The following is a 40589-nucleotide window of genomic DNA, read 5'->3' as shown; positions in this document are numbered from 1 at the left end:
TCTCCGCCCTTTATCCCATTGTCCGAGATTCGTCATGAAGCGCACCTTTCAACCGAGTCGGCTTGTCCGCGCCCGTACCCACGGCTTCCGTGCCCGCATGGCCACCCGTGGCGGTCGCAAGGTCCTGAACGCCCGTCGCGCCAAAGGCCGCAAGCGTCTCTGCCCGACCAACTGATCGCGCTGTCCGGCTGGCCATCATGACCGCCGGGGCGCAGGGCTTCCCGCGCCAGGCGCGTTTGCTGGTCGGTGCTGATTACCGGCACGTCTTCGCCGACGCGCGTCCGATCCGTGGCCGCTATTTGACGCTGCTGTATCGTGCCCGCGAGGGCGGCGGCGAGCCCCGGTTGGGGCTCGCGATCGCCAAGCGCCATGTGCGCAACGCCACGGATCGCAACCGGGTCAAGCGCATCGTGCGCGAGGCCTTCCGCCAACGCCGCGCGGCGCTGCCACCGGTGGACCTGATTGTCCTGGCCCGCGCCGGTGCGGGCACCTGTGACCGACGGGCCCTGCGCTCGGAGATGGAAACGCTGCTGGATCGCCTGCAATGACCCTTGTACGCAAGATTGCCCTGTTGCCGGTTCGGGCCTATCAGTACGGCATCTCCCCGTTCATGGCGCCGCATTGCCGGCATTACCCGACGTGCTCGGCCTACACCGTCGAGGCGGTGGAAAAACACGGCGTCACACGCGGCTTCTGGCTCGGACTGCGGCGCATTCTGCGTTGCCACCCGTGGTCCCCCGGGGGCTATGACCCCGTGCCGGAACCCCATCTGTCCGCCCACTCGCATCGATCCCGGAAATAGTCGCGCTCATGGATAACTTGCGTCCCCTTTTGTGGCTCAGCCTGGCCTTTGTCCTGTTCCTGATGTGGCAGGCCTGGAACCAGGACTACGGCACCCCTGCCCAGCCGGAAACGGCCGAGCAAGAGGCGGAGGATCCCGATGCCCGCCCGGAGGATGTCCCCGACGCGCCCCAGTTCGAGGACGAGGACGATCCACGTGCCGCCGCGGATGTGTCCGAGATCAGCCCGATCCAGGAGCCGGATCGTCGCCAGTTCACCGTCCGCACCGACAAGCACGAGCTGCTGATCGACACCCGTGGCGGCACCATCCTGCGCGCAGACCTGCTGCAGTATCCGCGCGATCTGCAGGATGACCCGCTGGTTCCGGTTCGCCTGTTTGACCACCGCGTGCGCGGCTACGTGGCTCAGAGTGGCCTGACGCACGACCGCGTCAACGACCGCGCGATGGAGGGGCGGGCCCCCTCGCACCACGCCAATTTCGAGGTTGACGGCGACCACTTCGAGATGGCCGAGGGCGACGATACCCTTCAGGTCCCGATGCGCTGGGTCTCGGACGATGGCGAGATCGAGGTCATCAAGACCTACACCTTTACCCGCGGGACTCATCTGATCGAGGTGGGTTACGAGGTCCGCAACCAGGGCGATTCCACCTGGAGTGGGCGCCAGTATCGACAGTTGCGCCACGGGCCGACCCCGGACCGCGAGTCCTGGTGGTTGTATACGTTCACGGGGGCCGCGTATTTCGACGGCAGTTACCAGCGGGAGCGTTTCGAGTCGCTCGCCGACGACCCCATCCAGCAACGCCTGCATGGCGGCTGGGTCGCGATGATCCAGCACTATTTCGTCTCTGCCTGGGTCCCGGGCGATGACGAGGTGAACGCGCTGTATGCCCGCTCCGTGCCTGGCGAGGTTGGCGAGGAATACCTGATCGGCCTGCACTCGGCCGAGCCCCTGACCGTGCGCCCGGGCGAGAGCGGGCAGCTGCAGACCCGACTGTGGGTTGGGCCGAAGCTCCAGGACGAGCTTTCCCAGATCGCCCAGGGCCTGGAACTGACCGTCGACTACGGGATGTTCACCTTCCTGGCCAAGCCGCTGTTCTGGCTGCTGGATCTGATCCACAGCGTCGTCGGCAACTGGGGCTGGTCGATCGTGCTGCTCACCATCCTGATCAAGCTCGCGTTCTTCAAGCTGTCCGCCACCAGCTATCGCTCGATGGCGCGCATGCGCAAGGTTGCGCCCAAGCTGCAGGCCCTGAAGGAACGCTACAAGGACGACAAGCAGCGCATGAACCAGGCGCTGATGGAGTTGTACAAGAAGGAGAAGATCAACCCGCTGGGTGGCTGTCTCCCGATCCTGGTGCAGATCCCGGTGTTCATCGCCCTGTACTGGGTGTTGCTGGAGAGCGTGGAACTGCGTCAGGCCCCGTGGTGGCTGTGGATCCAGGATCTGTCCTCGCGTGATCCGTACTTCATCCTGCCGATCCTGATGGGCGTGTCCATGTTCGTGCAGTACAAGCTGAACCCGCCGCCGATGGACCCGGTGCAGCAGAAGATCTTCATGGCGCTGCCATTCGTGTTCACGATCTTCTTCGCCTTCTTCCCGGCGGGCCTGGTGCTGTACTGGTTCACCAACAACCTGTTCTCCATCGCCCAGCAGTGGTACATCACGCGCAAGATCGAGGGCGGCGAGGACCCGGACAAGCAGAAGAGCTGACCGGGCCGTGACCGTGGCGGATACCATCGTCGCGGTCGCCACCCCGCCGGGGGTCGGCGGCATTGGCGTGGTCCGTCTGTCGGGCCCCCAGTCGCTGGTGATCGCCCGGCGCCTGACCGGGCGCGACCGCCTGCGACCACGCCAAGCTCATTACGGCCGCCTCACTGATCCGGCCAGCGGCGAGACCATCGACGATGGCCTGATCCTCTATTTCCCCGCGCCCCATTCGTATACCGGTGAAGACGTGGTCGAACTGCAAGGCCACGGCAGCCCGGTGCTCCTGGAGGCACTCGTCGCGGCGGCGGTCGGCCTCGGTGCGCGCCGCGCGCGGCCGGGCGAATTCACCGAACAGGCCTTTCTGAACGGCCGCCTCGACCTCGCGCAGGCCGAGGCCGTCGCCGACCTGATCCATGCCCAGACGACCCAGGCCGCGCGCCTGGCCCGCTCCAGCCTCGACGGGGCACTGGCCGCCGAGCTGGAGCCGGTCTCCCGGGCCATCCGCGACATGCGTGTGATCATCGAGGCCGAGATCGACTTCGGCGAGACTGACCTCGAATCCGAGGCCGCCCCGGACATCGCCCGGCGGACGGAGGTCCTGCACACGACCATCCTCGCGCTCCTCGAGCGCCTGCGCCCGGCCCGCTATTTCGCCCAGGGCCTGCGTCTGGCCCTGGTCGGTGCCCCCAATGTCGGCAAGTCCAGCCTGATGAATCGACTGGCCGAGAGCGAGGTGGCGATCGTCACCGACCGCCCCGGGACCACCCGGGACGTACTGCGCTCGCCGATCGCCATCCACGGGATCCCGGTGGAACTGATCGACACCGCCGGGCTGCACGCCAGCGACGACCCTGTGGAAAAGATCGGGATGCAGCGCGCCCGCGAGGCTGCGACCGGGGCCGACCTGATCCTGGACCTTCGGGATCTGACCCGGCCGGAGGCCGTCCCCGAGCTGGAGGCCCCGCCCGAGATCCCGCGGCTCACGGTCTGGAACAAGCAGGATTGCGTCGCGGATTCCCGATCTACAGAGGGGATCGTCATCTCGGCGCGCACCGGTGCGGGCATTGATGAACTCAAGCAGGCCATCGTCGAGCGGCTGGGTGCCAGCGAGGGCGGGCAGCAGCGCTTCAGCGTGCGTGCGCGCCACCTCGATGGCCTGCGCCTGGCGGCGCTGCATCTGGGCCGCATTGAGGCCAGCGCCGCGCCCGACCTGATCGCCGAGGAGCTGCGCCTGGCCGAAGCGGCGCTGGACGCCCTGCTGGGTCGCCAGGACCACGAGGCCCTGCTCGGCGAGATCTTCGCCGGTTTCTGCATCGGCAAGTGATGGCGTAGGGAAACATGGATCCCCATGCGGCCGCTTCGACGCCACCGCCACTCCTGCTAAACTGCTGATTTTACTTTTTCGGGCCGCCCAGCGGCCGGGTTTCAAGAGGTCATGGCAGAAGAATTTGATGTCATCGTGATTGGCGGCGGACACGCCGGCACCGAGGCCGCTCTGGCCGCGGCACGCGCGGGTGCGCGCACGCTGCTGCTGACCCATAACATCGAGACCATTGGCCAGATGAGCTGCAATCCGGCGATCGGCGGCATTGGCAAGGGCCACCTGGTCAAGGAGATCGATGCCCTGGGGGGCGTGATGGCGCGCGCGGCGGATGCCGCCGGCATCCATTTCCGCATCCTCAATAGGCGCAAGGGTCCGGCGGTGCGCGCGACCCGCGCCCAGTCCGACCGGCAGCTCTACCGCCAGGCCATCCGCCAGTTCGTGGAGGCCGAACCGAATCTGCAGATCTTCCAGCAGCCGGTGGCCGACATCACCATGGAGGGCGATCGCGTGACCGGTGTGGTCACCGAGGCGGGCCTTGCGTTTACGGCTCGCGCCGTCGTGCTGACGGTGGGGACCTTCCTCAACGGCCAGATGCATACCGGGCTGACCCAGCAGCCGGGCGGGCGGGCGGGCGATCCGCCGAGCGTGCGCCTGGCCGCGCGCCTGCGCGATATGGCCTTTGCGGTCGGGCGCCTGAAGACCGGCACCCCGCCGCGCATCGACGGGCGCAGTGTCGACTTCTCGCGCCTCGAGGTGCAGCCGGGCGATGACCCGCGCCCGGTGTTCTCGTTCACCGGCTCGCCCGGCGACCACCCGGAACAGCGCCCCTGTCATATCGCGCGTACGAGCGAGCGGACCCATGACCTGATCCGCGCCAACCTCGATCAGGCGCCGATGTACTCCGGCCAGATCGACAGCACCGGACCGCGGTACTGCCCCTCGATCGAGGACAAGGTCGTGCGCTTTGCCGACAAGACCAGCCACCAGGTCTTCGTCGAGCCGGAGGGGCTGACCACCCACGAGCTCTACCCAAACGGCATCTCCACCTCCCTGCCCTATGCGATCCAGGTGCCGCTGGTGCAGAGCATCGAGGGCTTCGAGCACGCGCGCATTACCCGTCCGGGCTACGCGATCGAGTACGACTACTTCGACCCGCGCGGCCTGCGCCCATCGCTGGCCACGCGGGAGGTGGCCAATCTGTTCTTCGCCGGGCAGATCAACGGCACCACCGGATACGAAGAGGCCGCCGCCCAGGGCCTGGTCGCCGGACTGAATGCCGCCCGCCTGACCCGGGACGCCGAACCCTGGATCCCGCAGCGTTCCGAGGCCTATATCGGTGTGCTGATCGACGACCTGGTCACCCGCGGCACGCAGGAGCCCTACCGCATGTTCACGTCGCGCGCCGAGTACCGGCTGCTGTTGCGCGAGGACAACGCGGATCTGCGCCTGACCCCGGTCGGGCGCGAACATGGCCTGGTCGACGATGCCCGCTGGGCACGGTTCGAGCGCCGCGCCGCCGCGATCGAGTCGGAAATGAGCAGGCTTGCACAGACGCGACCGGACCGGGATCAGCGCAGCCGCCCGGCCCTGGTCGAGCTCCTCGGCAAGGCCCCGGAGCCGGATGCCACACTGCTCGACCTGCTGCGCCGACCGGAGGCCGACTATGACGCCCTGATGCAGGCACTCCCGGAACTGGATGCGGGCTGCACGCCGGACGTGCGCGAGCAGGCCGAGATTCAGGCCAGATACGCCGGGTACATCGAACGCCAGCAGGCCGAGGTCGCGCGCCAGGCGAAGGCCGATCAGACGGCGCTGCCGGACAACCTCGACTACGCGCGGGTGCATGGTCTGTCCAACGAGATCCGCCAGAAACTCGCCGAATTCCGTCCGCACACGCTGGGTCAGGCCCAGCGCATCCCGGGCGTGACCCCGGCCGCGCTTTCGGCTCTGGCTGTTCACCTGAAGCAGCGCGCCAGTGGCGAGTAACGACTGGCGGGCGGCCCTGGGCGCCGTCGCCGACGAGTGGGCGCTGGACGCAGCCGCCATCGAGGCCCTGGCGATCTATCTCGAGCAGCTCGGGCGCTGGAACCGGGTGCATAACCTGACCGCCGTGCGTGACCCCCAGCAGTGGATCCCCCGCCACATCCTCGACAGCCTGACCCTGCGCCCGTATCTTCACGGGGACCGCATCCTGGATGTCGGGACGGGCGCGGGCCTGCCGGGCTTTGTGCTGGCCGCCTGCGAGCGCCGGCGCGATTTCTGCCTGCTGGACAGTGCAGCCAAGCGCATCCGCTTCCTGCGCAACGTGATCGGGCTGGCCGGGCTGAGCCGGGTCGAGGCCGTGCATATGCGGATCGAGGATTTCCGACCCGCCGCGCCCTACACCACGGTGCTGGCGCGGGCCTTCAAGGCCCCGGCGGACATGGTCGCGCGCGTCGCACCGCAGGTGGCCACGGGCGGGCGGGTGCTGGCCATGCTCGGGCAGCGCTCGGTGGCGGACGCGCCGCTACCGGCCCCGTGGTCGTACCGGAGCGTGGACCCGGTTACCATTCCCGGCGAGACTGCCGAGCGGCACATCGCCATTATCGAGAGAGCCGAGACGTGACCGATACGCTGGCCATCACCAATCAGAAGGGCGGGGTGGGCAAGACCACGACCTGCGTGAATCTCGCCGCCTCGCTCGCCCGGCTGGGCAAGCGCGTGCTGGTCGTGGACCTCGATCCGCAGGGTAATGCCACCACCGGTTCGGGCGTCGACAAGCACGCCGACGACCCGACCTCCTGCGAGGTGCTGCTGGGCCAGGCGACGGTACCGGAGGCCGCCCACCGCGTGGAGGGCGGTTTCGATCTGGTGCCGGCGAACGGGGACCTGACCGTGGCCGAGGTGCGCCTGATGGATCAGGAGCGACGCGAATATCGGCTGCGCGACGCCCTTGCCCCGGTGGCCGGCGACTACGATCACATCCTGATCGACTGCCCGCCCTCGCTGAACCTGTTGACGGTCAACGGGCTGGTGGCCGCCGACGGGGTGGTAATCCCGATGCAGTGCGAGTACTACGCACTCGAGGGCCTGACCGCGCTGATGCGCACAATCGAGAGTATCCAGAAGGGCCCGAACCCGCAGCTGCGCATCGCCGGGCTGCTGCGCACCATGTTCGATCCGCGCAACCGCCTGTCCGGCGACGTCTCCGACCAGCTCACCGGGCATTTCGGCGAACGCGTGTTCCGGACTGTGATCCCGCGCAACATCCGTCTGGCCGAGGCCCCCAGCTTTGGTCAACCGGCCTTGTTGTATGATGCCTCCTCACGCGGGGCGGTGGCCTACCTCGCGCTGGCCGGCGAGATGCTGCGCCGCTGATCGCGCCCAGGGAAACACTGATTAATGCACACGCTCGCGTTGGCACCCCAGGTTTTCCGAGACAAGGCGCGTCGTGCAGCGGGTAGTGGTTCTACCCGCAAGCGGCGCAACGCAGAATCGGGGAACCTGGGGTGCCAACCCCGAAGGGGCTCGGCCGCTTTTGCGCGCGCACGGCGTTGCGGTTCCCTTGTGCAGAATGCTGCACGGCAGTCACCGCGCCTTGTTCGCACGCAAAAGCGACTCGAGCGCGAGCGCGTGCATTAATCAGTGTTTCCCTAGACGAGCAGGACTGAAACGATGGCAAAACGTGGACTGGGCCGCGGGCTCGATGCCCTCCTGTCGGGGGCACAAAGCGGCGGCGACGAGAGCGACTCCCTGGCGCAGCTGCCGATCGACCAGATCCGCCGCGGTCAGTATCAGCCGCGCGTGCATATGTCCGAGCCCGCGCTCGCGGAGCTGGCCGAATCGATCCGCGCCCAGGGCATTGTCCAGCCGGTCGTCGTCCGGCGGGTCGAGGGTGGCTTCGAGCTGATTGCCGGCGAGCGCCGCTGGCGCGCCGCCCAGATCGCGGGACTGGAGAGCGTGCCCGCCGTGGTCCGCGATATCCCGGACCAGGCCGCGGCCGCGATGTCGCTGATCGAGAACATCCAGCGCGAGGACCTGAACCCGCTGGAAGAGGCCCAGGCCATCCGGCGCCTGATCGACGAGTTCGAGATGACCCACCAGGCGGCTGCCGACGCGGTCGGCCGTTCGCGCACCTCCGTCACCAACCTGCTGCGTCTGCTGGAGTTGCACGACGTGGTCAAGGAACATGTGAACGAGGGCCGGCTGGAGATGGGCCATGCCCGCTCTCTGCTGGCCCTGCCGCTGGACGACCAGCCGGGGGTTGCCGCGACGGTCGTCAAGCGTGACATGACCGTCCGCGCCACCGAGCAACTGGTCAAGAAGGTCCTCTCGGCGCAGCCGGAGCCGCGCAAGGAGGCCGGCCCCTCGCCAGAGGTCCGGCAACTCGAAAGCCGCCTGTCTGATCGCCTCGGGGCCCCCGTCCAGGTCCGCTACAACCGCCAGGGCAAGGGCCGACTGGTCATCGAATACAACAGCCTCGACGAGCTCGACGGCATCCTCGAACACATCCAGTAAAAAGCCCGTCTGCCTCGCCCAAAGCCTCTCCCCACGCCCCTTTGGCCACCCCATAACGGTTTGACCTAATAGAAGGGTGCTCTTATAATGCGCGCACTTTTTGGGAGAGGGGTGGGTGTGCCCATCCGCTGAATGACACCGCGACGCTTCAGACACGCCTTACAATCGATCGGTCTGCAGCTCGCCCTAACGCTGATACTGTCGGGCCTACTACTGGCCCTGTTCCCCCCGATCGTGGCGATCTCGGCCATGGTCGGCGGCTTGACCGCGACCCTCGGCAATGCCGTGGCCGCGGTCGTTGTGTTTCGAGCCTACCGCTCTGATCAGGTGGGCTCGCTCACGGCGCGAATGATGGGCGCCGAGCTGGGACGACTCGTAATCATCGCGGTGGCATTCGGGGTGGCGTTCGCTTACCTGGACGAGCCGAACTTGCTGGCTTTGTTCGGCATCTTCCTCCTGGTGCATCTGGCCCCGCTCTGGTGGCTGCACCGGGTTTCTGATCAAGCAATGACGAGATAACTGCATGGCTTCAGAAAGCGAACTGCCCACGATGGAAGAGCACATTGCTCACCATCTCACGAACCTCACCTTTGGGCTCCACCCCGAGAACGGGTTGAGCTTCGCCACGACCAGCACCCAGGCCGCCGAAATGGGCTTCTGGGCGATCCATGTCGACTCCATGCTGTGGTCGATTGGTCTTGGCCTCCTGTTTATCCTCACGTTTCGCGCTGCCGCCAAGAAGGTCACCGCTGGCGTCCCGGGTGGCTGGCAGAACTTTGTCGAAATGACGATGGACTTTGTTAACGACAACGTCCGTGGCTCGTTCAAGCACAAGAACGACATGGTCGCACCACTCGCGCTGACCATCTTTGTCTGGATCTTCCTGCTCAACCTGATGGACCTGGTGCCGGTGGATCTGCTGCCGCACATCGCCTATCTGCTGGGTATCCCCTACTTCAAGATCGTGCCGACCACGGACATCAACGTGACCGCGGGTCTGGCGCTGGGCGTGTTCGTCCTGATCATCTACTACTCGCTGAAGATCAAGGGCCCGGTGGGCTTTATCAAGGAACTGACGGGCATCCCGTTCCAGACCAACATCGTGTTCCTGAAGCCGATCTTCTGGGTGATCAACTTCGCGCTGGAGTTCATCAACCTGCTGGCCAAGCCCGCATCGCTCGCCCTGCGACTGTTCGGCAACCTGTACGCGGCGGAGATGATCTTCATCCTGATCGGCGTTATGTACTCCGCGGGCCTGATCCTGGGTCTGGCCGGTGGTGTGCTGCATGTCGGCTGGGCGATCTTCCACATTCTCGTGGTGCCGCTGCAGGCCTTCATCTTCATGGTGCTGACCGTCGTCTATCTGGACATGGCGTACAGCGAAGACCACTGATTCGATTCACCTTCAAACTGACCGTTTCAACACTCGACTGGAGATACAAAAATGGAAATGGCTAACGCTCTGATCGTCCTGGCTGGCTCTCTGCTTCTGGGTCTGGCCGCTGTCGGCGCCGCCATCGGCGTGGGTACCCTGGGTGGTCGCTTCCTGGAAGGCGCCGCGCGTCAGCCGGAACTGATCCCGATGCTGCGTACTCAGTTCTTTATCGTGATGGGTCTGACCGACGCCGTGCCGATGATCGGCGTGGGTATCGGCCTGTACGTTCTGTTCGCCCTGGGTTAACAAGGCTGAGCGAGTCCCGAGGTCCCCTCCACTCGTCAACCTGAGGTAGCAGGATGAATATCAATCTGACCATCATCGGCCAGCTCCTGGCGTTTGCCGTATTCGTGTGGTTCACGATGCGCTACGTTTGGCCGCCCATGTCCGCCGCCCTGGAAGAGCGCCGCAAGAAGATTGCGGACGGCCTGGCCGCCGCCGAGCGTGGCGAAAAGGAACAGGAGCTCGCCCAGGAGCGCGCGACCGCGGTGATCAAGGAGGCCAAGCAGCAGGCCAACGAGATCATGGCCTCTGCGCAGAAGCGTGCGACAGAGCTGGTCGAGGAAAGCAAGACCACCGCGCGCGAGGAAGGCGAGCGTATCAAGGAACAGGCGCACTCCGAGATTGAGCAGGAGATCAACCGTGCGAAGGAAGAACTGCGCAAGCAGGTCTCCCAGCTGGCGGTTGCCGGTGCCGAGCAGATCCTGGCCAAGGAGATCGATGCCAAGGCCCACGGCGATCTGCTGAAGAAGCTCGCGGCCAAGCTCTAAGGAGACGTTATGTCAGACCTGATTTCGGTCGCCCGACCCTACGCCCGCGCCGCTTTCGAGCGGGCCCAGGAGAAAAACGATCTCGCTGGCTGGGCCGAGCAGCTCGAGTTGCTGGCGGCCATCGCCGCCGACTCGCAGATGCACAGTCTCCTCTCCAACCCGCGGCTCCCGCGTGCCGATCGCGCGCAGCTCGTGCTGGACGTGGCCGGCGACAAGGTCGGCCCCGAGGCCGGCAACCTGGTTCGGCTGCTGGCCGAAAATGGTCGCCTACCCGCGCTGCCCGCCGTCTACGACGCGTTCTCCGCGATGAAGGCCGAGGCCGAAAAGCGCGTCCACGCCGACGTAATCGCCTTCCGCAAGCTCACGCAGGCGCAGGAGAAAGAGATCCACGATGCCCTGGCCAAAGGCCTGGGCTGCGAAGTCGATCTCGAGTGTTCAGTCGACAGCTCCCTGCTCGGCGGGGCCATCATCCGCGCCGGCGACCTGGTAATCGACGGCTCCGTGCGAGGCCAGCTGAACCGCCTGGCTGCCAATTTGAGTCGCTAAGAGGATATTTAACATGCAACTGAATCCCTCCGAGATCAGTGATCTGATCAAACAGCGCATCGAGAAATTCGATGCCTCCTCCGAGGCCTCCACCGAGGGCACCGTGGTCAGCCTGACCGACGGCATTGCTCGCGTGCACGGCCTCGGCGATGTCATGCAGGGCGAAATGATCGAGTTCCCCGGCGACACCTTCGGCATGGCGCTCAACCTCGAGCGCGACTCTGTCGGCGTCGTGATCCTGGGTGACTACAAGCACATCAAGGAAGGCGATACCGCGAAGTGCACCGGTCGCATCCTGGAAGTGCCGGTCGGCGAGGGCCTGCTGGGCCGCGTGGTCGATTCCCTCGGCCGCCCGATCGACGGCAAGGGCCCGGTGGACACTGGCGTCACCAGCCCGATCGAGAAGATTGCCCCCGGTGTTATCGACCGCCAGTCGGTTGATCAGCCGCTGCAGTCCGGCATCAAGGCGATCGACGCGATGGTCCCGGTCGGTCGCGGCCAGCGCGAGCTGATCATCGGCGACCGCCAGACCGGCAAGACCGCGGTGGCCATCGACGCGATCATCAACCAGAAGGACTCCGGCGTTAAGTGTATCTACGTCGCCGTGGGTCAGAAGGCCTCGTCGGTCGCCTCCGTGGTGGCCAAGCTGGAAGAGGCCGGCGCGATGGAGAACACCATCATCGTCGCCGCCAACGCCTCCGAGTCGGCCGCGATGCAGTTCATCGCCCCGTACGCCGGCTGCGCGATGGGCGAGTACTTCCGCGATCGCGGCGAAGACGCCCTGATCGTCTATGACGACCTGACCAAGCAGGCCTGGGCCTATCGTCAGGTCTCGCTGCTGCTGCGCCGTCCCCCGGGCCGTGAAGCCTATCCGGGTGACGTCTTCTACCTGCACTCGCGTCTGCTGGAGCGCGCCTCGCGCGTGAACGCCGACTACGTCGAGCAACTGACCAACGGCGAAGTGAAGGGCCAGACCGGTTCCCTCACCGCGCTGCCGATCATCGAGACCCAGGCAGGTGACGTCTCGGCGTTCGTGCCGACCAACGTGATCTCGATCACCGACGGCCAGATCTTTCTCGAGACCGACCTGTTCAACTCGGGCATCCGCCCGGCGATCAACGCCGGTCTGTCCGTCTCCCGAGTCGGTGGTGCCGCGCAAACCAAGATCATCAAGAAGCTGGGTGGTGGCGTGCGTCTGGCGCTGGCGCAGTACCGCGAACTGGCTGCGTTCTCGCAGTTCGCCTCCGATCTCGACGAGCTGACCCGCAAGCAGCTTGACCGCGGCAAGCGCGTGACCGAGCTGATGAAGCAGGGCCAGTACCAGCCGATGTCCATCGGCGAAATGGCATTCTCGCTGTACGCCGCCAACGAGGGCTACCTCGATGACGTCGAGGCGGACAAGGTCGTGAGCTTCGAAAAGGAACTGATCGCCTACGCGCGTTCCTCGCAGAAGGAGCTCCTGGACGAAATCAACAGCTCTGGCGACTACAACGACTCCATCCAGGAAAAGCTGAAGAAGGCCCTGGAAGAGTTCAAGGCCAAGCACAGCTGGTAACGGGAGCACGCAATGGCGGGCACTAAGGAGATCCGGACGCAGATCAAGAGTATCCAGAATACTCAGAAGATCACCAAGGCCATGGAGATGGTCGCAGCGTCCAAGATGCGCAAGGCCCAGGACCGCATGGAAGAGTCCCGGCCTTACGCCCGGAAGATCCACGACGTGATCGGTCACGTCGCGATGGCCAACGCGGAGTACAAGCATCCGTTCATGGTCGAGCGCGAAGTGAAGCGTGTGGCGCTGATCATCGTCTCGACCGATCGTGGCCTATGCGGCGGGTTGAACACCAACCTGTTCAAGAAGGCCGTCGGCGAGATGCGGCGTTACCGCGAAGAGGGCGTTGAGGTGGACCTGTGCGTCGTCGGCAACAAGGCGCTGCAGTTCTTCAAGCGCCTGGGTGGCAACATCGTGGCCGAGGCGCGCGATCTGGGTGATCGCCCGCACATCACGGACCTGATTGGCTCCATCAAGGTGGTGCTGGACAACTTCCGCGATGGCAAGGTCGACCGCGTCGTGCTGCTGGAGAACAAGTTCGTCAACACGATGACCCAGCAGCCGGAGGCGACCCAGCTTCTGCCGACCGCGCCGAGCAAGGACGAGTCTCTGAAGCATCACTGGGACTACATCTACGAGCCCGATACGGTTCCGGTGATGGATACCCTGCTCGAGCGCTATGTCGAGTCGCTGATCTACCAGGCGGTGGTCGAGAACGTGGCCTGCGAAATGGCCGCGCGCATGGTCGCGATGAAGTCGGCCTCCGACAACGCCGGCACGATGATCAAGGACCTGCAGCTCGTCTACAACAAGGCGCGCCAGGCCGCGATCACCCAGGAGATCTCCGAGATCGTCAGCGGCGCGGCTGCGGTCTAGCGCCCGCCGGCACGAATCGATCGGCTCGGCACGAATTACGACTTACGAGGATGAACAAATGAGTTCCGGAAAAATTGTCGAAATCATCGGCGCCGTCGTGGACGTGGAGTTCCCCCACGGCGAAGTGCCCAAGGTCTACGACGCCCTGACCCTGGAAAACGGCCTGACCCTGGAAGTCCAGCAGCAGCTGGGTGACGGCGTCGTGCGCACGATCGCCATGGGGACCACAGAGGGTGTGAAGCGTCAGACCCCGGTCACCGCGACCGGCAAGCCGATCTCCGTGCCGGTCGGCAAGGGGACCCTGGGCCGCGTGATGGACGTGCTCGGCCGCCCGGTGGACAACGCCGGCGACGTGGAGGCCCAGGAAACCTGGTCGATCCACCGTGCCGCCCCGACCTTCGACGAGCAGGCGGGCTCCACCGAGCTGCTGGAAACCGGAATCAAGGTGATCGATCTCCTGTGCCCGTTCGCGAAGGGCGGCAAGGTCGGCCTGTTCGGCGGTGCCGGCGTGGGCAAGACCGTGAACATGATGGAGCTGATCCGCAACATCGCGATCGAGCATTCCGGTTACTCCGTGTTCGCCGGTGTGGGCGAGCGTACCCGTGAAGGGAACGACTTCTACCACGAGATGAAGGACTCCAACGTCCTCGACAAGGTGGCCCTGGTCTACGGCCAGATGAACGAGCCGCCGGGTAACCGCCTGCGTGTCGCGCTGACCGGCCTGACGATGGCCGAGTTCTTCCGTGACGAAGGCCGCGACGTGCTGATGTTCATCGACAACATCTACCGTTACACCCTGGCCGGGACCGAGGTCTCCGCGCTGCTGGGACGTATGCCGTCCGCGGTGGGCTACCAGCCGACCCTGGCGGAAGAGATGGGTGTGCTGCAGGAGCGCATCACCTCGACCAAGAAGGGCTCGATCACCTCCATCCAGGCGGTCTACGTGCCGGCGGATGACTTGACCGACCCGTCGCCGGCCACGACCTTTGCGCACCTGGATGCGACCGTCGTGCTCTCGCGCCAGATCGCCGAGCTGGGCATCTACCCGGCCGTGGATCCGCTGGACTCGACCTCGCGCCAGCTGGACCCGCAGATCATCGGGCAGGAACACTACGACACCGCCCGTGCGGTGCAGAACACTCTGCAGCGTTACAAGGAGCTGAAGGACATCATCGCGATCCTCGGCATGGACGAGCTGTCGGAAGACGACAAGCTGGTCGTGGCCCGTGCGCGAAAGATCCAGCGCTACCTGTCGCAGCCGTTCTTCGTGGCCGAGGTGTTCACCGGGGCGCCGGGCAAGTACGTGTCCCTGAAGGACACCATCCGCGCGTTCAAGGCCATCGTGGCTGGCGAGTATGACCATCTGCCCGAACAGGCCTTCTACATGGTCGGCACCATCGAGGAAGCCGTCGAGAAGGCCGAGAAGCTCGGCTAAGGAGTGAGCAACATGCCCATGACGATGCACGTGGATGTGGTCAGTGCCGAGGAGTCCATCTACTCCGGGACCGCGCTGATGATCGCGGCCCCGGCCGAGGGTGGCGAGGTCGGTGTCTATGCGGGCCACACCCAGATGCTGGCGCGCCTGAACCCGGGCGAGCTGCGCATCCTGGAAAAGGAAGGCGCCGAGCCGCAGCCGGTGTTCGTCTCGGGCGGTATCCTCGAGGTGCAGCCGTATCATGTGACGGTCCTGGCGGATACGGCGGTGCGGGCCAAGGATCTCGACGAGGCCGAGGCGCTGGAGGCGAAGAAACGTGCGGAGGAGGCCCTGGAGAACTCCAAGGCCGATTTCGACTACGCCAAGGCGCAGGCGGAACTCGTGGAGGCCGCCGCCCGCCTGCAGATGATCCAGAAGTTGCGCCGGAAATAATCCGGCAAACTGCGACGAATGACCGACCCCAAGGGCCAACCGATTCGGTTGGCCCTTTATGATTGCACCCATGCCTGAGACGACACCCCTTCATATCGCGGTCCTCGCGGCCGGCAAGGGGACGCGCATGCGGTCGCGCCTCCCCAAGGTCCTGCAATCTCTAGCCGGACGCCCCCTGCTGGACCATGTCCTCCAACGCGTGGCGCCGCTGGAAGCCGACGCGCTCCACGTCGTGGTCAGCCACGAACAGGAACGTGTGCGAGCCGCATTTGCCGAGCACGTCCCCGCACTTGACTGGATCGACCAGGGCGAGCCGCGGGGGACCGGGCATGCGGTTTATCAGGCCCTGCAGCACATCCCCGACCATGCGCGTGTCCTGGTGACCTATGGGGACGTCCCGCGGATCCCGGTCGCGGACCTGGAGGCCTGTGCTCGCGGCACTGGCGTAACCGTCCTGGCCGCTCAGGTTCCCGACCCCACCGGATACGGTCGCCTGATCCTCGATGCCGCGGGCCAGCTGGAGCGGATCGTCGAGCACAAGGAGGCCACCAGCGGGGAACGTGCGGTCGACCTGATCAATACCGGCGTGCTCGCCGCACCGGCCGGGGACTTGCGTGGTTGGCTAGCTTCCTGCGAGCCCGATCCGGCAGGGCCGCGCGAGTGGTATCTGACCGACATTGTGGCCGTGGCACGAGGTCAAGGACGGGTGATCGATGTCGTTCGCAGTTCCGATCCCGTCGCCGTGCTCGGTGTGAACGACCGCGAGCAGCTGGCCGTCCAGGAGCGCCTGCACCAGGCGGAGCAGTGCTCCCGGATGATGCGGGATGGTCTCGCAGTGGCGGACCCCGCGCGCCTGGATGTGCGCGGCGTCCTGAAATTCGGACACGACTGTTCGATCGACGTGAACGTCGTGATCGAGGGCACGGTGACGCTGGCGGACGATGTCTATATTGGCCCCGGCTGCGTGTTGCGCGATTGCGAGATTGGATCCGGCACGCAGGTCGCGGCACACAGTGTCCTGGAAGGTGTAAGGATCGGCGAGGGGGCCAATGTTGGGCCGTTCGCCCGTCTGCGCCCGGGGACCGAGCTCGGCCCCGGTGCCCGCGTCGGCAACTTTGTCGAGATCAAGAACGCCACGCTGGGTCCGGGCGCGAAGGCGAACCACCTGACCTACGTCGGGGATGCCAGCGTCGGGGCCGGCGCCAATCTGGGCGCAGGGACGATTACCTGCAACTATGATGGTGCCAACAAGCATCGCACCGAGATCGGCGAGCGAGCGTTCATCGGCTCCAACACGGCCCTGGTGGCGCCCATCCGCATCGGCGATGACGCGACGGTGGGGGCGGGCTCGACCTTGTCCGACGATGTCGACCCGCGTGCGCTGGCGCTGACCCGTGCACGCCCGCGCGTTATCCAGGACTGGCCGCGCCCCAAAAAGAAATCTGACTAGGGAAACAATGATGAATGTACGCACTCGCGTTGGTACCCCAGGTTTTCCGAGACAAGGCGCGTCGTGCAGCGGGTAGTGGTTCTACCCGCAAGCGGCGCAACGCAGGATCGGGGAACCTGGGGTGCCGACCCCACGGGGCTCGGCCGCCCGTTGTTGATCAAAAACGGGCGCGGGAACGGCGTTGCGGCTCCCTTGTGCAGAATGACCGCACAGCAGTCGCCGCGCCTTGTTCGCACGCAAAAGCGACTCGAGCGCGAGCGTGTACATTCATCATTGTTTCCCTGAGGAGCTTCCATGTGCGGTCTGCTGGCAGGTATTGGTGAGCGCAACCTGGTCCCGATCTTCGTCGAGGGTCTGCATCGACTGGAATACCGCGGGTACGACTCCGCCGGTGTAGCCGTCATCGAGGACCGCGCGCTACGTGACGTCCGTGCGGTTGGCAAGGTGGCCACCCTGGAGGAACAGATCGGCGCGGCCGGCCTGCAAGGGCCGGTGGGCATCGCCCATACGCGCTGGGCCACCCACGGGCCGCCCACCGAGGTGAATGCCCACCCCCACCGTTCCCGTGACGGCCGGGTCGCCATCGTCCATAACGGCATTATCGAAAACCACGCCCGTTTGCGAGACGAGTTGGCCGCCGCTGGCTGGCCTTGCGTATCGGCAACCGACAGCGAGGTCATCGCCCATCGTATCGAGCAGGCCCTGGTCGACGGGTCCGCGCCCCTCGAGGCCATGCGCCGGGCCTGTGCCGACCTTGAAGGCGCCTATGCGATCGCGGCGGTGTTTGTCGACTATCCGGACGAGCTGATCGTCGCGCGTTCCGGCAGCCCGCTGATCCTGGGCCTGGGGATCGGCGAGTTCTTCGCCGCGTCGGATATCCAGGCCCTGCTGCCGGTGACCCAGCGGTTCGTCGACCTCGAGGACGGGGATATCGCCCGCCTGACGCGCAAGGGAGTGGAGATCCAGGACCTGCACGGCCAGCCGGTCGAGCGCGGCATCCGCGAGAGCCGCTGTCAGGCAAGCGTTGCCGATCGTGGCGAATACCGCCACTTCATGCTCAAGGAGATCTACGAGCAGCCGCACGCGCTGGAGGAGACCCTGTCCGGTCGTCTGGGCGCGGACGCCGTGCTGGAGAATATCCTCGGGCCCGGTACCAGCGAGCGCCTGGTCGATGTCCGCGCTGTGCAGGTCGTGGCCTGCGGCACCAGCTATCACGCCGGCATGGTCGCGGCCCACTGGATCGAAGAGCACCTGGGACTCCCCGCCCGCGTCGATGTGGCCAGTGAGTACCGCTATCGGCGCCACGTGCTCGCCCCGGGCACGTTGCTGGTGGTGATCTCCCAGTCGGGGGAAACCGCCGATACCCTCGCCGTGCTGCGCCAGTCCCAGGACGAGCCGTTCCTGGCTCGTCTGGCTATCTGCAATGTCCCCGAGAGCACCATGGCCCGTGCCGCCGATCTGGTGCTGATGACCCATGCCGGGCCCGAGATCGGCGTCGCCTCGACCAAGGCGTTTACGACTCAGCTGGCCGCCCTCGCGACCCTCGTACTCCTGCTGGGCCAGACTGCCACAGCGGCCAGCATGACCGCCGAGGAACGCACGGCTGCCGTCGCCGCCCTGCGCAGTCTCCCGGATCAGGTCGCGCGCATTCTGGCCCTGGACGCTCCAGTCGCACGCGTCGCCGAGGGTCTGATGGAGCGGCAGCACGCCCTGTTCCTCGGGCGCGGGGCCCATTTCCCGATCGCCCTGGAGGGCGCGCTGAAGCTGAAGGAGATCTCCTACATCCATGCCGAGGCGTATCCCTCGGGCGAGCTGAAGCACGGACCGCTCGCGCTCGTGGACACCGAGATGCCGGTGGTTGCGGTGGCCCCCGACGACGCGCAGCTGGAGAAGCTCTCCAGCAACCTGCAGGAGGTGCGCGCCCGGGGTGGCCAGCTGATCGTGATTGGCGAGTCCAGTGCGGCGCGCACCCTGGCCCCGGAGGATATCTGGATCGGCCTGCCGCAGAGCGAGCCCCTGAGCCCCTGGCTGGCGCCGATCCTGCTGACCGTGCCGTTGCAGTTGCTGGCCTACCATACGGCCGTGCTCAAGGGCACGGACGTCGATCAGCCGCGCAATCTGGCGAAATCGGTGACGGTGGAATAGCCCCTCGCACGCGGTCCCCGCGGAGTTTCTATCAGGAAACGCTTGTATTCGCCGGGCGGGTCGGCTAGATTCGGGCGCGCTCGAATAACCGTACGATCAGGAGTATCCCATGGATCAGCAAGAGCTCAACAACCGCTGCGTCACCCTGTTTCAGTCCCCGCGTATCCAGACCAAACTCTGGAACCCGCGCATGTTCTGGAACGTTGGCCGCAAGCTGAACGTGACCCCCGAGGAACTGACCGAGCCCAAGGTCGACCTCTGCGAGCTTGAGGTGATGCTGTCCGCGGCCGCCTACGAGCCGTCCCAGTGCGCCGACAACCTGAATGGCCGCGAGTCCGGCCGCGCCGACTTCATCCGCCGTGCTGTGCAGTCCGGCCAGCGCCCGTTCCTGCGTCGCGCCGCCTGATCCGGTCTCCTGACTGGTGATGTCGAAGACCCGGCCTTTGCGCCGGGTCTTTTGTTTTGGGGCGTCGGTCAGGGCTTCTCAGGCGCGCGTCTCCAGCCAGAAGGTCACCGGGCCGTCGTTCACCAGGCTGACCTGCATGTCCGCACCAAAGCGCCCGCTGGCGACCTGCGGGTGTGACGCCTGCGCCTGGCGCACCAGATATTCGAACAGCGCCTGGCCATGCTCTGGGTTCGCGGCGCTGGTAAAGCTCGGCCGCATACCCTTGCGCGTATCGGCGGCCAGCGTGAATTGCGGCACCAGCAAGAGCCCGCCGCCGGTATCCTGAAGGCTCAGGTTCATGCGGCCTTCGGCATCCGCGAACACGCGGTAGCCGAGTACGCGCTCCAGCAGCCGCCTGGCGGCCGACTCGCTGTCCTGGGGTTGCACCGCGACCAGTGCCAGTAGCCCCGGGCCGATCGCCGCAACGCGCTCGCCGCCGATGTCCACCGCGGCCTCGGTTACCCGCTGGATCAGAGCGATCACCCCGAGGCAGCCCCGGTCCCGCCCGCGACCTGCCCCTCAAGATCATCGGCCAGGGTATCGGTCGCCGCGACCAGCTTGCGCACGATGCCTGGCTCGGCCGCCGAGTGCCCGGCATCGGCGACGATCGCCATGCGTGCCTGTGGCCAGGCCCGATGCAGTTCCACCGCCTGCTCCACCGGGCACACCACGTCGTAGCGCCCGTGCACGATCCAGCCCGGTATGTCGCGCAGGCGTGGGGCGTCGCGCAGCAGCTGGTCCGGTTCCAGGAAGGTGTCGTGCATGAAGTAGTGGCACTCCAGCCGCGCCAAACTCACGGCGACATCCGGATCGTCGAAATGGGCGATCACGTCGTCGTTCGGGATCAGGCAGGAGGTGTGTCCCTCCCAGCCTGACCAGGCGCGCGCCGCCGTGTGCCGGATCGCCGGATCCGGATCGGTCAGCCGACGGTAGTAGGCCCCGACCAGGTCGTTGCGTTCGTCCGGCGGGATGGGCTTCAGGTAGTGGGCCCACGCCTCGGGAAACAGGCGGTCGGCCCCCGACTGGTAGAACCACTGGATGTCCCGCGGCCGGCACAGGAATACGCCGCGCAGGATCAGACCGAGCACCCGCCCCGGGTGGGCCTGGGCGTAGGCCAGTCCCAGGGTAGAACCCCAAGAGCCGCCGAACACCGCCCAGCGCTCGATCCCCAGGTGCTCGCGCAGGCGTTCGATATCGGCCACCGCGTGCCAGGTCGTGTTGGCCTCCAGGCTCGCGTGCGGCGTCGAACGCCCGCAGCCGCGCTGGTCGAACAGCACAATGCGGTAGCGCTGCGGGTCGTAGAAGCGCCGATGCCACGGCTCGCAGCCCGAGCCTGGCCCCCCGTGCAGGAACACGATCGGGATCCCGTCGGGTGTGCCACATTCTTCAAAATAGAGCTCGTGGCCGTCACCGACCGCGAGCCTTCCTGTGTTGTGCGGTTCGATCTCCGGGTACAGGGTGTCCATTGATCAGTGTTTCCTAGATTGCGGGCCCCGAGTGTCGCCAAAACGCTCGCGCAGGGAAAGTCCGCAGTCCGTCTATTCGTCGATGATCTGCCCCCGGTAGACCCGGCGCCGTTGCGGCTCCACGCGGCGTTCCGGCGAGTCCGGCGCAGCTTCCGGCGGTGCCAGGTGTCCCGAACGCTGCAACTCGCTGCGCAGCGAAAGCGCGGCGGCCTGGGCGGCGCTCGACTGCGAGCGTGAGGCGTAGTCCAGGATGGCCTCCATGAAGTCCGGGTTGGTGACCGACAGACGCGCCACTGCCGGGAACTCCGCGCGCAGGTTCCGGCGCAGCTCGGCGGCCAGGCTCAAGCGCTTGCGATCGTGCATATCGGTCCCCCACCGTTGAAGCGCCTGTCCAAACCGTATGCAAACCCGGTGCCATGCGGCTGGCCCGCAGTCGCTGGCGGGCGCCGGGATTTATTGCTTCTACCGGGTGCATAACGGTGTGTGCCTGCACCGACAATGGGCGCCATCCGGCAACCGCTGCGGATATGGCGGCGCTTGCGAAGCAGGCCTCGCCGCCCTATGTTGCGGGCCATGGAAACGCCCACCGTCCCCGCCTCCATCCGCCGCCAGGCCGGCCGCGCCATCGCGGACTTCGACATGATCCGCGAGGGTGATCGCATCCTCGTCGGGCTGTCCGGCGGCAAGGATTCGCTGACGCTGCTGTGGCTGCTGCACAACCTGGCGCGGCGGGCACCGGTGCGCTTCGAGGTTGGCGCGGTCACGATCAACCCGGAGATCGAGGGCTTCGAACCGCAGCGCCTGATGGACTATCTCGGTGGTTACGGCATCCCGTATCACTTCGTCTCCGAACCGATCGCGGAGCTGGCCGGCGAGCACATGGACAACGACTCGTTCTGCTCCTTCTGCTCGCGCATGAAACGCGGCCTGATGTATCGCACCGCACGCGAACACGGTTACAACGTGCTGGCGCTGGGGCAGCACCTGGATGACCTGGCCGAGAGCTTCATGATGAGTGCCTTCCACGGTGGCCAGCTGCGCACGATGAAGGCGCATTACGCGATCGACGCCGGCGACCTGCGGGTGATCCGCCCGCTGGTCTACGTGCGCGAGCGCCAGACGCGGGATTTCGCCGAGGCCGCCGGGCTGCCGGTGATCCTCGACAACTGCCCGGCCTGCTTCGCGATGCCCACCCAGCGCGAGCACATGAAACAGCTCCTCGCACAGGAGGAGGCACAGCACCCCAGACTGTTCCGCAACCTGCGCACGACCCTCAAGCCGCTGATGACCGAGGGTGGCATCCCGCCGCGGGCAGAGCCGGCCGACTCATCCGAACCCCACGGTCATGGCCGAACGCCGGTATCTGCGTGACCGGCTGATCGCGGGCGGCCTGCGCCTGCTCGCCCGTCTGCCGCTGCGCGTGAACCATGCGCTGGGCGGGCTGATTGGCGCGCTGGCCTGGTATGGACCGACGCGTTCCGCCCGGATCACCCGCCGCAACCTCGAGCTTTGTTTTCCCGACAAGGATGCCGCCTGGCGCCGTCGGGTCGGGCGCGGATCGCTGATGGCCATGGGTCGGGCGCTGACCGAGTCCCCCTGGCTCTGGCAGGCCTCTGCCCAAACCCTGGAGCGACTGGCGGAGCCGGCCCGATACGCCCGCCTGCGCGAACGCGAGGGCGGGCGCGCATTGTTTCTGTGCGCCCCGCACCTGGGTTCCTGGGAGTTCGCCGGGCTGCAGGCCGCCTGCCACGGGCCGATGGCCACCCTGTACAGCCCGTTCAAGACCCCCGAGATCGACCGTTGGGTGCGCGAGGCGCGTGCCTCGACGGGTGCCACCCTGGCCCCGGCCGATCGCTCCGGGCTGCGCGTGCTGCAGCAGGCGCGTGATCGTGGCGAGATTATCGGGATCCTGCCGGATCAGAGCCCGAAGGGCGCCTCCGGTACGCATGCCCCGTTCTTTGGCCGCTCGGCGCTGACCATGACCCTGCTTCCGCGCCTGCTGCGTGGGCGCGAGGATCATGTCGTGTTCCTGTTCGCCGAACGCCTGCCGCGGGGCCGTGGTTTTCGCTATCACGAGATCGAGGCGGGCCCCGAGGTGGCCGACCGCGACTTCGGCCGCGCGGCTGCGGCGATCAATGCCCACGTGGAGGCCCTGGTGCGGCGCTGCCCGGAGCAGTACAACTGGGCTTACAAGCGCTTTTATCCGGCCCCCGAAGGCCAGCCCGACCCCTATCGTTGAGGGCGTCCGCGCACAAAAAAGCCGCCGGACCCGGAGGTCGCGGCGGCCAGTGCCTCTGGCCCCGAGGGGCCGGAAGCGGGTGCCTTACAGGCTGTAGTACATGTCGAACTCGACCGGGTGGGTGGTCATGCGCATGCGCGTGACTTCTTCCATCTTCAGGTCGATGTAGGCATCGATCATGTCGTCGGTGAACACGCCACCCTGGGTCAGGTATTCGCGATCCTGGTTCAGGGCTTCCAGCGCCTGGTCCAGCGAATGGCAGACCTGCGGGATGCCCTTTTCCTCTTCCGGCGGCAGGTCGTAGAGGTTCTTGTCCATCGCGTCACCCGGGTGGATCTTGTTCTGGATGCCGTCCAGGCCGGCCATCAGCATCGCGGCGAAGGCCAGGTACGGGTTGGCGGTGGAGTCCGGGAAGCGCAGCTCGATGCGGCGGGCCTTCGGGCTCATCACGAACGGGATGCGCAGAGAGGCCGAGCGGTTACGCGCGGAGTAGGCCAGCATCACCGGCGCCTCGAAGCCCGGCACCAGGCGCTTGTAGCTGTTGGTGGACGGGTTGGTGAAGGCGTTCAGCGAGCGGGCGTGCTTGATGATGCCGCCGATGTAGTACAGCGCGGTCTCGGACAGGCCGCCGTACAGGTCGCCGGAGAACAGGTTCTTGCCGTCCTTGGACAGCGACTGGTGCACGTGCATGCCGGAGCCGTTGTCGCCGACGATCGGCTTGGGCATGAAGGTCGCCGTCTTGCCGTGCATGTGGGCGACGTTCTGGACCACGTACTTCAGGATCTGTACCTCGTCCGCCTTCTGGGTCAGCGTCGCGGCACCGACACCGATCTCGCACTGGCCGGCGGTGGCGACCTCGTGGTGGTGTACCTCGGTGTGCAGGCCCATCTCGGTCATCACTTCGCACATGGTCGAGCGGATGTCGTGCAGGCTGTCGACCGGCGGGACCGGGAAGTAGCCCCCCTTCACGCCCGGACGGTGACCGATGTTGCCGTCTTCGTAGACGCGCTCGGAGTTCCAGGAGGCCTCGGAGGAGTCCACGCGGCAGTAGGAGCCGGACAGGTCGGCACCCCACTTCACGTCGTCGAACACGAAGAACTCGTTCTCCGGACCGAACAGCGCGGTGTCGGCGATGCCGGTGCTCTGCAGGTAGGCCTCGGCGCGGCGCGCCAGGGAGCGCGGGCAGCGGTCGTAGCCCTGCATGGTGGCCGGCTCGACCACGTCGCAGCGGATGTTCATGGTCATGTCTTCGAAGAACGGATCGAGGACGGCGGACTCCGCGTCCGGCATCAGGATCATGTCGGACTCGTTGATGCCCTTCCAGCCGGAGATCGAGGAGCCGTCGAACATCTTGCCTTCTTCAAAGGCCTCTTCGTCGAGTTCATGGGCCGGCACAGTGACATGCTGTTCCTTGCCCTTGGAGTCGGTGAAGCGGAAGTCGACAAAGCGGACTTCCTTTTCCTGGATCTGTTTCAGCACGTCGGCTGCGGACATGGGAGTCTCCTTAGGTTTGCTCTTGGTCTTTGGGTTCGCCGTCCCGATTCGGGTGGGGCGACTACGATGCGGTTCTATGCAGGCATCATGCCATTTCGCCGGAATGGCCCTGTGACGGTGGTTCCGGATCGGTTGGAAGTACGCGGCTTTCCATGCTGCACGATATTCGTGCGGAGTCGGCACCACATTAGTGCATCAAGGCTTTTCGTGCACATCCGTGGTGCATGGGCGATAGAGGATTTTCACTTCGCCCAGACGTCCCTCGAGTCGCGGATGGCCCTGCAGCGACTGTGACAGGGTCTCGCCGCGCGCGTTCAGGTCCGCGGGCGTGCATGCCCCGTCAAGGCGCAGTGTCAGGGTCAGGTGGATGCGCCCATTTAGGTAGTGCATGGAGAGCTGTTCCAGGCGATCCAGTTCCGGGATGTCGGCCCAGGCCTCGCGCACCGCCTCGGCGACCTCCGGACGCAGGGGCAGGTTCGAGCTTCGGGCCTGATCTTCGTCGTTTTCCGGATCCACATGAACCGTAAAATCCCGCAGCCGCTCATGGCGCTGGGTGACGGCCCAGTACACGGCATCGGCAATCCGGTGTCCCTCGGAAACCGAGATCATCGGGGCGACCTGGATATGTACATCGGCGACCACGTCGCTGCCGTGACGCCGCGTACGTAGCATGTGCGCATCCTTCACCCCGGGCACCTCCATGATCGTGTGACGGATGCGCGCGACCTCCTCCGCATCCAGCGCCGTGTCGATCAGTTCGGACGCGCTGCGTACGATCAGGCGTCCGGCGATATGCAGGATGAACAGGGCGACGATCAGGGCTGCGAGGGCGTCGGCCCAGGGGAAGCCCGCGACCGCCGCCCCGACCCCGATCAGGACGAACAGCGAGGAGATCGCATCCGTGCGGTGGTGCCAGGCGTTGGCATCCAGCATGCGCGATCCGATCCGTTTCGCGACCCGGTGGGTGTACTGATAGAGCCCTTCCTTGGCGACCAGAGTCAGCACCGCAAACGCGAGCGCGGCCGGGGCCGGCCCGGTCGCGGCTGCGGTATCCACGAGCCGCTGCCCGGCGGCCCAGGCGATGCCGAGGCCAGCCAGTGCCAGGAACACGCCGACGACCACGGTGGCCAGGGTTTCGATGCGCCCGTGCCCGTACGGGTGGTCATGGTCGGGCGAGGCGGCGGCCTTGCCGGCGGCGAACAGCACCACACCATCGGTGATCAGGTCCGACAGCGTGTGCACGCCGTCGGCGATCAGCGCCTGCGAGTTCAGCAGCCACCCACTCAATAGCTGCGCCAGGGCAAGAAAGGCATTCACCACCGCACCCACGACCGTTACGCGGCGCGTGGCGCGGTAGCGTCGGCCGTTCTCGGGCGAGATCGTCGATTCGGAGTTGGCGCGGGGGTCGCTCAGGACGTCTCTCCCAAACAGGGTCAGGCCTTCAGTATGGGCCTGCATCGGAGGCATGCAAGACACCCGTGCCTACACTGGCGGTGGCCGCAGCCGGAGCCCGGCCGATATACTGTGCGCTTTGCCCTGATCCGGGACCCCGCATGTCGCAAGAACGCAATCCGTCCAGCAGCAGCCCGACCTTCCAGGACTTGATCCGCCGTCTGCAGGACTACTGGAACGACCACGGCTGCGTGGTGCTGCAGCCCTACGACATGGAGATGGGGGCCGGCACTTTCCATCCGGCGACCTTCCTGCGCTCGATCGGGCCGGAACCGTGGCGTGCGGCCTATGTCCAGCCCAGCCGTCGTCCGACCGACGGGCGCTACGGCGACAACCCCAACCGCCTGCAGCACTACTACCAGTTCCAGGTGCTGCTGAAACCATCGCCGCCGGATATCCAGGACCTCTTCCTGGGCTCGCTTCAGGCGCTGGGCTTCGACACCCTGACCCACGACGTGCGTTTCGTCGAGGACAACTGGGAGTCCCCGACCCTCGGCGCCTGGGGTCTGGGCTGGGAGGTCTGGCTGAACGGCATGGAGGTTACCCAGTTCACGTACTTCCAGCAGGTCGGCGGGCTGGACTGCTACCCGGTCTCCGGCGAGATCACCTACGGGCTGGAGCGCCTGGCGATGTACCTGCAGGGGGTGGAGAGCGTATTCGACCTGGTCTGGACCGTCGGCCCGGACGGTCGCCCGGTGACCTATGGCGACGTCTACCACCAGAACGAGGTGGAGCAGTCTACCTACAACTTCGAGCACGCCGACCGCGACGCCCTGTTCGCTGCCTTCGACCAGCATGCGAACGAGAGCGACCGAATGATCGACTTGGGCCTGCCGCTGCCGGCCTACGAGCAGATGCTGCGCGCCTCGCACAGCTTCAATCTGCTGGACGCCCGTGGCGCGATCTCGGTCACCGAGCGCCAGCGCTACATTCTGCGCGTGCGCGAGCTGTCGCGAAACGTCGCCCGGAAGTACTACGAGTCGCGCGAGGCCCTCGGCTTCCCGCTGTGCGCCGACGACGACACGAATCGGCCCGACGCCGCCTGAACCTATCTGTACGGACCGCGCCCATCCGCGCGGCCCCGATGGACCCGACACGGACCCGACATGGCTGAAGCCCGCGAACTCCTGATCGAACTGGGCACCGAGGAGCTGCCCCCGACCGCGCTGGCACGCCTGCGCGATGCTCTGGCCGAAGGCCTGACCACCCGCCTGCGCGAGGCCGGGCTGGAGCCGGGCGAGCCCGAGACGTTCGCTACGCCACGCCGGCTGGCCGTGCTGTTCCCGGACATCCCGGGGCAGCAGCCGGACCAACTCCAGGAGCGTCGCGGCCCGGCCGTGGCCGCTGCCTTCGACGACGCCGGCGAGCCGACGAAGGCCGTGCTGGGCTTTGCCCGCTCCTGCGGCGTCGAGGTCGAGCGCCTGGAGCGCGAGACCACCGACAAGGGCGAATACCTCGTGTTTCGCCAGCTGCAGCCCGGCCGCCCGTTGGGCGAGCTGCTGCCGGACATGCTGGCGGCCGCGCTGGAGGCCCTGCCCACGCCCAAGCGCATGCGCTGGGGCAGCAGCCGCACCGAATTCGTGCGCCCCGCGCACTGGCTGGTCGTCCTGCACGGGACCGAGGTGCTGGAGATGACGGTGCTGGAGCAGACCGCCGGGCGGGCCACGCACGGCCACCGTTTCCATCAGCCCGGCGCGCTGGAGCTCAAGCGCGGCAACGACTACGCCGAGCGGTTGCGCAGCCCCGGTTTTGTCGAGCCCTCGTTCGAGGCCCGCCGCGAGCGCATCCTGGAACAGGTCCACGAGCAGGCTCAGGCCCTGGGCGGGCGCGCACTGGTGGATGCCGACCTGCTGGCCGAGGTGACCGCGCTGGTGGAGTGGCCGGTGGCCCTGACCGGCGGCTTCGACCCGCGTTTCCTGGAGGTCCCGCAGGAGGCGCTGATCTCCACCATGCAGGACAACCAGAAATACTTCCCGGTGGTCGACGAGGCCGGGCGCATGCAGCCGCATTTCATCGTCATCAGCAATATCGAGTCGCGCGACCCGCACGCGGTGCGCGACGGTAACGAGCGCGTGCTGCGCCCGCGCTTCGCGGATGCCGAGTTCTTCTGGCAGCAGGACCGCAAGAAGCGCCTGGAAGAGCGGCTGGACGCGCTGGACTCGGTGGTGTTCGAGAAACGCCTGGGCACGCTGCGCGACAAGTCCGTGCGGCTGGAGGCCCTGATGCAGCGCCTGGCCGTGCTGATGGGGCTGGATGCGAACCTCGCCGCGCGCGCCGCGCGCCTGGCCAAGTGCGACCTGGTCACCCAGATGGTGTTCGAGTTCACCGAGCTGCAGGGCACGATGGGCCGCTACTACGCCCTGCACGATCGCGAGGACGAGACCGTCGCTGCCGCGATCGAGCAGCACTACTGGCCGCGCCAGTCCGGCTCCGAACTGCCGGATGCCCCGCTGGCCCAGGCACTGGCGCTGGCGGACCGGCTGGATACGCTGGTCGGGATCTTTGCGATTGGCAAGCAGCCCACCGGCACCAAGGACCCGTTCGCCCTGCGCCGCGCCGCGTTGGGGCTGGTGCGCATCCTGGTCGAGCGCGAACTGCCGCTGGCCCTGACCCCTTTGCTGCAGGCCGCCGCCGAACCCATCCGCGAACGCGTGCCGGAGGCCGATCAGGCGGTGGAGCCGGTGCGTGACTACATCCTCGAGCGCCTGCGCGGCTACCTGCTGGAGCAGGGCCAGGCGCACGAGACGATCGAGGCGGTGGCTGCGGTCGCGCCCGATACACCGCTGGACTTCGTCCACCGTGTGCGAGCGGTCAGCCTGTTCCGCGAGCGCCCGGAGGCCGAGGCCCTGGCCGCGGCGAACAAGCGCATCCACAACCTGCTGCGCAAGGCGGGCGAGGAGGCCGAGGCCGACCTCGATCCCGAGGCCCTGGCGCTGGACGAGGAGCGCCAGCTCTACCAGGGCCTGCAGGCGGTGCGTCCCGGTGTCGAGCAGGCCGTGGCTGATGGCGACTACCTGCACGCCCTGGGCGAGCTGGCGGGCCTCCGTGATCGCGTCGATACCTTTTTCGACCAGGTGATGGTGATGGCCGAGGATGCCGCCGAGCGGCGCAACCGCCTGGCGCTGCTGCGCGAACTGCGCCGCGCCTTCGAGACCGTGGCCGATATCGGTCGCCTGGCGACGGGGTAGCGCCGCCCCATGCTCCCCCTGATCCGCGGCCTGCTGTTCCAGCTGGGGTTCATCGGCTCCACGCTGGTGTTCGGACTGCTGGTCCCGCCGCTGATCTGGCCGCTCTCGCGCCCGGCGCGCTATCGCGTCCTGACCCAGTGGGGGCGCTTCAATGTCTGGTGGCTGCGCGTCACCTGTGGTGTTGACTACCGGGTGCGGGGCACCGAGCACATCGACTCCTCGCGACCGCATGTAGTGCTGTCCAAGCATCAGTCCGCCTGGGAGACGGTCGCCTTTGTGGCGATCTTTCCGATGCAGACCTGGGTGCTCAAGCGCGAACTGATGCGCATCCCCCTGTTCGGCTGGACGCTGTCGATGCTCGATCCAGTCCCGATCGACCGCGAGGCCGGGCGTCAGGCCCTGGAGAATCTGGTCGCGGAGGGCCAGCAGCGCCTGGATCAGGGCCGCTGGGTGATCGTCTTCCCCGAGGGCACGCGCGTGGCCCCGGGCGAGCACGGGCGCTACCGCCAGGGTGGCGCGATACTGGCGGCGCGCACCGGCTATCCGGTGCTGCCGGTGGCGCTGAACAGCGGCAGCTTCTGGCCGAAAAAGGGCCTCCGGCGCTACCCCGGCACCATCGAGGTGGTGGTCGGCCCGCCGATCGAGACCGCCGGGCGCAAGCCGGTCGAGGTGCTAAACGAAGCCGAGGAATGGATCGAGACCACCATGGCCGGGATCGAGCCGCGTGCCGCGAAACCGTCGTCGGAGGAACCGCATGGCCAGTAAACCCCTGATCAGTGCGCCGCTGGTTGAGTTGCGCGATCGCAGCATCTACCGCGTGGGCGACTCGGACCCGGCCGTCTGGCTGATCGACGACCGCGAGCTGGGCGGTGTGCTGGTCAACGCCCCGGCGTACTCCGAAGCCTTGCTGGAGGCGATTCGGGCGATCACCAAGCCCGCCTACCTGTTCCTGCCCAGCCGCCATGGCGCGCAGGACCTGGAGGCCTGGCGGGCGGCGGGGCTGGAGACCCTGGCGTTCGAGGCCGAGGCGCCGGCGATCCGCGCCGCCGGCGGCGAGATCGACATCGCCTTCAACCGCAAGCAGCGCCTGTCGCGCACCATCGATTTCCTGCCGATGGCCGGGGTGACCGAGGGCACCTGTGCCCTGCGCCTGAAGAACCTGCCGGGGGTCGTGTTCTTCGGCCCCGCGCTGGCACCGGGGGCGGATGGCTGGCCTACGCTGATCCAGAACGCGGAGGATCACTCCTTCGAGGCGCGTCTGTTCGGCGCCCTGGGCGTGAAGGACCTGAAGTTCGCCTACGCCTTCTGCGACGGCTTCGACCCCGCCAGCACGCAGTACGGCCCGGACGCCGACCAGCACATTCAGACCCGCATCGAGGCGGTCTTCGACGAATAACGAAGTACTGCGATGACCCCTGCGTGTGCCGTGCGGTCGGGGGCAGTGTCGGTCGATTTCCGCGTCGCTTCGCGCTTCGCAATGACCGGGTTGTGTGTGTCAGGCGCGGGCGATCAGGGTCTGGATCACGTGGCCGGCGGCGGTCAGGCCGAAGATTGCGGGCAGGTAGGAGATCGTGCCGTTAACCGAGCGCGGGCGGCCCCCCTCGACCGGGCGGTGCTCGGTGCCCTTGCGCGGCTGCTCGATCGAGAACACCACGGGGTAGTCGAGCCGCGCACCCACGCGGCGCAGGTTCTTGCGCATCTGCCTTGCCAGCGGGCAGACGCGGGTGGCCTCCAGTGGGCCGACCCGCACGGCCGTCGGGTCGATGCGCCCGCCGGCCCCCATGCTCGAGATCACCGCCTGGCCGCGGCGCTGGGCCCCGGCGACCAGCGCGGCCTTGCAGGCGATGGAGTCGATCGCGTCGAGCACGAAGTCGGCGTCGTCCGGCACCAGATCGACGATGCTGTCCGGGCGCAGGAACTCGCGCTGGATGTTCAGCTCGATCTTCGGGTCGATGTCCCGGATGCGCGCCTCCATCACCGCGGTCTTGGGCTGGTCCAGGGTGGAACGCAGGGCCACCAGCTGGCGGTTCAGGTTGGAGGCGGCAACCACGTCGTGATCCACCAGGGTCATGCGCCCCACCCCGGCGCGGGCGATGGCCTCGGCGGCATAGCTCCCGACGCCGCCGAGGCCGGCGATGAATACATGCCGGTCGCGCAGGCCGGCGGTGACATCGGGACCCAGCAGGAGGTCCGTGCGTTCGCTGTAGGGATTGTGGGGCGTGCTCATGAATCCGGGTCGTTCGGGAGCCGGAGGACCCGGCGTGCATTTTGTGACGTGATTATAGCCATCTCGGCCGGGTCGATGTCCCGCAGGCGGGCCAGATGGCGGTTCACCTCGGCGGTCATCATGGGTTCATTGCGCTCGCCCTGGTGCCCGGCCAGCGGCTGATCCGGGGCGTCGGTCTCCACGACCAGGGCCTCCAGCGGGGCCTCGCGCACCACGCGGTGCAGTCGTTTCGCACGTTCGTAGGTGACCGGCCCGCCGATGCCCAGGCAGCAGCCGAGATCCGCCGCCTGCCGGGCCTGCTGCGGCGAGCCGATAAAGGCATGCAGGATGCCGATCACGCCGGGGTACTGGCGCAGGCCCTTCAGGACCGCGTCCAGCGCCCGGCGGCTGTGGATGATCACCGGCAGGTCGCGTTCGCGGGCGATCGCCAGCTGCCGCGTGTAGAAGCGCCACTGGCGGTCCCAGTCCAGCCCGTCCTTGTAGCCATCGAGCCCGATCTCGCCGACCGCGATGGCCTCCGGGTGCATCTCCAGCCAGGCCTCCAGGGCGTCGAGGTCCGCGTCCGCATGATCCTGCAGGAAAATCGGGTGCAGGCCGTAGGCGATATGCAGACCCGCGTGCTGGCGGTGGAGGGCGTCGAGGTCCGGCCAGCGCGCGCGGGTGACGCCTGGCAGGACCAGCTCCTGCACCCCGGCGGCGCGGGCGCGGTCCAGCACCGCCGGGCGATCCGGGTCGAACGCGTCCAGGTCCAGGTGGACGTGTGTATCGATCAGGTGCACCGGGCCCCGTCCCGGATTTACGGGCAGGGGTAGGTGTAGCGGGCGTGGATGGCCTCGATGGCCTCCAGCACGGCGTTGGACAGGGTGATGTCGACGGTTGCGATGTTCTCGCGCAGCTGGTCCATCGTGGTCGCCCCGACCAGGTTGCTGGTCACGAAGGGCTGCTGGTTGATGAAGGCCAGCGCCAGCTGCGACGGCGTCAGGCCGTGATCGCGCGCGAGGCGTGCATACTCCGCGGTGGCGGCCAGGCCCGATTCGTTGCTGTAGCGCTGGAAGCGCTCGAACAGCGTCAGGCGCGCCCCTTCGGGTTTCGCCCCGTCCAGATATTTGCCGGAGAGCATGCCGAAGGCCAGCGGCGAATAGGCCAGCAGGCCGGCGTCCTCGCGGATGGCCATCTCGGCCAGCCCCGCCTCGAAGCTGCGGTTGAGCAGGTTGTAGGGATTCTGGATGGTGACGATGCGTTCGGACAGGCCGCGGTCATGGGCGCGGATCCACTCCATGAAGCCCCACGGGGTCTCGTTGGAGATGCCGATGGTGCGCACGCGGCCGCTCTCGACCACCGCCTTCAGCGCTGCCGCGGTCTCCTCGATCGGGGTCGCGCTTGCATCCGGCTTGTGGACGTAGCCGAGCTGGCCGAAGAAGTTGGTGGAACGGGCGGGCCAGTGGACCTGGTAGAGATCCAGATAGTCGGTCTGCAGACGTTTCAGGCTGTCGTTCAGGGCCTGCTCGATGTGTTCGCGGTTCAGCTGCGGGCCGCCGCGCAGGTAGTCGATCATGCCGGGGCCGGCGACCTTGCTGGCCAGCACCACCTGGTCGCGGTTGCCGCGTTTCGCCAGCCAGTTGCCGATATAGGTCTCGGTCAGGCCCTGGGTCTCCGCGCGCGGCGGGACCGGGTACATCTCGGCGGCATCGATCAGGTTCACGCCCTGATCGAGCGCGTAGTCCAGCTGTTCGTGGGCCTCGGCCTCGGTGTTCTGCTCGCCCCAGGTCATGGTGCCCAGGCCGATCAGGCTGACCTCGATATCGGTACGTCCCAGTTTGCGGTATTGCATGTCAGTCCCTTGGTTCAGGTGAACAGGGTGAGGACCCCGGTATAGCCGTACAGGCGGTTGGCGAAGATCTCGCCATTGGCGAAAAAGCCGACCAGGGGCACATCTCCCAGACCCTGCTGCACGATCGCCAGTTCCGTGCCTTCCTGGCCGAACTGGTGACGCCCGCGCCCGATGCAGGAGACATAGACCGCCCCGCGAATGCCGTTGGGGGCCTGGGCGCGGATCTGCTCCAGCATGCGTTCGAGGTCCTCGCGGGCGGCCTGGCCGTCGCGGCGCACGAACAGGATCTTCTGCCCGGGCTCCAGCAGCTCGCCGACCGCAAGAACTTCCTGGTCGAGATCCACGCCAATGATATTGCGGACCCGGTAGTCACCGGTGTCGGAGCCCGGGATCGGGAAGCCGACCAGGATGTAGCCCAGCGCCCGCTCCAGGTCGCGCGACAGGACGTCGCCGATGATGCCCTTGAATGCCGGCAGCGCCCGCTGACCGTCCAGCTGCACGATGATGTTGCGCCAGGTCTCGGTCAACTCGTGCTGGCCGGGCAGTGGGGTGCAGCCCTGGCTGTGTCGCGCCGCGATCGCGACGTCGTCACGCAGCGCCAGCCCGGTGATGCCGGACGCGACCACACCATCGGCGATCTGCACCGCCCCCTCCTCGCCGGAGTGGATGCCGCCGGTGGCGAACCAGGCAGTCTGGTCGCCGATCTCGGTCAGCACGGCCTCCACACCCTCCGTGCGCGGATCGGCATTGAGCAGCAGGCGGCCCGGGGTGGCGGGGTCGAGAAAGCCGTCCAGGGCCTGCTTCAGCTCGTCCAGGCTGTGGACCGGACGCTGGATCACGCGTGCCGAACTGGCCGGGAAGTCGCCGACCATCAGGGTGATCGCCGGGTCTTCGTAAAACTCCTGATACGGTCCGATTACGGCCATGCCCATGCCGCCGACGAAATGGTCTACCCCGAGTTCCTTGCGCAGCGTGTCCATGACCAGGCGGGCATTGCGGCTCAGCGCGTCGGAGACGTAGATAAAGCCCACGCGCACGGTCTCCGGCTCCCGGGGCGGCAACGCGCCCAGCCCCTGGATCAGTTCCGTGGCGAGGGTGCGCGGATCATGGCCGCTGGCGGCGGTACTGACAAAGCGTTCCATCGGGGTCCTTGGTTCCGTCACAGCCCTAGCTGCTCCAGCATGCTGAGGGCCTCGTTGTCGGTTTCGGGGATGCCGCGCCGGATGGTCATCCGGTCGTTCTCCGCGAACTCCAGGCGGGCATGGTGGCGGGTGTCCAGCTCCTCCAGGAACCAGGCGATCTCGGAGGGGTGGACCGCACGCTCGCCCCGCATCAGGTGGCGCGCGAGGATTGCGTCCTCGCGGACGTCCAGATAAAGCGGCTGGGGCAGCGCCAGTGGCAGCACATGGGTCTGTACCAGCCACTCGATCGGCGTGGGACGCCGCGCCGGCAGGCGGCGGCTGTCGATGCGGAAGTGCCCGCCGCCGCCGGGCTGCTTCAGCAGCTCCTCCAGCCAGTCGCCCTCGAAGCCCTGATGCACGATCAGCGAGCGGCCGGTGTAGCGGCTGCGAAAGCGTTCCATCTGTTGCGCGGGGCGCGGCCCGAACACTCCGAACACGGCAACTCCATCGGTCTTTGCAGGATCGCCGGAATGCTAGCCCAAACGCCTGCAGCCACAAAAAAGCCCCGCCGGAGCGGGGCTAGGGGAACTTCCGGAGCGCTTGTGCTCAGCCGCGACGCGCCAGCATGTCGTGGATGATCGGCGCGAGGATGACCTCCATCGCGAAGCTCATCTTGCCGCCGGGCACCACGATGGTGTTGGGCCGGGACATGAAGGAATCGGGCAGCATGTTCAGCAGGTAGGGGAAGTCCACGCCGAACTTCTTCGGCTCCCTGAAGCGGATCACCACCATGCTTTCGTCCGGGGTGGGGATGTCGCGGGCGATGAACGGGTTGGAGGTGTCCACCGTCGGCACGCGCTGGAAGTTGATGTCGGTGTGGCCGAACTGCGGGGTGATGTAGTTCACGTAGTCCGGCATGCGGCGCAGGATCGTGTCCACAATGGCCTCGGCGGAATAGCCGCGCTCGGCGTTGTCGCGGAAGATCTTCTGGATCCACTCGAGGTTCACAATCGGCACCACGCCGATGCCCAGATCCACGTGCTGCGCGGCATTTACTTCACCGTTCACGACCAGGCCGTGCAGGCCTTCGTAGAACATCAGGTCGGTACCCGGCTGGATCTCTTCCCAGGGGGTGAACTCGCCCGGGCCGAGGTTGGTGCCGAGACGCTCGTTGTGGGCGGCGGCTTCCTCGTCGGAGTGCAGGTAGTAGCGCTTCTGGCCCTGGCCGGTCTCGCCATAGGTCTTGAACAGATCCTCGATGCGATCGAACAGGTTGGCCTCGGGACCGAAATGCGAGAAATGCTGATTGCCTTCGTCGGCGGCCTTCTTCATGGCCTCCTTCATCGCCTTGCGGTCATAGCGATGGAAGCTGTCGCCCTCGATGACGACCGGGTTGATCTGTTCGCGACGGAAGATCGACTCGAACGAGCGCTTGACGGTGGAGGTGCCGGCCCCCGAGGAACCGGTCACCGCAATTACGGGATGCTTCTGGGACATGGGATTTCTCCTTGCAAACGGGTTGCGCAAAGGTGGTGGAAAGGGAGTCTAGAAAATCAGGTTGAGCATGAACATGGCGACCACGGCAAACAGGATTGTCATGATGCCACCCGCCTTCATATAGTCCTTCACCCGGTAACCACCGGGGCCCATGATCAGGGCGTTCACCTGGTGGGTCGGGATCAGGAAGGAATTCGAGGTGGCGATCGCCACGGTCAGCGCGAAAACGCGCGGGTCGGCCTCCATACCCGCCGCCTGGGCGGCGACCGCGAAGTTGATCGCCAGCGGGACCAGCAGCACGGTCGCGCCGACATTGGACATCACCAGCGTAAAGAACGTGGCCAGCGCGAAGATCGTCGCCTGCAGCACCCAGGGCGGGACGGTCCCCAGCAGCTCCAGCGTGTTCTGCGCAATCCAGGCGGCGGTGCCGGTGTTCTCCACCGCCATCCCCAGCGGTATCAGCGAGGCCAGCAGGAACACGGTCTTCCAGCTGACCGAGCGGTAGGCGTCGTCGAGGCTGATCACGCCGGTCAGGATCATGCCCAGTGCGCCGGTCAGCAGCGCGACCGACAGCATCAGGTCGGTGAACAGGATCAGGCCCACCGTGAGCGCCAGGAAGAACAGCGCATGCGGGACCTTGGAAGGACGCAGTTCCTCGCGCGGGTAGTCGGAAGTGATCACGACAAAATCGCGATCCTTGTCCAGGCGCGCCAGTGACTCCCAGGTGCAGTGCACGACCAGGATGTCGCCGATCTCCAGTGGGATGTCACGCAGGCCCTCGCCGAAGGTCTCGCTGCCGCGCTGGATTCGCATCACTGACAGGCCATAGGTCTGGCGCATGGCCAGTTCGGTGACGGTCTTGCCGGCGAGATTGGACCCTGGCGCGATGGCGACCTCGGCCACCCCGGAGCGGCTGGTGTCCAGCGCATTCGCGAATACGTCGAGGCGGGTGGTCGGCCGCTTGCGCGTGCCCTCGCACAGCTTTTCCATGCGCTCGGGGCTGGCGAGCACGGCCAGGTGCGAGTTGGCCTGGATCTCGTAGCCGGTCCAGGGGGCCATGCGCAGCTCGTCGCGCACGTAGGTGCCGACGATCGCGATCCCGGTCTCGCGCTCGATCTCGGCCACGGTGCGGCCCACCAGCGGGTCCTTCTCAGGCACGAAGACCTCGTGGATCTCGTAGGACAGGCCGTAGACCCGCTGGAAGTACTCCTGGGCGCTCTCGCGCTGCGCGGACTTGGACTTGACCGATGGCAGTACGAAACGGCCCAGCACCACGAAGTAGACGATGGTGGTGGCGAGCAGCGCGAGGCCAATCGGGGTCACGTCGAACAGCTGGAAGGGCTCCATGTTCGATGGCAGCAGGTCGTTCAGCAGGATCAGCGGGCTGGAACCGACCAGGGTGATGGTGCCGCCGACGATCGCGGCGAAACCCATGGGCATCAGCAGGCGCGACAGTGGTATCCCGAGGCGGCTGGAGATCCGGCTCATCACCGGCATGAACAGCGCGGCCGCGCCGATGTTCTGCATGAAGCTCGAGATCACGCCGACGGTACCGGAGACCGTCGGAATGATGCTCTTCTCGGTGGTACCGCCCACGCGCATGATGAACGCGGCCACCTTGTGCATTACGCCGGTCTTGTCGAGCCCGGCGCCGATGATCATCACCGCGATGATCGCGATCACCGCATTGGAGGCAAAACCGCTGAACAGTTCGTCCTGCGCGACCAGCAGCCCGAGCCCGGGCACCAGCGTCAGCAGGCCGAGCAGCACCATCACCGAGATGGCAGCCAGGTCCACACGGATGACCTCCGTCACAAACAGGAAGATGGTGAACGCCAGCAGCGCGAGCACCACGATCATCTCGGTGGTCAGCGTAAGGTTTTCCATGTATCGATTTCGTGTCCTGAAGACCCGCACCGGACGGTGCAGGGCCGGGGCTGAGGGGGCTGGCGAGCGGCCCTGGCCGGTAGCCAGTGGCGTGGGAGGCGTCGCCGGTGCTCCCCCTTGGAAGCGCGCGATTATTTCATCCCGGGCGGTTGGACGCAAAAACCGGGCCGTTTGGACCTTTCGCGAGACGCTGGCTGTCGTACGCCGGCCGGTCGGTTATGCTGAACGAAAACCGTCAGGGAGACGCCCCATGTCCGATGCCCCGCTTTGCCGTTTCGAGACCATCGTGCTGGCGACCGACGGGTCCGAGTTCAGCGAGTCGGCCGAGGCCGTTGGCCTGGATCTGGCTCAGCGTTGCGGGGCCCGGCTCATCCTCGCCCGTATCATTCCGACCGATACGCAACACGACGCGCTGTCGCCCCGGCGCAGCCACGATGCGAGCGTGACCGCGCAGGGCGACCTGGACGTGCTCGAGAAAAAGGCGCGCGAACAGGGCCTTGATGCCCTGCCCATCCTGCGTCACGGGGTGGACCGGCACCAGGAGATCGTCAAGATCGCCGAGGAATACAAGGCTGGACTGATCGTGATCGGGCGCCGCGACCGCAACGATCTTGCACGTCTGATGGTCGGCGACGCGACGCGCAAGGTGGTGGGCACGGCGCCGTGTAACGTCATGGTCGTTCCGCGGGGCGCGCAGGCGCCGCACCGGGGGTTGCTGGTCGGGACCGACGGCTCCGAACTGGGCGATCAGGCGGCGCGTGCGGCGATCGAGCTCGCCGGCTATTGCCAGTTGCCGATTACTATCGCCTCGGTCGCCGTGCCCGGCCAGAGCGAGGAGCGTCGCCAGGAGGGTGTCGATGCGATCCAGCGCCTGCAGGGCGAGGCCCGGGAGCAGGGCCTTCAGGCGGACGCGACCTTCGAGGAAGGCCGCGCCGAGGTCACCCTGATTGACGTGGCGCGGCGCGATAACCGTGACCTGATCGTCGTGGGCAGCCACGGGCGCACCGGCCTCAAGCGTCTGCTGATGGGTTCGGTATCCGAGCGCGTGATCGGCGGCGCCGACTGCCCGGTGCTGGTGGTCAAGGAGCTCAACGACTAGGGAAGCATTTGTTTCCCTGGTCGCACCCCCTGGTTCACGATTCCCCCTGAACCCTTCCGCCCGGCGTTTGCCGGGCTCTTCAACTGGATTTCTCTAGGGAAACACTGATTCATGTACACACTCGCGTTGGTACCCCAGGTTGTCCGAGACAAGGCGCGTCGTGCAGCGGGTAGTGGTTCTACCCGCCCGTTCTTGACTGGTTCGGGGCGCAACGCCGGATCGGGGAACCTGGGGTGCCAACCCCACAACTTAATGGACGAAGGGGCTCGGCCGCTTTTGCGTGCGCACTGCGTTGCGGCTCCCTTGTGCAGAATGACTGCACGGCGGTCACCGCGCCTTGTTCGCACGCAAAAGCGACTCGAGCGCGAGCGTGTACATGAATCAGTGTTTCCCTAGATCTCGATGGCTCTGCTGACCCTGCGCGATATCCACCTGGCCTACGGCATGGCCCCCCTGCTGGACGGCCTCAACCTGAGCCTGGAGCCCGGTGAACGCGTGGCGGTGGCCGGGCGCAACGGCGAGGGCAAGTCCACCCTGCTCAAGGTGATCGCGGGTGCGATCCAGCCGGACTCGGGCGAGGTGGTCCGCCAGGACGGCCTGACGACCGCATACTTGACCCAGGAGCTGCCACCCGGGGTCGACGGCACGGTGTTCGATGTGGTCGCCGAGGGGCTGGGTGAGGCCGGGCAGTTGCTGGAGCGTTTTCATCACTTGAGCCAGGCCGCCGCGGGTGGTGATGCCGAGGCCCTGGAGAAGATGGGCCCGGTCCAGGCCCGGCTGGAGGCGATCGACGGCTGGAGCCTGCAGAACCGGGTCGAAACGACGCTTTCGCGCCTGGAACTTGACCCCGAGGCCGGTTTCGCCGCGCTCTCCGGCGGGCTCAAGCGCCGCGTCTGGCTGGCGCGCGAGCTGGTGTGCGAACCGCAGCTGTTGCTGCTGGACGAGCCGACCAACCACCTGGATGTCGCCGCGATCCGCTGGCTGGAGGAGTTCCTGCGCGGGAGCGGGCTCACGGTGGTGTTCATCAGCCATGACCGCCAGTTCATGGAACAGGTGGCCACCCGCATCCTGGAGCTGGACCGCGGCCAGGTGTACGAGCATCCGCCCTCGATCGAGGCCTTCCGCACGCGCCAGGCCGAGCGTCTGGAGGTCGAGGCGCGTCAGCGCGCCGAGTTCGATCGCAAGCTGGCGCAGGAGGAGACCTGGATCCGCCAGGGCATCAAGGCGCGGCGTACGCGCAACGAGGGCCGGGTGCGCGCCCTGCAGGCCCTGCGCAAGAAGCGCGCCGAGCGACGCGAGCGCGGGGGGCAGGTGCGAATGCAACTGTCGCCCGAGCAGCGTTCCGGGCGTCTGGTGATCGAGGCGGAGCACGCGGACTTCGGCTATGACGACATGCCGGTGGCGCGTGACGTCAATCTGCTGCTACAGCGTGGCGACGCCCTCGGCATCGTCGGACCCAATGGCGCCGGCAAGACCACGCTGCTGCGCGGGCTGCTGGGTCAGGTGGAGCCGCTTGCCGGAACGGTGAAGTTGGGTACCCAGCTCGAGATCGCCTATTTCGACCAGGCCCGCGCGCGTCTCGACGAGACGACCACCGTGCAGGATGCGGTCGGCGAGGGCCGCGACCGCGTCACCGTGAATGGCGAGACCCGGCATGTGCTGAGCTATCT

41 protein-coding genes (1 of these 41 only partly in view) are annotated in these 40589 nt (G+C 66.7%); 29 read left to right on the top strand and 12 right to left on the bottom strand.

Features of this window, described 5'->3' with window-relative positions:
- The first annotated feature begins 34 nt into the window (after nucleotides 1–34).
- The 21 genes from rpmH (at nucleotide 35) to TK90_RS12970 (ending at nucleotide 19379) form a co-directional block, all read left to right on the top strand.
- Entirely contained in the window at nucleotides 35–175 is a 141-nt protein-coding gene (rpmH, locus tag TK90_RS13070; protein ID WP_012983964.1) for a 50S ribosomal protein L34, read from the top strand.
- Between the two features lie 22 nt (nucleotides 176–197).
- A complete protein-coding gene (gene rnpA / locus TK90_RS13065; RefSeq protein WP_012983963.1) occupies nucleotides 198–548 on the top strand; it encodes a ribonuclease P protein component in 351 nt (116 codons plus the stop codon).
- A complete protein-coding gene (gene yidD / locus TK90_RS13060; protein ID WP_012983962.1) occupies nucleotides 545–802 on the top strand; it encodes a membrane protein insertion efficiency factor YidD in 258 nt (85 codons plus the stop codon). Before rnpA ends, yidD begins: the two co-directional genes overlap by 4 nt.
- A gap of 8 nt (nucleotides 803–810) precedes the next feature.
- Complete coding sequence (gene yidC, locus TK90_RS13055) at nucleotides 811–2514, top strand: membrane protein insertase YidC (RefSeq protein ID WP_012983961.1); 1704 nt, start codon at nucleotides 811–813, stop codon at nucleotides 2512–2514.
- A 7-nt stretch (nucleotides 2515–2521) separates the two neighbouring features.
- A complete protein-coding gene (mnmE, locus tag TK90_RS13050) occupies nucleotides 2522–3835 on the top strand; it encodes a tRNA uridine-5-carboxymethylaminomethyl(34) synthesis GTPase MnmE (RefSeq protein WP_012983960.1) in 1314 nt (437 codons plus the stop codon).
- Nucleotides 3836–3946: 111 nt separating this feature from the next.
- Complete coding sequence (mnmG, locus tag TK90_RS13045; protein ID WP_012983959.1) at nucleotides 3947–5821, top strand: tRNA uridine-5-carboxymethylaminomethyl(34) synthesis enzyme MnmG; 1875 nt, start codon at nucleotides 3947–3949, stop codon at nucleotides 5819–5821.
- Entirely contained in the window at nucleotides 5811–6440 is a 630-nt protein-coding gene (gene rsmG / locus TK90_RS13040) for a 16S rRNA (guanine(527)-N(7))-methyltransferase RsmG (RefSeq protein ID WP_012983958.1), read from the top strand. The genes mnmG and rsmG overlap by 11 nt, the downstream gene beginning before the upstream one ends.
- Nucleotides 6437–7192 (top strand): ParA family protein, encoded by a 756-nt coding sequence (locus TK90_RS13035; protein ID WP_012983957.1) that lies wholly within the window; start codon nucleotides 6437–6439, stop codon nucleotides 7190–7192. The genes rsmG and TK90_RS13035 overlap by 4 nt, the downstream gene beginning before the upstream one ends.
- Before the next feature lie 297 nt (nucleotides 7193–7489).
- Complete coding sequence (locus tag TK90_RS13030) at nucleotides 7490–8332, top strand: ParB/RepB/Spo0J family partition protein (RefSeq protein ID WP_012983956.1); 843 nt, start codon at nucleotides 7490–7492, stop codon at nucleotides 8330–8332.
- 132 nt (nucleotides 8333–8464) lie between these two features.
- Nucleotides 8465–8851, top strand: a complete 387-nt coding sequence (locus tag TK90_RS13025; RefSeq protein WP_012983955.1) for an ATP synthase subunit I — start codon at nucleotides 8465–8467, stop codon at nucleotides 8849–8851.
- A 31-nt stretch (nucleotides 8852–8882) separates the two neighbouring features.
- Nucleotides 8883–9725, top strand: a complete 843-nt coding sequence (atpB, locus tag TK90_RS13020; RefSeq protein ID WP_018139738.1) for a F0F1 ATP synthase subunit A — start codon at nucleotides 8883–8885, stop codon at nucleotides 9723–9725.
- A gap of 51 nt (nucleotides 9726–9776) precedes the next feature.
- Nucleotides 9777–10013 carry a F0F1 ATP synthase subunit C gene (gene atpE, locus TK90_RS13015; protein WP_012983953.1) on the top strand — a complete coding sequence of 79 codons (237 nt, stop codon included), beginning with the start codon at nucleotides 9777–9779 and terminating at the stop codon, nucleotides 10011–10013.
- A gap of 53 nt (nucleotides 10014–10066) precedes the next feature.
- On the top strand, nucleotides 10067–10537 hold the full coding sequence (locus tag TK90_RS13010; protein ID WP_012983952.1) for a F0F1 ATP synthase subunit B: 471 nt from the start codon (nucleotides 10067–10069) through the stop codon (nucleotides 10535–10537).
- Between the two features lie 9 nt (nucleotides 10538–10546).
- Nucleotides 10547–11083, top strand: coding sequence for a F0F1 ATP synthase subunit delta (locus TK90_RS13005; protein ID WP_012983951.1), 537 nt, complete (start codon nucleotides 10547–10549; stop codon nucleotides 11081–11083).
- A 13-nt stretch (nucleotides 11084–11096) separates the two neighbouring features.
- Nucleotides 11097–12638, top strand: a complete 1542-nt coding sequence (atpA, locus tag TK90_RS13000; RefSeq protein ID WP_012983950.1) for a F0F1 ATP synthase subunit alpha — start codon at nucleotides 11097–11099, stop codon at nucleotides 12636–12638.
- Nucleotides 12639–12650: 12 nt separating this feature from the next.
- Entirely contained in the window at nucleotides 12651–13511 is an 861-nt protein-coding gene (gene atpG / locus TK90_RS12995) for a F0F1 ATP synthase subunit gamma (protein ID WP_012983949.1), read from the top strand.
- A 58-nt stretch (nucleotides 13512–13569) separates the two neighbouring features.
- Nucleotides 13570–14946 carry a F0F1 ATP synthase subunit beta gene (gene atpD / locus TK90_RS12990; RefSeq protein WP_012983948.1) on the top strand — a complete coding sequence of 459 codons (1377 nt, stop codon included), beginning with the start codon at nucleotides 13570–13572 and terminating at the stop codon, nucleotides 14944–14946.
- 12 nt (nucleotides 14947–14958) lie between these two features.
- Entirely contained in the window at nucleotides 14959–15378 is a 420-nt protein-coding gene (locus TK90_RS12985; protein WP_012983947.1) for a F0F1 ATP synthase subunit epsilon, read from the top strand.
- Nucleotides 15379–15448: 70 nt separating this feature from the next.
- On the top strand, nucleotides 15449–16828 hold the full coding sequence (glmU, locus tag TK90_RS12980) for a bifunctional UDP-N-acetylglucosamine diphosphorylase/glucosamine-1-phosphate N-acetyltransferase GlmU (protein WP_081616947.1): 1380 nt from the start codon (nucleotides 15449–15451) through the stop codon (nucleotides 16826–16828).
- A 294-nt stretch (nucleotides 16829–17122) separates the two neighbouring features.
- On the top strand, nucleotides 17123–18973 hold the full coding sequence (gene glmS / locus TK90_RS12975; protein ID WP_012983945.1) for a glutamine--fructose-6-phosphate transaminase (isomerizing): 1851 nt from the start codon (nucleotides 17123–17125) through the stop codon (nucleotides 18971–18973).
- Between the two features lie 109 nt (nucleotides 18974–19082).
- Complete coding sequence (locus TK90_RS12970; protein ID WP_012983944.1) at nucleotides 19083–19379, top strand: hypothetical protein; 297 nt, start codon at nucleotides 19083–19085, stop codon at nucleotides 19377–19379.
- Between the two features lie 78 nt (nucleotides 19380–19457).
- On the opposite strand, the gene dtd is transcribed toward TK90_RS12970, so the two are convergent.
- From dtd to TK90_RS12955, 3 genes are all read right to left on the bottom strand, one after another.
- Nucleotides 19458–19901 (bottom strand): D-aminoacyl-tRNA deacylase, encoded by a 444-nt coding sequence (gene dtd, locus TK90_RS12965; protein WP_012983943.1) that lies wholly within the window; start codon nucleotides 19899–19901, stop codon nucleotides 19458–19460.
- A complete protein-coding gene (gene pip, locus TK90_RS12960; RefSeq protein WP_012983942.1) occupies nucleotides 19898–20884 on the bottom strand; it encodes a prolyl aminopeptidase in 987 nt (328 codons plus the stop codon). The genes dtd and pip overlap by 4 nt, the downstream gene beginning before the upstream one ends.
- A gap of 72 nt (nucleotides 20885–20956) precedes the next feature.
- The gene (locus tag TK90_RS12955; RefSeq protein ID WP_012983941.1) at nucleotides 20957–21247 is read right to left on the bottom strand and encodes a hypothetical protein; all 291 of its coding nucleotides are present in this window, start codon (nucleotides 21245–21247) and stop codon (nucleotides 20957–20959) included.
- Between the two features lie 210 nt (nucleotides 21248–21457).
- Between TK90_RS12955 and TK90_RS12950 the strand changes: the two genes are divergently transcribed.
- Complete coding sequence (locus tag TK90_RS12950) at nucleotides 21458–22255, top strand: ATP-binding protein (protein WP_041444367.1); 798 nt, start codon at nucleotides 21458–21460, stop codon at nucleotides 22253–22255.
- The gene (locus TK90_RS12945) at nucleotides 22230–23123 is read left to right on the top strand and encodes a lysophospholipid acyltransferase family protein (protein ID WP_012983939.1); all 894 of its coding nucleotides are present in this window, start codon (nucleotides 22230–22232) and stop codon (nucleotides 23121–23123) included. The genes TK90_RS12950 and TK90_RS12945 overlap by 26 nt, the downstream gene beginning before the upstream one ends.
- 84 nt (nucleotides 23124–23207) lie before the next feature.
- On the opposite strand, the gene glnA is transcribed toward TK90_RS12945, so the two are convergent.
- Both glnA and TK90_RS12935 read right to left on the bottom strand, forming a co-directional pair.
- On the bottom strand, nucleotides 23208–24617 hold the full coding sequence (gene glnA, locus TK90_RS12940; protein WP_012983938.1) for a glutamate--ammonia ligase: 1410 nt from the start codon (nucleotides 24615–24617) through the stop codon (nucleotides 23208–23210).
- 195 nt (nucleotides 24618–24812) lie between these two features.
- The gene (locus TK90_RS12935; RefSeq protein WP_012983937.1) at nucleotides 24813–26084 is read right to left on the bottom strand and encodes a cation diffusion facilitator family transporter; all 1272 of its coding nucleotides are present in this window, start codon (nucleotides 26082–26084) and stop codon (nucleotides 24813–24815) included.
- An 86-nt stretch (nucleotides 26085–26170) separates the two neighbouring features.
- Here TK90_RS12935 and glyQ point away from each other — a divergent pair, with 86 nt between their 5' ends.
- From glyQ to TK90_RS12915, 4 genes are read left to right on the top strand one after another with little or no spacing between them, the layout of a single operon-like run.
- Nucleotides 26171–27115, top strand: a complete 945-nt coding sequence (gene glyQ / locus TK90_RS12930) for a glycine--tRNA ligase subunit alpha (RefSeq protein ID WP_012983936.1) — start codon at nucleotides 26171–26173, stop codon at nucleotides 27113–27115.
- 60 nt (nucleotides 27116–27175) lie between these two features.
- Nucleotides 27176–29257, top strand: coding sequence for a glycine--tRNA ligase subunit beta (gene glyS, locus TK90_RS12925; RefSeq protein WP_012983935.1), 2082 nt, complete (start codon nucleotides 27176–27178; stop codon nucleotides 29255–29257).
- A 9-nt stretch (nucleotides 29258–29266) separates the two neighbouring features.
- Nucleotides 29267–30022, top strand: coding sequence for a 1-acyl-sn-glycerol-3-phosphate acyltransferase (locus tag TK90_RS12920; RefSeq protein ID WP_012983934.1), 756 nt, complete (start codon nucleotides 29267–29269; stop codon nucleotides 30020–30022).
- Entirely contained in the window at nucleotides 30012–30653 is a 642-nt protein-coding gene (locus tag TK90_RS12915) for a hypothetical protein (RefSeq protein ID WP_012983933.1), read from the top strand. The genes TK90_RS12920 and TK90_RS12915 overlap by 11 nt, the downstream gene beginning before the upstream one ends.
- Nucleotides 30654–30752: 99 nt before the next feature.
- Here the strand turns inward: TK90_RS12915 and TK90_RS12910 are convergent, their stop codons facing one another.
- The 7 genes from TK90_RS12910 to TK90_RS12880 all read right to left on the bottom strand — a co-directional run bounded on the left by TK90_RS12910 (nucleotide 30753) and on the right by TK90_RS12880 (nucleotide 37820).
- Nucleotides 30753–31484, bottom strand: coding sequence for a ThiF family adenylyltransferase (locus TK90_RS12910; RefSeq protein ID WP_012983932.1), 732 nt, complete (start codon nucleotides 31482–31484; stop codon nucleotides 30753–30755).
- On the bottom strand, nucleotides 31481–32263 hold the full coding sequence (locus TK90_RS12905) for a TatD family hydrolase (protein WP_012983931.1): 783 nt from the start codon (nucleotides 32261–32263) through the stop codon (nucleotides 31481–31483). The genes TK90_RS12910 and TK90_RS12905 overlap by 4 nt, the downstream gene beginning before the upstream one ends.
- 17 nt (nucleotides 32264–32280) lie before the next feature.
- On the bottom strand, nucleotides 32281–33315 hold the full coding sequence (locus TK90_RS12900; RefSeq protein ID WP_012983930.1) for an NADP(H)-dependent aldo-keto reductase: 1035 nt from the start codon (nucleotides 33313–33315) through the stop codon (nucleotides 32281–32283).
- Between the two features lie 14 nt (nucleotides 33316–33329).
- The gene (locus TK90_RS12895; RefSeq protein ID WP_012983929.1) at nucleotides 33330–34457 is read right to left on the bottom strand and encodes an FIST C-terminal domain-containing protein; all 1128 of its coding nucleotides are present in this window, start codon (nucleotides 34455–34457) and stop codon (nucleotides 33330–33332) included.
- Nucleotides 34458–34474: 17 nt separating this feature from the next.
- A complete protein-coding gene (locus TK90_RS12890) occupies nucleotides 34475–34933 on the bottom strand; it encodes a hypothetical protein (RefSeq protein ID WP_012983928.1) in 459 nt (152 codons plus the stop codon).
- Nucleotides 34934–35042: 109 nt separating this feature from the next.
- The gene (locus TK90_RS12885) at nucleotides 35043–35933 is read right to left on the bottom strand and encodes a phosphoribulokinase (protein WP_012983927.1); all 891 of its coding nucleotides are present in this window, start codon (nucleotides 35931–35933) and stop codon (nucleotides 35043–35045) included.
- Nucleotides 35934–35981: 48 nt separating this feature from the next.
- A complete protein-coding gene (locus TK90_RS12880; protein ID WP_012983926.1) occupies nucleotides 35982–37820 on the bottom strand; it encodes an SLC13 family permease in 1839 nt (612 codons plus the stop codon).
- Between the two features lie 250 nt (nucleotides 37821–38070).
- Here TK90_RS12880 and TK90_RS12875 point away from each other — a divergent pair, with 250 nt between their 5' ends.
- Together TK90_RS12875 and TK90_RS12870 are read left to right on the top strand one after the other, a co-directional pair.
- The gene (locus tag TK90_RS12875; protein ID WP_012983925.1) at nucleotides 38071–38919 is read left to right on the top strand and encodes a universal stress protein; all 849 of its coding nucleotides are present in this window, start codon (nucleotides 38071–38073) and stop codon (nucleotides 38917–38919) included.
- A gap of 402 nt (nucleotides 38920–39321) precedes the next feature.
- Nucleotides 39322–40589: the 5' portion of an ATP-binding cassette domain-containing protein gene (locus TK90_RS12870; RefSeq protein ID WP_012983924.1), read on the top strand. The gene runs 646 nt beyond the window's last position; 1268 of the gene's 1914 nt are visible here — the first part of the coding sequence; it begins with the start codon at nucleotides 39322–39324; the stop codon falls past the right edge of the window.

The sequence above is a fragment of the Thioalkalivibrio sp. K90mix genome, from assembly GCF_000025545.1.
Lineage (GTDB): Bacteria > Pseudomonadota > Gammaproteobacteria > Ectothiorhodospirales > Ectothiorhodospiraceae > Thioalkalivibrio.
Note: the sequence above shows the minus strand (reverse complement) of the source record. Positions and strands in the feature narration are given on the sequence as shown.

Excerpts from the sequence above, each read along its gene's own strand:
- TK90_RS12895 (WP_012983929.1), bottom strand. The coding sequence starts at position 34,457 with ATGGAACGCTTTGTCAGTACCGCCGCCAGCGGCCATGATCCGCGCACC.
- yidD (WP_012983962.1), top strand. The coding sequence starts at position 545 with ATGACCCTTGTACGCAAGATTGCCCTGTTGCCGGTTCGGGCCTATCAG.
- yidC (WP_012983961.1), top strand. The coding sequence starts at position 811 with ATGGATAACTTGCGTCCCCTTTTGTGGCTCAGCCTGGCCTTTGTCCTG.
- atpD (WP_012983948.1), top strand. The coding sequence starts at position 13,570 with ATGAGTTCCGGAAAAATTGTCGAAATCATCGGCGCCGTCGTGGACGTG.
- glmS (WP_012983945.1), top strand. The coding sequence starts at position 17,123 with ATGTGCGGTCTGCTGGCAGGTATTGGTGAGCGCAACCTGGTCCCGATC.
- TK90_RS12880 (WP_012983926.1), bottom strand. The coding sequence starts at position 37,820 with ATGGAAAACCTTACGCTGACCACCGAGATGATCGTGGTGCTCGCGCTG.
- mnmG (WP_012983959.1), top strand. The coding sequence starts at position 3,947 with ATGGCAGAAGAATTTGATGTCATCGTGATTGGCGGCGGACACGCCGGC.
- TK90_RS13025 (WP_012983955.1), top strand. The coding sequence starts at position 8,465 with ATGACACCGCGACGCTTCAGACACGCCTTACAATCGATCGGTCTGCAG.
- TK90_RS12875 (WP_012983925.1), top strand. The coding sequence starts at position 38,071 with ATGTCCGATGCCCCGCTTTGCCGTTTCGAGACCATCGTGCTGGCGACC.
- TK90_RS12900 (WP_012983930.1), bottom strand. The coding sequence starts at position 33,315 with ATGCAATACCGCAAACTGGGACGTACCGATATCGAGGTCAGCCTGATC.
- atpA (WP_012983950.1), top strand. The coding sequence starts at position 11,097 with ATGCAACTGAATCCCTCCGAGATCAGTGATCTGATCAAACAGCGCATC.
- atpB (WP_018139738.1), top strand. The coding sequence starts at position 8,883 with ATGGAAGAGCACATTGCTCACCATCTCACGAACCTCACCTTTGGGCTC.
- atpE (WP_012983953.1), top strand. The coding sequence starts at position 9,777 with ATGGAAATGGCTAACGCTCTGATCGTCCTGGCTGGCTCTCTGCTTCTG.
- TK90_RS13030 (WP_012983956.1), top strand. The coding sequence starts at position 7,490 with ATGGCAAAACGTGGACTGGGCCGCGGGCTCGATGCCCTCCTGTCGGGG.
- TK90_RS12910 (WP_012983932.1), bottom strand. The coding sequence starts at position 31,484 with ATGAGCACGCCCCACAATCCCTACAGCGAACGCACGGACCTCCTGCTG.
- TK90_RS12915 (WP_012983933.1), top strand. The coding sequence starts at position 30,012 with ATGGCCAGTAAACCCCTGATCAGTGCGCCGCTGGTTGAGTTGCGCGAT.
- rnpA (WP_012983963.1), top strand. The coding sequence starts at position 198 with ATGACCGCCGGGGCGCAGGGCTTCCCGCGCCAGGCGCGTTTGCTGGTC.
- atpG (WP_012983949.1), top strand. The coding sequence starts at position 12,651 with ATGGCGGGCACTAAGGAGATCCGGACGCAGATCAAGAGTATCCAGAAT.
- glnA (WP_012983938.1), bottom strand. The coding sequence starts at position 24,617 with ATGTCCGCAGCCGACGTGCTGAAACAGATCCAGGAAAAGGAAGTCCGC.
- TK90_RS12985 (WP_012983947.1), top strand. The coding sequence starts at position 14,959 with ATGCCCATGACGATGCACGTGGATGTGGTCAGTGCCGAGGAGTCCATC.
- TK90_RS12885 (WP_012983927.1), bottom strand. The coding sequence starts at position 35,933 with ATGTCCCAGAAGCATCCCGTAATTGCGGTGACCGGTTCCTCGGGGGCC.
- TK90_RS12955 (WP_012983941.1), bottom strand. The coding sequence starts at position 21,247 with ATGCACGATCGCAAGCGCTTGAGCCTGGCCGCCGAGCTGCGCCGGAAC.
- TK90_RS12970 (WP_012983944.1), top strand. The coding sequence starts at position 19,083 with ATGGATCAGCAAGAGCTCAACAACCGCTGCGTCACCCTGTTTCAGTCC.
- TK90_RS12945 (WP_012983939.1), top strand. The coding sequence starts at position 22,230 with ATGGCCGAACGCCGGTATCTGCGTGACCGGCTGATCGCGGGCGGCCTG.
- pip (WP_012983942.1), bottom strand. The coding sequence starts at position 20,884 with ATGGACACCCTGTACCCGGAGATCGAACCGCACAACACAGGAAGGCTC.
- TK90_RS13005 (WP_012983951.1), top strand. The coding sequence starts at position 10,547 with ATGTCAGACCTGATTTCGGTCGCCCGACCCTACGCCCGCGCCGCTTTC.
- glyS (WP_012983935.1), top strand. The coding sequence starts at position 27,176 with ATGGCTGAAGCCCGCGAACTCCTGATCGAACTGGGCACCGAGGAGCTG.
- glmU (WP_081616947.1), top strand. The coding sequence starts at position 15,449 with ATGCCTGAGACGACACCCCTTCATATCGCGGTCCTCGCGGCCGGCAAG.
- TK90_RS12950 (WP_041444367.1), top strand. The coding sequence starts at position 21,458 with ATGGAAACGCCCACCGTCCCCGCCTCCATCCGCCGCCAGGCCGGCCGC.
- rpmH (WP_012983964.1), top strand. The coding sequence starts at position 35 with ATGAAGCGCACCTTTCAACCGAGTCGGCTTGTCCGCGCCCGTACCCAC.
- TK90_RS12935 (WP_012983937.1), bottom strand. The coding sequence starts at position 26,084 with ATGCCTCCGATGCAGGCCCATACTGAAGGCCTGACCCTGTTTGGGAGA.
- TK90_RS13010 (WP_012983952.1), top strand. The coding sequence starts at position 10,067 with ATGAATATCAATCTGACCATCATCGGCCAGCTCCTGGCGTTTGCCGTA.
- glyQ (WP_012983936.1), top strand. The coding sequence starts at position 26,171 with ATGTCGCAAGAACGCAATCCGTCCAGCAGCAGCCCGACCTTCCAGGAC.
- TK90_RS12920 (WP_012983934.1), top strand. The coding sequence starts at position 29,267 with ATGCTCCCCCTGATCCGCGGCCTGCTGTTCCAGCTGGGGTTCATCGGC.